The 44265-nt window shown below is 44.6% G+C and carries 34 protein-coding genes and 2 pseudogenes; 16 read left to right on the top strand and 20 right to left on the bottom strand.

Annotated features, from left to right (window positions below; all coding sequences use genetic code 11):
- Positions 1–114: 114 nt before the first annotated feature.
- Positions 115–1899: a heme ABC transporter permease/ATP-binding protein CydD gene (gene cydD, locus AB4512_RS00180; protein ID WP_372174096.1), complete on the bottom strand. Its 1785-nt coding sequence runs from the start codon at positions 1897–1899 to the stop codon at positions 115–117.
- A 161-nt stretch (positions 1900–2060) separates the two neighbouring features.
- Positions 2061–3020 carry a thioredoxin-disulfide reductase gene (trxB, locus tag AB4512_RS00175; protein WP_004733400.1) on the bottom strand — a complete coding sequence of 320 codons (960 nt, stop codon included), beginning with the start codon at positions 3018–3020 and terminating at the stop codon, positions 2061–2063.
- Between the two features lie 529 nt (positions 3021–3549).
- Here trxB and AB4512_RS00170 point away from each other — a divergent pair.
- The 3 genes from AB4512_RS00170 to AB4512_RS00160 all read left to right on the top strand — a co-directional run bounded on the left by AB4512_RS00170 (position 3550) and on the right by AB4512_RS00160 (position 7876).
- Positions 3550–5217, top strand: a complete 1668-nt coding sequence (locus AB4512_RS00170; RefSeq protein ID WP_017066195.1) for a diguanylate cyclase — start codon at positions 3550–3552, stop codon at positions 5215–5217.
- Between the two features lie 783 nt (positions 5218–6000).
- Positions 6001–6657, top strand: coding sequence for a 2OG-Fe dioxygenase family protein (locus AB4512_RS00165; protein WP_372174095.1), 657 nt, complete (start codon positions 6001–6003; stop codon positions 6655–6657).
- The gene (locus AB4512_RS00160) at positions 6641–7876 is read left to right on the top strand and encodes a cysteine desulfurase-like protein (protein ID WP_372174093.1); all 1236 of its coding nucleotides are present in this window, start codon (positions 6641–6643) and stop codon (positions 7874–7876) included. The genes AB4512_RS00165 and AB4512_RS00160 overlap by 17 nt, the downstream gene beginning before the upstream one ends.
- 142 nt (positions 7877–8018) lie before the next feature.
- Here the strand turns inward: AB4512_RS00160 and AB4512_RS00155 are convergent, their stop codons facing one another.
- Positions 8019–8690: a type 1 glutamine amidotransferase domain-containing protein gene (locus AB4512_RS00155; RefSeq protein WP_372174091.1), complete on the bottom strand. Its 672-nt coding sequence runs from the start codon at positions 8688–8690 to the stop codon at positions 8019–8021.
- Positions 8691–8917: 227 nt separating this feature from the next.
- Between AB4512_RS00155 and AB4512_RS00150 the strand changes: the two genes are divergently transcribed.
- Together AB4512_RS00150 and AB4512_RS00145 are read left to right on the top strand one after the other, a co-directional pair.
- Positions 8918–9802: a LysR family transcriptional regulator gene (locus tag AB4512_RS00150; RefSeq protein WP_372174089.1), complete on the top strand. Its 885-nt coding sequence runs from the start codon at positions 8918–8920 to the stop codon at positions 9800–9802.
- Between the two features lie 350 nt (positions 9803–10152).
- Complete coding sequence (locus tag AB4512_RS00145; RefSeq protein ID WP_017059759.1) at positions 10153–11403, top strand: sensor domain-containing diguanylate cyclase; 1251 nt, start codon at positions 10153–10155, stop codon at positions 11401–11403.
- Positions 11404–11535: 132 nt separating this feature from the next.
- Here AB4512_RS00145 and AB4512_RS00140 read toward each other — a convergent pair whose 3' ends face one another.
- Positions 11536–12360 carry a DUF2797 domain-containing protein gene (locus AB4512_RS00140; protein ID WP_017063586.1) on the bottom strand — a complete coding sequence of 275 codons (825 nt, stop codon included), beginning with the start codon at positions 12358–12360 and terminating at the stop codon, positions 11536–11538.
- Between the two features lie 302 nt (positions 12361–12662).
- On the opposite strand from AB4512_RS00140, the gene AB4512_RS00135 reads away from it, so the two are divergent.
- A complete protein-coding gene (locus AB4512_RS00135; protein ID WP_372174087.1) occupies positions 12663–13958 on the top strand; it encodes a GGDEF domain-containing protein in 1296 nt (431 codons plus the stop codon).
- 254 nt (positions 13959–14212) lie between these two features.
- Here AB4512_RS00135 and AB4512_RS00130 read toward each other — a convergent pair whose 3' ends face one another.
- The 3 genes from AB4512_RS00130 to AB4512_RS00120 form a co-directional block, all read right to left on the bottom strand.
- Positions 14213–15583: a DASS family sodium-coupled anion symporter gene (locus AB4512_RS00130; protein WP_017059762.1), complete on the bottom strand. Its 1371-nt coding sequence runs from the start codon at positions 15581–15583 to the stop codon at positions 14213–14215.
- A 196-nt stretch (positions 15584–15779) separates the two neighbouring features.
- Positions 15780–16580 carry a vancomycin high temperature exclusion protein gene (locus tag AB4512_RS00125; protein WP_017063589.1) on the bottom strand — a complete coding sequence of 267 codons (801 nt, stop codon included), beginning with the start codon at positions 16578–16580 and terminating at the stop codon, positions 15780–15782.
- Between the two features lie 172 nt (positions 16581–16752).
- Positions 16753–18441, bottom strand: coding sequence for an NAD-dependent malic enzyme (locus AB4512_RS00120; protein ID WP_017059764.1), 1689 nt, complete (start codon positions 18439–18441; stop codon positions 16753–16755).
- A 183-nt stretch (positions 18442–18624) separates the two neighbouring features.
- On the opposite strand from AB4512_RS00120, the gene AB4512_RS00115 reads away from it, so the two are divergent.
- On the top strand, positions 18625–21003 hold the full coding sequence (locus AB4512_RS00115) for a helicase-related protein (protein WP_372073738.1): 2379 nt from the start codon (positions 18625–18627) through the stop codon (positions 21001–21003).
- 203 nt (positions 21004–21206) lie between these two features.
- Complete coding sequence (locus AB4512_RS00110; RefSeq protein WP_017059766.1) at positions 21207–21584, top strand: hypothetical protein; 378 nt, start codon at positions 21207–21209, stop codon at positions 21582–21584.
- A 174-nt stretch (positions 21585–21758) separates the two neighbouring features.
- Here the strand turns inward: AB4512_RS00110 and AB4512_RS00105 are convergent, their stop codons facing one another.
- The 7 genes and pseudogenes from AB4512_RS00105 to AB4512_RS00075 all read right to left on the bottom strand — a co-directional run bounded on the left by AB4512_RS00105 (position 21759) and on the right by AB4512_RS00075 (position 27088).
- Positions 21759–22862 (bottom strand): phosphoribosylaminoimidazolesuccinocarboxamide synthase, encoded by a 1104-nt coding sequence (locus AB4512_RS00105; RefSeq protein WP_017055177.1) that lies wholly within the window; start codon positions 22860–22862, stop codon positions 21759–21761.
- Positions 22863–23189: 327 nt separating this feature from the next.
- Positions 23190–23597, bottom strand: coding sequence for a SulA-like leucine-rich domain-containing protein (locus AB4512_RS00100; protein ID WP_017055178.1), 408 nt, complete (start codon positions 23595–23597; stop codon positions 23190–23192).
- A gap of 350 nt (positions 23598–23947) precedes the next feature.
- Entirely contained in the window at positions 23948–24136 is a 189-nt protein-coding gene (locus AB4512_RS00095; RefSeq protein ID WP_017059767.1) for a hypothetical protein, read from the bottom strand.
- A 165-nt stretch (positions 24137–24301) separates the two neighbouring features.
- Positions 24302–24739 (bottom strand): annotated as a pseudogene (locus AB4512_RS00090) (hypothetical protein); the annotation flags it as partial.
- Between the two features lie 80 nt (positions 24740–24819).
- Positions 24820–25387: pseudogene (locus tag AB4512_RS00085) on the bottom strand (tetratricopeptide repeat protein); the annotation flags it as partial.
- Between the two features lie 118 nt (positions 25388–25505).
- Positions 25506–26195 carry a DUF2786 domain-containing protein gene (locus AB4512_RS00080; protein WP_017059769.1) on the bottom strand — a complete coding sequence of 230 codons (690 nt, stop codon included), beginning with the start codon at positions 26193–26195 and terminating at the stop codon, positions 25506–25508.
- Positions 26196–26404: 209 nt separating this feature from the next.
- A complete protein-coding gene (locus AB4512_RS00075; RefSeq protein WP_017059770.1) occupies positions 26405–27088 on the bottom strand; it encodes a DUF3334 family protein in 684 nt (227 codons plus the stop codon).
- Between the two features lie 222 nt (positions 27089–27310).
- Between AB4512_RS00075 and AB4512_RS00070 the strand changes: the two genes are divergently transcribed.
- Complete coding sequence (locus tag AB4512_RS00070) at positions 27311–30346, top strand: FAD-binding and (Fe-S)-binding domain-containing protein (RefSeq protein ID WP_136982283.1); 3036 nt, start codon at positions 27311–27313, stop codon at positions 30344–30346.
- Between the two features lie 66 nt (positions 30347–30412).
- Complete coding sequence (locus tag AB4512_RS00065; RefSeq protein WP_017066183.1) at positions 30413–30874, top strand: isoprenylcysteine carboxylmethyltransferase family protein; 462 nt, start codon at positions 30413–30415, stop codon at positions 30872–30874.
- A 91-nt stretch (positions 30875–30965) separates the two neighbouring features.
- Here AB4512_RS00065 and AB4512_RS00060 read toward each other — a convergent pair whose 3' ends face one another.
- From AB4512_RS00060 to hutC, 6 genes are all read right to left on the bottom strand, one after another.
- The gene (locus AB4512_RS00060; protein ID WP_372174085.1) at positions 30966–31691 is read right to left on the bottom strand and encodes a DUF3581 domain-containing protein; all 726 of its coding nucleotides are present in this window, start codon (positions 31689–31691) and stop codon (positions 30966–30968) included.
- A 211-nt stretch (positions 31692–31902) separates the two neighbouring features.
- Positions 31903–33435 carry a histidine ammonia-lyase gene (hutH, locus tag AB4512_RS00055; protein WP_372174083.1) on the bottom strand — a complete coding sequence of 511 codons (1533 nt, stop codon included), beginning with the start codon at positions 33433–33435 and terminating at the stop codon, positions 31903–31905.
- Between the two features lie 14 nt (positions 33436–33449).
- Positions 33450–35144 carry a urocanate hydratase gene (hutU, locus tag AB4512_RS00050; RefSeq protein ID WP_372174082.1) on the bottom strand — a complete coding sequence of 565 codons (1695 nt, stop codon included), beginning with the start codon at positions 35142–35144 and terminating at the stop codon, positions 33450–33452.
- Between the two features lie 90 nt (positions 35145–35234).
- The gene (gene hutG / locus AB4512_RS00045; RefSeq protein WP_372174080.1) at positions 35235–36299 is read right to left on the bottom strand and encodes a formimidoylglutamase; all 1065 of its coding nucleotides are present in this window, start codon (positions 36297–36299) and stop codon (positions 35235–35237) included.
- Positions 36286–37536 carry an imidazolonepropionase gene (gene hutI / locus AB4512_RS00040; protein ID WP_372174078.1) on the bottom strand — a complete coding sequence of 417 codons (1251 nt, stop codon included), beginning with the start codon at positions 37534–37536 and terminating at the stop codon, positions 36286–36288. Before hutI ends, hutG begins: the two co-directional genes overlap by 14 nt.
- A gap of 113 nt (positions 37537–37649) precedes the next feature.
- Positions 37650–38363, bottom strand: a complete 714-nt coding sequence (gene hutC / locus AB4512_RS00035; RefSeq protein ID WP_368084547.1) for a histidine utilization repressor — start codon at positions 38361–38363, stop codon at positions 37650–37652.
- A gap of 181 nt (positions 38364–38544) precedes the next feature.
- Here hutC and AB4512_RS00030 point away from each other — a divergent pair, with 181 nt between their 5' ends.
- From AB4512_RS00030 to rplT, 6 genes are all read left to right on the top strand, one after another.
- Positions 38545–39288, top strand: coding sequence for a sporulation protein (locus AB4512_RS00030; RefSeq protein ID WP_136978508.1), 744 nt, complete (start codon positions 38545–38547; stop codon positions 39286–39288).
- 135 nt (positions 39289–39423) lie between these two features.
- Positions 39424–40661 (top strand): IS3 family transposase gene (locus AB4512_RS00025; RefSeq protein ID WP_102319877.1). Its coding sequence is split into 2 segments (ribosomal slippage): positions 39424–39796 and positions 39796–40661, totalling 1239 coding nucleotides; the frame shifts between segments, so codons are not numbered across the junction.
- A gap of 325 nt (positions 40662–40986) precedes the next feature.
- Positions 40987–42915 (top strand): threonine--tRNA ligase, encoded by a 1929-nt coding sequence (thrS, locus tag AB4512_RS00020; RefSeq protein WP_017059786.1) that lies wholly within the window; start codon positions 40987–40989, stop codon positions 42913–42915.
- Positions 42916–42917: 2 nt separating this feature from the next.
- Positions 42918–43469, top strand: coding sequence for a translation initiation factor IF-3 (infC, locus tag AB4512_RS00015; protein ID WP_076654893.1), 552 nt, complete (start codon positions 42918–42920; stop codon positions 43467–43469).
- Between the two features lie 104 nt (positions 43470–43573).
- Positions 43574–43768, top strand: coding sequence for a 50S ribosomal protein L35 (gene rpmI, locus AB4512_RS00010; protein ID WP_004738430.1), 195 nt, complete (start codon positions 43574–43576; stop codon positions 43766–43768).
- 42 nt (positions 43769–43810) lie between these two features.
- Complete coding sequence (gene rplT / locus AB4512_RS00005) at positions 43811–44164, top strand: 50S ribosomal protein L20 (RefSeq protein ID WP_004733517.1); 354 nt, start codon at positions 43811–43813, stop codon at positions 44162–44164.
- The last annotated feature ends 101 nt before the right edge of the window (positions 44165–44265 follow it).

Raw genomic sequence — 44265 nt, 5'->3', positions numbered from 1 at the left:
CAACCCGATAGCGTTAACAAGCCGATAGAAGCCGACAGAGTAGCAAAAGCCAATAGCATGCCTAGCGATAGGCCAAACCAATGCTTTTTATAGAGTTTCAGGTAAGGCAGTAAATCACGCATCTAAATTACCCTTATTATCTTGTTGAGCTAAGTTCGCGTTAAGCATCTCTTCGAATAAACCACCCGCAGTCGAAAGCTGAGAGTAATGACCTTGTTCAACAAGACCACCATCGCGCATAACCAGAATGTTATCGACCGATTGAAGCGGGGCAAGTTGGTGCGTCACAAGTAGGGCAGTGCGGCTTTCGATGTTGCTATTGATGCCTTTCATTACCAACTGTTCGCTACGAGTATCTAGGCTGGCAGTGGGTTCATCGAGCAACCAGAACTGACCGTCTTGAATCATTGCGCGAGCTAGAGCTAAACGCTGAGATTGACCAACAGACAGGCCTCCAGAGCGATCAGAAATCATGTAATCCAAGCCGTGCTCGTTTACGAATTCGCTAGCAAAAGATTGCTCAAGTGCATTCTCGACAACTTGGTCAGCGATATCGTGCTTACCTAGGGTGACGTTGTCACGAATGCTGCCGTGCAACAACAATGGGTTTTGACCAACCCAGCTAATGGTTTTACGCCAAGAGGCTAAGTCGAGGTCACGCAATTCAATACCATTGATTTTCAAGCTTCCTTCATAAGGCATGAAACCAAGGATGGCGTTGATCAAACTTGTTTTACCCGCACCACTTGGGCCAACTAACGCAGTCGATTGGCGAGTGTTCAATGCAAACGAGATAGGGCCGACCAATTGAACACCTTCAGGACTTAATACTTTGAGATCTTGAGCTTCAATATTGATGCCTTGAGCTGAATCGAGTTGAGTGTTGCCTGATTTAACCTTAGTGATGTCTGTTTCTAGGAACTCGACAATACTTTCGGCTGCGCCAACCGCTTGTTGCTTCGCGTGGTAGAAAGTACCTAAGTCACGTAGAGGTTGGTAAAACTCTGGCGCCAAGATAAGGATGAACAAACCGGCGAATAGAGTAATGCCTGCACCGTAGTGACCAAAGTTAAGCTCACCAATGTAGGTGAAACCAAAGTAAACCGCCGTCATCGCGATAGAGATCGACGTGAAGAACTCAAGTACCGCAGAAGACAAGAAAGCGATTTTTAACACATCCATGGTGCGCGTTCTGAACACTTCAGATGCACCTTTCAGTACTTCTGTTTCAGCGTTGGTACGATCAAATAGACGAATAGTCGTCATTGACTGCAAACGGTCGTAAAAGTGACCTGAAAGACGCTGCAGCGCTTTGAAGTTTTTACGGTTGGCATCGGCCGCTTTCATGCCCACAAGTGCCATGAACATCGGTACCAGTGGAGCCGTAATCAAGAAGATCAGTCCTGCTGCCCAGTTTACTGGGAACACCACAACCAAAATAATGAATGGAATCATTACCGACAGAGACATCTGAGGTAAGTAACGAGAGAAGAAGTCTTGCATGTCTTCTACTTGTTCTAGCAACAGCGTTGCCCACGTACCGGCAGGTTTACCTTTAATGTAAGCAGGGCCTAACTCACGTAACTTATCAAGGATCAGTTGCCTTATGTAGACCCGGATCTGTTCACCACAGCGATAACCTGCGATTTCACGTCCCCATGTACAGCCAGCACGGCCAACGACCGATAATGCCAAGCCTGCGAAATGACCAACCAGTTCAGATTTATCGACATTCTCGATGATCAGCTGGTGAAGAATAGAGGCGAGAAGAGCTGCTTGAGCAATTAAGAACACGCTTGAAAGTACGCCAAGGCTAATCGCAATCATAAGCCAGCGTTTCGCTAACTTACTCTGTTGCTTAAGCCACTTGTTCAAGCTGCGTTGTTTTTTCTTATCCATTATGAAGGCTTAATGATAATTATTATTTGTTGAGGGCGGGTAGTATACAAAAGAAAGCCCAGTGGATATACCGCTGGGCTCTAGGGATTTACAACAAATTGTGATGATGCCCTGCATCTACTGAGGCGAGAGCTCCGATAATCAAATCTGCAATCTCAGATTTACTTATCGTTAAGGCCATCTAGGAAGCGTTCAGCATCCAGTGCAGCCATACAACCTGTACCAGCAGAAGTGATTGCTTGGCGGTAGTTGTGGTCCATTACATCACCTGCAGCGAACACGCCTGGGATGCTGGTTTGTGTTGCGTTACCTTCAAGACCAGACTGAACGATGATGTAGTCATCTTTCATGTCGACTTGGCCTTTGAAGATTTCAGTGTTTGGTTGGTGACCGATAGCAATGAATGCGCCCATTACTTCGATATCTTCCGTTTTATCAGACTGAGTATCTTTAATACGAACGCCCGTTACGCCCATGTCGTCGCCTAGAACTTCGTCTAGCGTGCGATCAGTGTGAAGAACAATGTTGCCGTTCTCTACTTTGTCCATTAAACGCTTAACAAGAATCTTTTCAGCGCGGAACGTGTCACGGCGGTGAACAAGGTGAACTTCAGACGCGATGTTAGATAGGTAAAGTGCTTCTTCAACAGCCGTGTTACCACCACCAACTACCGCCACTTTCTGGTTGCGGTAGAAGAAACCGTCACACGTTGCACAAGCAGAAACGCCGCGGCCTTTGAATGCTTCTTCAGAATCTAAACCTAGGTACTTAGCCGATGCACCCGTTGAGATGATCAATGCATCACACGTGTACTCGCCAGAATCGCCTTTAAGACGGAAAGGGCGGTTAGATAGGTCGACTTCGTTAATGTGGTCGAACAGGATCTCTGTTTCAAAGCGCTCTGCGTGCTCTTTCATGCGATCCATCAGTGCTGGACCCGTTAAACCTTCAGCATCACCCGGCCAGTTTTCAACTTCTGTTGTGGTGGTAAGCTGACCACCTTGCTGCATACCTGTAACCAGTACTGGGTTTAGGTTTGCACGAGCAGCGTAAACTGCAGCTGTATAGCCAGCAGGGCCAGAACCAAGAATCAATAAATTACAGTGCTTTACGTCGCTCATGAGGACTCCGAAATTGAAATTGTTTTTATTTATAATCGCTTAGGATTGTATGGAAAATATGGAGGCAATAAAAGGTTAAACAAGGGCTGAAGTGTAATTAATCGTTATACGTTAGAACATAACCGAACTAAATGATGGTCTTGTAATCCTGTGTCTTAGATCAATAGCGATAAGTCAAGGAAAGTGCTCTTGCAAACAGCTATGCATATTGCTCACTTTTAGGGCCTTCTTGATCATGGTGTTTCTATAGCAGTATTTACTTTTTTGCGTATACATTGATGAGTAGAAAAACAAGAGAACCTGAATCCTATGTTTTATTTTAAAAAGTTTGCGTTAAAAGACGCTGCAAGAATTCATCAAAATTAGCGTGCAGATAAGCGACCACAAGACGCACTTTTAGTATGAACGGCATGATTACAAACAGGTGTAATGTTGGTTAATACTTGAACTATTGAGTGTTTCTCAGTTGTTATTTTTTTGTATGTGTTATTATTGATATTTATATATTGCGCGGAATCATTTGAACTCTATGCAGATTCTAATCCTTTTTATCAATGTGTTTATTGTGTGCCTGAATTCGGTTTTTGCTTCTCCGCTGCAGGTCAGCGGGGAACAATCTGTGTTAGCTAATGAAGCTGTAAGATGGTATGAAATGCCTTTGTTATCTGATCCAGTCGATTTTCCCATATTAAAAAAACACATTGAATCCTCTCCAAGGATTGAAACGATATTTGGTGGTGAAGGGGCGTTTGGGTTGAGAGTTGATTTGGCCAACTCCGATATCAAGTCGTCACAACAAATAGTTACACTCCATGCAAACTATTTGGATCAAGGTTGGGGTTACTGGCAATCAACAAATGGTCAAGTAAGGCGAATACTTGATTTTGGCCAATTAAGTAACAAGAGTATCTTGCATCTGCATAGGCAAAGCTTCCCGTTAATATTGAATGCGGAGGAATCTGGAACACTTTGGCTCTACTTGGAAGCAAAGAAATTTCCAAAGGCAGTTAACTTCACTCTTCAACCTGAATATCCATTTTATATTCACGTTTTCCGCAACAATACGCTCACATTAGCTTCTATTACTGTCATGCTAACGTTGGGAGTTTTTGCTCTTTTTTGTTACTTTCAAACTAAACATCCAGTCACACTGGCTTGTGCTGGTTATGTTGGGCTACATGGCCTGGGATGGTTCGCCGCTTCAGGCGCTTGGGGGTACTTATTACCAAGCCAAAGCTGGAACCCAGTTTATTTTGGAATGGTATTGTTTCCGTTTGCGGTTGCTTTTTCTTGCTATTACACAAGATTATTGTTTGGATTTCCGCAGCATTTTATTCGTATTAATCTTACCTTTCAGGCCTTTAGTTGGCTGTGTGTCATTATCGGGTTTATTAATGTCTTTGCCCCGTTTTCGTTGACTTTTGTTATGTCCCATTTAATTGCGGCAATCTGGGTGCCGACAATGATAGTGACTGGCGTATTGATGGTTTATCAACGAAACTTTGTCGCTAAATATTATTTGATCGGTGGTCTTTGTTATGGCACGGCTTTGGTATATTACATTTTTGCGCATTTTGCACCATTGCCGACTCAGAGATCGACAGAAGTCATCGTTGTTGTTGCATTAGCAATAGATTGTACCTGCATTTTATTGTCACTGACTGAATGGTTGCGGATTCAACAACATCAACATCAGAAAACCTATATCCAGTCGAGGGTGGATAGTTTAACGGGGCTTGGAAACCGGCTGGATTTTAATGATGCGAGTAAACAATTAGTACATCATTCCTATTGTATCGTCTTCATCGATTGTGATGGCCTTAAATCGATTAATGATACTTATGGTCATGATGAAGGGGATCGCTTTTTAGAATACACCAGCCGCATGATGCGAGAAAAATTTACAGACCTTGGAATGGTTTATCGAGCTGGTGGCGACGAATTTATCTGGTTGTTGAAAGTGGATAAAGAGAAACAAGTTGAGGCTCTCTATTCTCAGATTGAGCTTAGAGTGACTCAGGTGGAAGAGCAAATTCGCAGTGCTGATTGGCCTCAGTCTGGCCTCAGTTTTGGAAGCGCATCTAGTTTTGAATGTGTCAATTTTTCTGAGTGTTTGAGCTTAGCTGACCAGCGAATGTACCAGCAGAAGCGCTCGAAGAACGGTTTTAAAAATCAGTCCAGTGAAATTGAGTGTTAGCTAAATTCCCTATTTTCTAAGTGAATCGTTTTAAGTCTAGTTAACTTATTTTCGTTTTGACTTTTGGTGTAAATGTCACCAAAGGTGGCTCTTTTAGCAACCAACCTTTCAAGCTTGCTTACCCTCTCATCTGTTTTGTGTAGAACATTCCCAATCTTTATAGTCGCCTATTTTTAACGAATTCTAAGTTAGGACATAAAGGCAGACCATCATATTCCAAATAAACGCATCATTTATAATTGTAGGTTTTATTAGAAAGCACTCTATTTGAGGGCGGCCGAGTTCCCCCCGAACTCGACCTGTTCCAGACGCGCAAGCAAAGGCGTTTGGTTTCTGGCGTACTCATAAATTAACCAATTTCAGTTTGTTGTGTAAATAATCAATAGCTTGGCAATTGATAGGTAGGTCGTATTTCGTTGTGCAAAAGCATAGAAATGAATGATGGCGAGTGTGATGCCTGAACTCAGGCAAGAAGGCTGGCGTATTAAAGGGTAAGGGCTTATACAATATGAAACCTGGCCTGCTAGTTAATAATATCGTTAAATTTAAATTTTCAGGGATTTATAACTAGCTAGTGGAGTGTGCTAGTTTTAAGAGTTGGTCATCTTTTATTCTGGTGTTATACACTGCTTTTTATTTCTCGATTGGGTTTAGCGTCTGAATTATTAAATTTGACGGGATAAATGATTCTTTAATGTTGATTTGGCAATATCTTCAAGTATCCTCTATGTAAATAAAACGTTAAATATCGAAAGTTAATTAACAATCATTAAGGAGTCGATGATGTTACATGCTCACGAAAATACCCTACATATTACCCACCTCAGTAACCACGCAGTTGAGGAGTTGTCACCGTCATTCTCTAAGCTTCCAAGCACAGAGCATGCGGACGGCCAGTTTCGATTGAGAAGATACTCGGTGGTTGAATTCAGTAATGGACAAGTCGTTGAGCAAGACAAACATAACTTTGTTCAGTCTGAAAACATTAATCACTTTCAAGGTGACGTTGTTCGTCAGTTCGAGCCGATTGAAGCGAAGATTCTAAGCAGTGAAGGCATGCAAGAAATGTGTGAGCTGTTTATAGAAACCAACGGGCTTGAAGACGGGCAAGAAATCGAAATCCATCAGATCCGCATTGCCGCTATTTTTGAAGAAACTCAGGTTGCGCCAGAAGGTGTTCACCAAGATGGCTTCGACCACATCGCTTTAATTGGTGTTAACCGTCATAACATTGTGGGTGGCGAGATCATGCTGTACCAAGATTCTCATGAAGCACCGTTCTTTAGAAAAGTGCTTGAAGACGGCGAAGTTGCAATGCTGGCAGACAGTAAGCTTTGGCACAATGCACAACCGATTCGCACCATAGACCACGATGAGATGGGCTATATGGATGTGTTTGTTCTAACGGCTAAGGATGCGCGCAATGTCCTTCACTCTTAATGATGTGCGCCAGCAGTTTAGCGCGCTAGGCCAATACCATAACGGTAAGCCGGTGACCTTTTTTGATGGGCCGGGTGGCTCTCAGGTTCCTGAAAATGTTTTAGCATCCATGACGGAATACCTTGGGCACTTTAATTCAAACCTAGGCGGTCATTACTTTTCTAGCCAGAAGACCACAGGTTTAATGCAGCAAGCGAGAGAAGCGGCGCAAGCACTGCTTAATGCGGAGTCTTCTGGCAACGTTGTGTTCGGCGCGAACATGACATCTCTGACCTTCCAATTGAGCCGAGCGATCAGCCGCGATTGGAAAGAGGGCGATGAAGTTATCGTCACGGCGTTAGACCATTACTCAAATGTATCAAGCTGGCAGCAAGCGGCAGACGACAAAGGCGCGATTGTTCGCCAAGTTCGCGTAGACGAGTCGGATTGCAGTTTGGATATGGCGCATTTTGAATCGCTGCTTAACGAGAAAACCAAGCTTGTCGCGGTGACGTTTGCTTCGAACACGACGGGCTCGATTGTTGATATGGCGAAAGTTATCGAGCTTGCACATCAGCATGGTGCGCAGGTTTATGTCGATGCCGTGCATTACGCGCCGCATCATTTGATTGATGTTCAGCAATTGAATTGCGATTTCTTAGCGTGTTCAGCGTATAAGTTCTTCGGCCCGCATGTTGGCATTGCTTATGTTGCGCCTCAATGGCTACACACGTTAAAGCCTTACAAGGTTGAGCCTGCAACCAATATCGGCCCAGGTCGATTTGAGACAGGTACGCAAAGCTTCGAAGGCCTTGCCGGTGTGATTGCGGCGGTGGATTACTTGGCGCAGTTAGGCGATCCCGCCGATTCATTGCGTTCTCGTTTAGAGCAAAGCTACGCGCTTTATAATAAGCATGAAAGCCAGCTCAGTGAGTACTTCCTTAAACGCTTGTCTGATCTTGAAGGGGCAAAGCTTTACGGGAAAACAGAGTTTGATTCGAACCTAAGAACGCCAACGTTTGCGATTACCTTTGATAATCACTCTCCAGAGTTCATCGCCAAGAAGTTGGGTGAACATAATATCTGTGTGTGGAACGGACATTTCTACGCATTAGGTTTGGTGAAACAGTTGGGCATTGAAGAGCAGGGCGTGGTGCGTATTGGTTGTATGCATTACAACTCGATTGAAGAGATCGACTTGTTGTTCAATGTGCTTGAAGGGATCTTGCGAAGTAACTAGCAAGAAGTAACTAACACCTTAGTGGTTACAAAATTAGAAAAGAGCATACTTCTCTCAATAATATTGAGGTGGAAGTATGCTCTTTTTGTTTGATTGAGCTTATTTGATTAACGTCGGTTATTCGAATAAGCCCTTGATTTAACTAATAAAGTTTCTTAACCAGAGCTGCGCCTACAGCGTGTGCGCTAGTCGGGTTCTGGCCTGTAATTACTCGCTCATCAACAATCACAAGCTCTTGCCAAGGTTGAACCTTGTTGAAACGCGCTGAGCTGCGAGCAAGAGACTCTTCCAGTAGGAACGGAATGTCGTTGATGGTGCCAAAGTCGATCTCTTCTTCACGTGTAAAGCCAGTCACCGATTTAGAGCTTAGTAGCTTCTCGCCGTTGCTTAAAACAATCGGAAGCAGCGCCGCAGGGCCGTGACATACTGACGCAATCACACCACCATCTTCGTAATGCTTAGCCGCAATAGCAGCGAATTGCTCGTTGGTTGCTAGGTCTGAAAGCAAACCGAAACCACCTGGGTAGAAGATAGCATCGTAGCTTTCTGCATTAATTTGGTTTACAGGAATCGTATTGTTGATGCGGTTTTGGAAGTCATCATCAGCCAAGATCTCAGCGTTTACTGAATCCCCTTCAATATCGGTTCCGTACAATGGGCCTTTACCACCCTTGATAGAAGCGATGTCGTACTCAAAACCCGCAGCAATGATCTCTTTGAGAGCATGAGTCAGTTCAGGCGCATAAGTACCATTCGCTTGATCTGTATCGCCTAGTGTTGCGTGGTTAGTCACTGGAATTAGTATTTTTTTCATGGTTCGTCCCTTTGAGCTGCTGTTTTTTTATTTAGGTGCTGAAGCTTTTCGTTAAGCACTGATGCTGTTCGTTAGGCGCTAGCGCTTAGAGCTTGGTATCGCGTTGTTACTTAGCTATCGCCGTCTTGTTGTTTCTAATACTAGTTCTAAACCAATTAGGTGATAATATGCTAAACAGGCAAAACATTGTTGCTATATAGCAAAGATAAAATACGAGTAGATTAAGTATGGATAGCTTTGAAGGGATTAATGAATTTGTTGCGGTCGCCGAATGCCACGGCTTTTCAGCAGCCGCTAAACAGCTAGGTTGCAGTACCAGCCATGTGAGTCGGCAGGTTTCAAGGTTGGAAGAGAGAGTGGGAGTGGCCCTGCTTGCGCGTTCAACACGGATGGTTAGCCTGACTGAATCGGGCCACACTTATTACCAACAGTGTAGAGATTTGGTCATTGGGCTTCAGCAAGCGAACGAGCAAGTGACTTCTCAGCAGACTCAGCTTAGCGGTACTTTGCGTGTGAGTGCGGCAGGCGCGTTTGCAGAAAATCATGTCGCGGCGGCGCTGATGGAGTTTGCTAAAGAGCATCCTGAGCTCACCATAGAAATGAATTTCAATACCAAGATGGTTAACTTCATCGAAGATGGCATCGATTTCGCGATTCGTTATGGCCGATTGGACGATTCAGGTTTGGTGGCAAGAAAGCTCGTCGATCGCCCAATGGCGGCCGCAGCCAGCAAAGATTATTTAGAGCAATTTGGTACGCCCACTCATCCAGAGCAGTTGAAAATGCACAGCTGTATTATCGCCAACAGTGATCAGTGGCTATTTGAGAAAGAGGGCAAACCGTTAAATGCAGTGCGAGTACATGGACGCTGGCGCAGTAACAATTCGAGCGCAGTACTGAAAGCATGTGAAGAGGGGCTTGGTGTTGTCTACCTTCCCAAAAGCAGTTTCAATGGCGGCCTGACTAATGGAAAGCTTGTCCCTGTGCTTGAAGATTATTGGGGAGCAGGAACCAGCAGTTGGGTCGTATATCAAAACCGCCGTTTTCTACCCCAGAGAGCACGGCTGGCGATCGACTTCTTAGTCGCTTACTTTTCGGATTGGAATGAATAAGCGACAAGGTTTCAAGCTGGCAGCCAACAAGATAGAAGTGAATAATGAACGGATTTGAAAAGAGTGGTGATTAGCTCTAGCTATCGACTTTAAAGCGGAAAACAGAAAAGCTAATGCTTACATAGATATACGTTATCTTTTTTTGTTTTTTGACGCGCGTAATAGGATTGAGAGACTTGTCTACTTTTGATAACTGGTGTTAGCGATTGAATTGTAGAGAAGCTCGCAACAGTACGATATACTAGATACCATATTAATGTCCCTAACGCGTGATAGATTCTGTGGAAGCGTTGGCAGGATGTGTTGTTATGCTCCAGTTTATGAAGTGTAGCTAGAGTGCGGAGTTGGCAATGTCTTCAATAAATTTCGAATCCACGTACGGTGTAATAACTATTCAAGATATGAATGTAGTGAGTGTTGACGCTAACTATGCTCGCATCTATGGATACCAATCGCCCGAAGAACTACTTTCTAATATCGATAGCTTTCTAGATCTAATCTCAGAAGATTATCATGTTCTCGCCTATCAAAATTACCTTGAAACGGTCAGTGGTCAACGCGACCCTCAGGTTCACACCTATACCAATGTTGATCGCAATGGCAGAGAGTTCACCGTGTTTTCTATCGACCATGTGACGGAGTGGCAGGGAAGACCTGCACTGCAAGTCACAGTGATCGATCTTTCCCCTGCGATTCAGCTGCAAAATGCGGTGCGTGAGCAAGATAAGATGTATCACGACATGATCATGCAATCTGGGCAGGGCATCTTGGTTCACCGAGATTTCAAGCCGCTGATGGTTAATCAATCTTGGGTCAACATGCAAGGCGCGGCTTCCATCGAGCAAGTATTAGAGCTGGACTCTATCCTTGAACTGGTACCAAAACAGAATGCCGATGGCATCAGCAAGCACTATCACGCGATCGTATCAGGGGAGTTGTCAGGTACTAGTACCGTGGTTGAAAACATTGGCTTTGACGGCGTTCATCGGTTCTTCAATATTTACGACAATGCGATTACTTGGAAAGGTCAGCCAGCCGTTCAGGTTGTGCTCGAAGATGTGACTCAAAAGGTGATGCTGGAAAAGCAGTTGGTACACCAAGCGAATTACGATGAAATGACGGATTTGCTTAACCGTAGGGCGATTTATGAGTGGCTGAGAGAGCACCTTGTCTCTGAGACTCACTTAGTGTGTATGCTGCTTGATATCGATGACTTCAAATCGATCAATGATACCTACGGGCACATGGTGGGTGACGAGGTCATTTGTGCTTTGGCTGATATTACTAAGCGTAATGTTGAGGCTGTGGGCGGTGTCGCAGGTCGATGGGGCGGTGAAGAGTTCATTGTATTTATCCCTAATGCGTCGCCTCAGATTTCGCGTCAAGTGTCTGATCAGATCCGAGAGCAGTTTAATCAAACCGAATTTAAGATTGATGAACAGTTACGATTTAATTCGAGTGTCAGTATCGGAATCAGTGATAGCCAAGCCTGTGAAGACGGTGTCACGATTGATGCACTCGTGAATTTAACCGATCAATCTCTCTATCGCGCGAAAGCCAACGGCAAGAATTGTGTAGACGGAGATGTGGTTGCGCTCTAACGCCTAAAATCGTCATCGAAAGCGAATAGGATCGACAACGAAAAATGCCCTCAAGTCATCACTTGAGGGCATTTTATTTTTTGGCTATTCACTAAGCGCTTCTAACTATAAGAAACGTTTAAGTTCTACAAGTTATGCAGACACTTCCACTTCGTAAGAACCAAATTTACGGATGTTAATCACACCTGTATCTAGGATAAGGTATTGGCCTTTAATGCCTTGAAGTACGCCTGTCACTTCAGGATTCTTATCAAAGTTGTGCGATACAATCTTCACTGGGTGCTGCTCAACCGGGTAGCTCAGTGAAGTGATGTTTTCGCTCAGAATCTCGATTGCATCGTCACCAAACTTCGCTCTGATCTCTTGGATCTTATCTTCAACCAATGGCAATAGTTCTTTGGCTTTTTCTACCAACTCCATATCGTCGCCATCGCCTTTTAGCAGCGTGCGCCAGTTGGTTTTGTCAGCAATGTGCTTCGCTAACTCAACTTCGATCAGGCCAGAGATCTGACGTGTTTTTACCTTCAAGATAGGCAAACCTTGAGTCGCGCCTTGGTCAATCCAACGGGTAGGGATTTGAGTATGACGAGTGATACCCACCTTTAGGCTTGATGTGTTTGATAGGTAAACGAAGTGATCAACCATGCAGTTCTCTTCACCCCATTGAGGCTCACGACATGTGCCTTCATCGTAGTGACAAGTCTCTGGTTTCATGATGCACATGTCGCAGCTTGCTAGCTTTTTCATGCACACAAAGCAGTGGCCTTGAGAGTAGCTTTTCTTGGTTTTCTTACCACACGAACAACAAAAAATATTGCCGGTATGGGTAAGGTTGATGGTTTTACCAATCAGAGGGTTTAGCTCTACAAACTCTTCACCTACAGGTAAACGGTAAGTAACCGCACCATCAAGGGAAGCACTCATCTTCTTGAGTGTTCCTTTTGCTAATAAAGACATGACATTACTCGTTGTATTTTGATTATTATTTCGTCCACTCGCTCGCCTTGTGAACAGGCGATACGGTCAACGATGATTTGCGATGAGTATAACAAATAGAGTCTGCTTTTATACGCAATATTGCTCGATTATTGCGATGGATAATTGATGGTAAACACTCAGTTTAAATTATGGTATGACATTTTTTTCAGGCGTGATATAACGCTTTTTAGTGGATTATTGGCATCAATATCATTAATCCACTCAGGTTATTTTTTATCATGAAATCCCATTTATAGGGACCTTAAGCCGGAAGCTTAGACGTGAAGTGGATCCATAAGATTGTTATCTTTTTAGTTATCGCAACACTTGCCATTGTGCAGTATTACCGTGTGAGCGGAAATCGTGTGATAACGGCAATTACCCCTGATAAATATGAATTTATCGCGACCAGTGATCAAGTTGATAGGGGAGTCAGTACGTCCCAGTTATCCTACGAAAATGGGCAGTATATTCTCGACTGTGAACTTAAAGAGTCGGAGTATCCGTGGCCTTACTGTGGGCTGTCGATTCGTATCAACCCTGACATCACCTCGGGCCTTGACCTTTCTCAGTACCACACCTTTAGAGTGAACATTGATTACCATGCGGAGGCTGACTCTAGTGGCCGTTTGAGAACCTATCTACGTAACTACAACCCTACTTATTCAGTTCCTGATGACGAGTACACGCACAAGTACAATGGGATGGAGTTTTCTCCAGGAATCGATGGTGGTGTGATTGAAATCCCGATCAAAAATCTGCAAGTGATGACATGGTGGCTGGCTGACAACGACATTGCGTTAGAGCATTCGGCCCCTGAATTTTCGAATGTGAATATGGTTGAGTTTGCTACTGCGTCTGGAGCGAAACTCGGTCACCACAGAATCGTCATCCGCAGTATTGAGTTCGAAGGTTCGTATATCACCGCAGAAAGCTTGTTCATGATCCTACTGTTTGTGTGGGTGGGGACGGGCACCGTATTCTTGCTGTCAGAGTTAAACCGTTCAAGAAAACGCATGGTGATCGCAGAGAAAAGACATCACCACTTAAAGAACGTCAATCGCGCACTGAGAGAACAGAATTTTGAATTTTCAGAGATGGCCCATCGTGATGAGTTAACCGGAATACTAAACCGCCACGCGATTCGTGATTGGTTGAAAATGCAGTCACAACATGTGAAGCAAGGACATGGCAAGCTGGGTATGTTGTATCTCGATATCGACTACTTCAAGAGTGTAAATGACAAGTACGGACATCAAATGGGTGACCATATTTTACGCGAGTTCAGCATGGTGGTGGGCAGTTCGATCAGCGCTACCGACAAGTTGGTGAGATGGGGTGGTGAAGAGTTCATTGTTTTTTGCCCTGAGACCGAAGCCGGAGAGGCGCAGATAAAAGCTGAACGCATTCGATTATTGGTTAGCCAGCACCTTTGGGTTCATGGCGATCCGCTGACATGCAGTATCGGTGTTGCCGAGATGAAGCAAGAGCGAGTGACAGAGACCATTGCTCGCGCTGATGAAGCTTTATATCAAGCAAAGCATTCAGGTCGAAACCAGGTGATCTTGAGTCACTAATCTGAAAATTGTTTTGATGAGTTTATAAGCCACACGTGCATATGTGACGTGTGGCGTTTTTATGGTTCTTCTCCCAAAAGCCAAAACAAAAAAGGTGGCGCGGGGCCACCAAAAGGGAAAGCGTTTCTTGTTTTTATATGCCCGTTCAGTGCTTGCTTACGCTGAACGGGCATTTTTGTCTTGGTTGAACCGGGGGAAGTTTAACCAGTTTAGGGGAGCATTCCTGTAAGCATGCGCTTATAGAACGTTAGTGTTTACCAGAAGATCCAAGCGAACAGAGTCAGAACTAGGATACAAACTAGGTTCAACACCATACCGATTCGCATCATCTCTTTCTGCTTGATGTGACCCGAGCCAAACACGATTGCGTTAGGAGGTGTCGCTACTGGTAGCATGAAGGCACAAGATGCAGCGACAGCGATCAGAGCAGACAAGATAACTGGCGACATACCAAGTGCTTCAGCGATGGTTGCGAATACTGGCACCAGAAGTGCTGCACTCGCTGTGTTACTCGCAAATTCCGTTAGGAATACCACGAACGCTACCACGGCTAGAATCGTAAGCAGTACGCCAGCTGTTTCTAAAAATCCGCTTAGTGAGTGTGCTAGGAATACGCTGGTTCCTGTCGCTTTCAGAATGTTACTTAAACAGATACCGCCACCGAACAGGATAAGAACACCCCAGTCCGTTGTCTTCTCAACATCTTTCCATTCCACCGCTCTAGAAGCGCCAAGCAGTACAATTGCGCCAATCGCTACCAAGCTATCAAATTTAGAGAATCCGCCAATCATTGCGTTGATTGGTTTACCGAATATCCAAAGCGTTACGGTTAGAAGGAAGATAGACAGTGTGATTTTCTTGCTGTTTGTCCATTCAACTGGGGCATGGTCTAGCTCGAATTTGTGGTCAAGCTTCGGCTTAGTCATCACGTAAAGAATAATCATCGCGATTGGCAGTAAGATCATTGAGATTGGTAGGCCAAGTGCCATCCACTCTGTGAAGCTCAAGCCAACTTCTGCCGCCGCAATTGCGTTTGGTGGGCTACCAACCAAGGTTGCGATACCACCGATTGAAGCACAGTAAGCAATACCCAGTAGTACGAACACGTAGGTGTTGCGGTCTTCACTTTGGTCAACCTTGTTCATGATGCCAAGAACAAGAGGAAGCATCATTGCTGTGGTGGCTGTGTTTGAGATCCACATTGATAGACCTGCACTCACACCGAACAACATGAACACAGCGACCGACATTCTGCCTTTTGCTATCAGCAGCACTTTGTCAGCTATCGCTTTATCTAGCTCTTGCTTGTTCAGTGCAGCTGCTAATGCGAAGCCACCCATGAATAAGAAGATGATCGGGTTTGAAAAGTTAGCCAGCGCTGCGGGCGTATTGAACACACCAAACAAGACAGCCAAGAGTGGAACGAGCAGAGCGGTGATGCTGACATGAATAGCTTCGGTTAACCATAGAACCGCAACGAACACGAGAATACTCAAACCAGTATTGACTTGTGATTCGAAAGGAAGGGTGTTGAGCAAGAGTGCGAATAGCGTGAAATTACCAATTAATATCATGCTGTTGCGGGTGAACAACCAGTGTTTCAGTGTAGTAACAAGTGCCGTCATAAGACGCTCCTTTTGTTATCCTCGTTTTATTGGTGCACGACTTCATTGAGTCGTGCTTATTATTTTCGAGGTATATAGCTTGATGTAGGGTCAGACTTTGTTGGGAGAATGTTACTTAAGTTAATAAAGGCGTGTTGGTGTGTTTTTGTGTAACAGTGGGGAAATGTGAGGCAACAAATTCAAAATGTGTAGTTTTCTACACATCTGTCTCTGCTGGGTCTGCAATAGGGTTTGTTGTAGGATCTACAACAGGGTTTACAGAGGGGTCAGTCATAGGGTTTGGAATCGGAAATGATTCCGGTTTTGGACTCGATTGAATGGGCTCTTTAGGTCCAAGGAACTTTGGCGTTGTCCCCATAATATACAAATCTAAGAAGGCTTTGGTACGCGCAAAAACTTCACGCAAACGGATAGAGGTGCCTGAATGATGAGTAGGGCCTGAAACCGCTAAACATTGTGCATGAATATCGTAAGAATTAGCGATAAATAGTGCTCTTTCACAGTGGAATTTCTGAGTAATGATCAGGAAGTTGTCGGTGTCGAAGATCTTTTTAGCGCGAACAATCGAGTCTAAGGTTCTAAAGCCTGCGTAATCGAGGTTAATGCGTTCATCGGGTACACCCGCTTTCAGCAAGTCGCGTTTCATCGTCCACGGCTCATTGTAAGAGCGATGAGCGTTATCACCACTTAACAGAAACTGGTCGACTTTTTCACGGTCGAACAGCTCAATCGCGGCTTCGATTCGGTGCTTATAATAGTCGTTGAGTGTTCGACCCAAATATTTGCTCGTGCCAAGCACAACGGCGACCTCAAGCTCGGGCACTTCATCTATATCGTAGATGATGCGATCTTCCGCTTGCCATGAAACCCAATAATCGATCGCAATAACCGCAGCGCTGCCTACTAAGAACACGAGGAAAGCGCCAAACAGAAAACCTTGCAGTTTTTTGTAAGCTTTTTTTATGTAGCTACGGATAATGTGAGAATCAAATTTCACTCTCGGTATGGTCCTTTCACTGAGCATTAATTTTTGAGTGCTCGATAATACCAAATAAAAATGAGAAAAATCAGTTAAAAAGACAAGACAGTTTAAAGAAAAAAGCCCCTGCAATTGCAGAGGCTCATATAAGAGTCGTTAACGCTCTTTATTCCAAGCGCAGTACGCTTTATTAGAATGCCGTGCGCTTGTAGCGACGGTAAACTGGCTGCCAGAAGTGCTGGTCAATCGCTTGTTGCAGTGCTTCTTCAGTGATCTCTAGAGCAACGCCCTGTTCAATCGCCTTTTTACCTACCGCAAGAGCAATTTTCTTAGATACCGTGTGGATCTCTTCCAATGGTGGAAGTAGAGCACCTGTGCCATTGATTGCTAGTGGAGAACACGTAGCAAGTGCACGGCTTGATTCCATTAGCATTTCGTCAGTGATGCGTGAAGCATTCACAGCCAATACACCAAGGCCAATACCTGGGAAGATGTAGCTGTTGTTACACTGAGCGATTGGGTAAGTTGTGCCGTTGTGAACGACTGGCTCAAATGGGCTACCTGTCGCAACAAGTGCTTGGCCATCAGTCCAACGAATAATGTCGTTTGGCGTCGCTTCAACACGGCTTGTTGGGTTCGACAGTGGGAACACGATAGGGCGTTCACTGTGTAGGTTCATCTCTTTGATGACTTCTTTGCTGAATAGACCTGGAGCACCAGACACACCAACCAATACGGTTGGTTTCGCGTGGCGAACTACGTCTAGTAGAGAGAAACCAGTGCCATCGCTTTCCCAGTCTTTGGTGTTTTCGTTGGTTTGAACCAGACGCTGTTGGAAATCAAGCAGGTTTTGCATGCCTTCTTGTAGCAGACCCCAACGGTCAACCATGTAAACTTGAGAGCGAGCTTGTGCATCGCTGATACCTTCAGACACCATTTGGGCAATGATAGCTTCAGCAATACCACAACCTGCAGAACCCGCACCTAAGAAGGTGATGCGTTGATCTGAAAGTTTGCTGTTTGCTGCTTTACATGCTGCAAGTAGAGAACCAACCGTTACGGCTGCTGTGCCTTGGATATCATCGTTGAAACAACAGATGCGATCTTTGTAGCGCTCAAGCAGTGGCATTGCGTTCTTTTGTGCGAAATCTTCGAACTGAACTAATGCATCAGGCCAACGGCGTTGAACCGCTTGGATGAACTCTTCAACGAATGCATCGTAGTCAGCACCCGTAATACGAGGATGACGCCAGCCCATGTACATTGGGTCAGCAAGACGTTGAGGGTTGTTAGTACCCACATCGAGCACGATTGGTAGCATGTAAGCTGGGCTGATACCGCCACAAGCTGTATAAAGTGCTAGCTTACCAATTGGAATACCCATACCACCGATGCCTTGGTCTCCCAAACCAAGAATACGCTCACCATCCGTAACCACGATAACTTTAACGTTGTGGTTTGTCGCATTATTCAGTAGGTCATCGATACGATCGCGGTTCGGGTATGAGATAAACAGACCACGGCCACGACGGTAAATATTTGAGAAGTTCTCACATGCTGCGCCAACTGTTGGTGTATAAATGATAGGCATCATTTCAGAGATGTGGTTTTGAACTAAACGATAAAAAAGCGTTTCATTAGTGTCTTGGATGTTACGAAGGTAGATATGCTTATCCATATCACTTTCGAAGTTACAATATTGTTTGTATGCACGTCCTACTTGCTCTTGGATTGTTTCGGTTGTTTCCGGTAACAAACCTTCAAGGTTGAAAGAACTGCGCTCTTCAGCAGAGAATGCGCTGCCTTTGTTTAGAAGAGGTGTACTTAGTAGAGCAGGACCAGCATAAGGGATATATAGAGGGCGTTTATCGTTGTTCATTGGATGCCTAATATGGGAGAAAGGGTAACTAAAAAATGATAACGGTTTAGTTATTCAATTGTAAATAGTTTCTCCGCGATCTGAGCAAACAAAATGATATTCTTACCTCTGTCCCACACTTATCGAATTTCAACACGATAATTCGTTATACTTTGCTCACACTTTTTCGCTACTCGCCATTTTATGTCATTACTTCCCATCGATGCTTATCAAAACGTATTCCACGAACAAATCGCTAATTCTCACCTTGTCGTAGAGGCGGAAACCGGATCAGGTAAATCAACGCGCCTGCCACTTTGGGCCTCTCAACATGGACGAGTGTTAGTGGTGGAGCCAAGACGCATCGCGTGTACATCACTGGCTAAATATCTCGCGCAGCGATCAGGCGAGAAGTTGGGTAGCAAAGTGGGCTATGCGATTAAGCTTGAGTCGGAATACAACGAGCAAACTAACGTTGTTTTTGTGACGCCCGGTATCGCGCTGCGTTGGTTATCAGAAGATGGATTAGCTAGTTTTGATGTGATCGTGGTGGATGAGTTTCACGAGAGGCGCTGGGACATTGATCTGCTGGTGGCGATTCTGAAACAAAAAGCGAGTCATCGTTTGGTGATCACTTCAGCAACCATTGAGGGTGAACGCCTTGCTCATTATTTGGATGCGAATCGCATAAGCTGTGAAGGGCGAACCTATCAAGTTGAGATTGAGCACAGAGCGAATGAATCCAGAACACTGCCTGATAGTCGACATCTAGGGCAGCGCATCGTGGAAGAAGTTAATCATCAGTTGATCGCTTCTTCTGGCGATATGTTGGTTTTTCTACCGGGTAAAAAAGAGATCGTGCAATGCGAACAAGCCTTAGCGAAAAATCCAGATATCCAAGTTGTTAAATTGCATGCGTCGGTCAGTGATAAAGAGCGAGATTCAGCGTTATCGGGTCGTAATATCAATACTGAAGGTAATGGTTTGAGAAAGGTCATCCTTGCGACCAACGTTGCAGAAACCTCATTAACCATTCCTGACATTGGCGTGGTGATAGATTCAGGATTAGAGAGACGCACCGTTCAGCGTAATGGCAGAACCACACTGATGCTTAAATCCATATCACGAGCGAGTGCCAAACAGCGAGCTGGCCGCGCGGGTAGGGTAATGGATGGCGTTTGCGTGCGTCTATATGGTGAACATGCGGCGTTAGAGTTAGTCACACCGCCTGAATTGCAGCGTGAAGAGCTGACTGAACCTATGTTGGCCGCAGCATGTTGTGGATCTCCGCTTGAGAGCTTGTCCTTCCTTGACCCTATTCCAGAGAAATCACTCAACAGTGCAACTCAAACCTTGCTGACGATGGAAGCGATTAACGCCGACCATCAAGTTACCGAGCATGGTAAAAAGCTGTATCCGTTGCCGATTGATGCTTTGTATGCCGATATCGTTACTCGAATCAAAACCAAAGCATTAAAAGAGGCGATGGTTGATCTCACTGCGGCGCTGTCCGTTCCTGCTCGCTTGTATCAGTTACCAAACAATGCAGAACATCTTGAAGCGCTCGCGCAACAAGAGAAGGAAGGGTGTGATTTAAGCCTGTTGATTCAGATTGTGCGCGGTCGAGAATATCCGCATTTAGACATCGACCAACAGGCTCTGAATGAAGCTCAAGGATTGGCGAAGCAAATGCGGGAGGTATTTGAACTTCCTCAGCTAGAAGTCGCGTCACGTTTCCAACGCATTGAATTGCTCAAGACCATTGTGAATCTGCATCCTGAACTGGTGTTTGTGCGCCGACTGAAAAGGAAAGAAGCCTTTGCCAATGGTGTTTTAGAAGTGGTGCTCGGTCGTCAGAACCGTTTCCCTGATAATGCACAAGCGATGTTGGTGTTGGATACTCACAGCTTGCCGGGAAGAGGCGTTAAGCAAACACTGACCTTAGCGACGGTCACGACACCCATTCCTCTTGAGCTTCTCATTGATGCTGAACTAGGAGAGTGGGAGCAAGGCGAAACCGTTGTGAATGATGATGGTGTTTTTACCGAGATGGCATTGGTGTACGCAGGCCGCACGATTACAACCAAACTCGTCGCCGCTGAAGGGCAACTATCGTTAAAACCTATCGTCGACCTTGTGTTAAATGGAGAGCAGCTTCCCGGTTTTGCAAAGGCTCGCACTCAAGAAATCAAACACTGGCAGTTGTATGTGAAACTTGGTCTCGATGAACAAACTAAATACACACCAGAAATTGAGAACATTAACTTTGAGCTATGGTTTATAGAGCAGCTTGAAGTACTAGGTGTTACTGATGTCAGCGAATTGGAAATGTTCGATCATGCAGACATACCGTTCGATGGCATTCCAACTTGGCTCTACTCAGAATTTTCGGAAAAATACCCGTTTGCATTGAGCCTTGCCGACTTGCAACTCGATGTTGAATACTTGCCCGCAAGAAAGCTGATTTACGTCCATTATCAGTCGGGTAGCCGAAAGTTATCGCCAAAACGTTGGGAGCTACCGACATGGTCTGGTTGGCGTATTCAGTTCAAAAAAGCGAGTCGAATAATTGATATCAAATAGATGGATAAGTTTTATCTCTAAAATATTAATCAAATAGATGCATATATGATTTTTCAGTGCTTATTTTGTTACAAGTTTGATTTTTATATGCCTTTTTAACCAATCAAAAGGTCATAAAAGACTATTCTTCTATATCCTATTGCTATAAAGAAAGAGTTGATAGATATTGAGTATATTGTGTTGCCAAAGTGTCGGGGGACATCATGGATAAACAGGAAGAGACGCGTGTAGAGTTCGATTACACAACATTTCTTGGCGCCTCATGCAGTAAAAAATGGACTTTTCTGGAAGCACTCACCACAATTGCGCCAGTGTTCAGTACCGTCTGGCGAGATAGCATTAAAGAGTTGGGCACCCCAGAGGATCGTTTATGGCAGATGGCATTGAAATCAATGTCGACGCGTAAAAGTGATGAGTCGAACATTGTTACCTTACTCAAGCTCGCTAAGCTGGAAGGGATCAATGAGCTCAAAGTGGTGATGCCATATTCACTTGAAGAAGAGCAGATCGAGTATATTGAATCGCGCAGTCATTTAGTGATTGCGGGTAATTCTGGAGAAGAGTTCACGATTAAGCTGTAACTTCAGCTCGCCTATAATCTCTCTCGAGGAATAGTAAAAACGTACACGTAAAAAGGGCCTCAAATATTGAGGCCCTTTTAGTATCTAAAACTTGAGTCTACGAGCTTATTAGCTTTCGAGCTTTTTATTTTGAGATTAAGCGATTAAGCGATTAAGCAATTAGCAATTAAGCGACTAGTCGATTAGACCATAGTCAGCGCGCAGTACATCGATGATCTCTTGCTTAGGATTTTCGCTCAGTACGATCTCCGCACCTGTGATTTTCGCTGCGATATCAAGGTAAGTGCGAGACAGAGACATTAGAGAATCCAGTGGAAGTTCATTGTCACGAGCCAATGCTTCACGTTCTGGCATACGCTCTTTATTCAAAAGAATGTCGGCATCAGGGAAGTAGTTAAGCAAGAACTGACGGAAGCCTTCTTTTGAATTCTCAACGATGTTGCCGTTGTTATATTCCTGAGTATCCCAAATGCGAGATGAATCTGGAGTACCGACTTCGTCCATGTAGATAAGCTTTTCTTTGCCTTGAGCATCGTTGACGTAGCCAAACTCAAATTTGGTATCAACAAAGGTTTGGTCTACTTTTGCTAGCGCTTGGCTGATTACGTTGAAGCCTTCTTTAAGAAGTTTTTCGTAATGCGCGATGTCGCTTGCTTGAGTAAAGTTGAATGCTGCGAAGTTATCTTCGATGTTGTTGCGTGTGATGTTCACATCGTCAGCTTCTGGAACGCCAGGAATACCTTTCAGAATCCCTTTTGTTGAAGGCGTGATCAGTAGCTCAGGCAACTTCTTGTCTTTCTCAAGGCCTTCAGGCATCTCGATACCACAGAATTCACGTTCGCCGTTTGCGTATGCACGCCACATTGAACCAGTGATGTATTGACGACAAATCGCTTCGATCATGACTGGGCGAGCTTTTTGTACAATCCATACGAACGGGTGAGGGATATCAAGAATATGACTGTCAGCAAGTCCGTTGTCTTTAAACAATTTGAACCAGTGGTTAGAGATAGCATTCAGAGCCGCTCCCTTACCTGGAACACCTTTAAGATTCCCTTCACCACGCCAGATACAATCAAATGCAGAGATACGGTCACTGATCACCATGATTGCTAAAGGCGCATCTGGTGCTACATCGTAGCCTTTCTCTTTAATTAGTCGTTGGCTATCTTCTTCAGTTAACCAGTAGACCGAACGAACCTTGCCACTGTGGACAGGTTTATCAGTACGGATTGGTAGGTCATCATTTACGGCAAGAACTTGATCAGCAAGGCTCATTTAGACATTCCTATCTTTTATCAAACGTCATACAGAGAAGTGCGGTGTGCACATGATTAGACGGGCATTATACCCAATCTACTATTTGCTTCCAGAGAAAAAGCAAACGATTGCTAAATCTGTTGTTTAAATAAAAACCCCCGCCTAACAATCCGCTAAAAAATGGGCGAATTGTAGGGCAGGGGAAGGCTGTATGTTTGGACTGTGTTTTGGCGAATTGTTTCTTAAGTTAAATTAAGTTTGTTAGCTAAAAGATTAAGCTATGTTTGTGGACCATGTTTTTGAGCCAAAATGTTATTAAGCCAACATGTTATTAAGCAAGGTGGCTTAGTGAATACGCTCTGAATTTGCATCCATAAAGAAGACTTCACATTGAAAGCGTAACCCTAATGTTCTTAGGTACTGTTGGCTGAACTGATCAATCGATGCACTTGCAACAATCGCGCTCGCATTCTTAGAGCGGATTGCTTTCTCGACAGTCTCTACCTCAGTCATTTGATGAGAGGCTTTCATATGAATAACGCGGTCGCAGCAAACATTATGTTGCTTAAGCTGCTTAGCCGATGGTCTTGGTGTTTGAGCCGTAAACAGTAACCACTGATGTTGATTGGACAGCAACGCCATTCTTGCAAACAACGCTTCCTCGTTTGAATTTTTGCTTTTACGAGAAACTGATGTAAATGCGCAGTGAACTAGCGGGCTAGAGTGTTGTGCTTTAACGTGTGCTTGAATCATTTTGCTGTCCTTATATACATGCTGTATGTGTATACAGTAGTTTTAGTTGCTTATAAGATCAAGCGTTTTTTGCGGGATTATTGGACGATTTCGTCTGAGGTTATGGATGGTAAATGATTAAATCATTGAAAGTATTCGATAAATTAAATTTGAATGAATCTGCTGTTTTGTATCATAAGTTGAATAAATGTGAGCTTTATACAGGTGTATACACTGGTTTTTGCAGAAAAGTACTGTATATACCTGTATAGAAGAGAGAACAAAGAAGAAAGAAGAAAGAAGAAAGAAGATCTAAAACCACAGGCACAAAAAAAGCGCCTTAGGCGCTTTCTTATATTTCACGGTGTTGCTTATCTCAATGTCGCTTGGGAGAGTTTTGCTCTCATTTCCATTTCACCAATATTGAACTGGCGAACATCAATGGTTGCAATATCATTGCACTCGTTACATGCATGATGACACTTACCATCTAGGTAGTCGTGCTTTTTAACTAGGCTTGGCTTTTTGCACCAATCACAAACGCCTTCTATTGTGAACATATTCTCTCCTCACCTGTTTAAGTCAGGTGTATTTTCGGCGCAAATTATGACACAAGTAAGACCCATTAGTTAATAGTTTGTTACCCGTTTTTGAGAGGGGGATCGATTGCAACACCAATAAAATCGATATCTTTGAGATCTAGGAAAATGAAGATGTGTGTTTGTTTACGGTTTTGTAACATTTTGTAAAATGGTTTTTAGCGCATTGTTCAAACGTTTCATTTCTTCGTCACATCCGTGACCATCTGGATGGTAGATCTTTGATAGCTGTTTGTATCGGATCTTGATGCTTTTCTGGTCGGGGATTGAGCTAGGTGTGTAGCCAAATAGCGCGCAGGCCACCTGCAAATTACTCAGACCTTTGCTGTTTTTCTGCTTCTTCAATTCGTGGAACATAGTGTGCAGCTGGCGTTTTTGCTGCTTAATCGTAAGGTCCTTCGAGCTAAGCTGCGCTTCAAGTGATTGTTGTTGCTGTCGCGAATCACCCGACTTTAGAGCTTGTCTTTTTCTTGAGATAACGAGCGTCGCAATAATGCTGATGATTGAAATCAACACGCCCAACGCAGCACCAATCATATAGTCAGAGCTAGTTAGGTTAGAACTGGAGAGGTTAGAGCGTGATGCTTGGTTAGATTGAACGTGCTTAGATACCCCCTGACTGGTGTCTATTTCAGAGTCGATACTGTCATCGAGCTGTTCTATTGAAGAGATCTGTTTTGCACGTTGCTGGTTGAATTGTGCTTCCAAAATGCGGTTGTAGCCCTCTTCTGCTTGTGGATTATCTTTTAAGGCTGCTTCATACCATAGCTGCGCTTTATCTAATGGTTGAAGGAGGTCTTGTTCTAGCGAGGATTCGTAGAGTTTTGCTACCTCGATAGGTGCGCGCTGGTTACCTTGCAACGCCGCTTTAATAAACCATTCCAAAGCAAGCTTGTTACTTTGTTCAACACCTGTACCAGCCAAGTACCATTCACCCAGTCTAAATTGCGCGTTTGGGTTGCCGTTTTCTGCTGACTGCGTGTACCAATACAATGCATCACTGGTGCTAACAGGAACGTCGACACCCGATTCATAAGCTTGAGCCAATTGGTATTGAGAAACTGGATCTTGAGGTTGTGATTCTAGTGAAAATTCATCACTGCTCGCTGCGTGCACGAAATGTGTGGTGGACAACGGTATCGTGGAAAAGATGAGGGCTAGAAATAGAGCTCTAAGAAATGATGAGGGGGGAAAATTGGACACGATAAACAATGGGACCTCATAGTTAAGTCTAATACGATATGTGGTTGTCAATTAAGTCGTATCTTCTTCGGCGAGTGATACGACTAAAGTAATCACTATCAATACCCTAAGCCAATGTGCATCGGCTCTATGATTTAGTTATCTTTTTAGCTGCCTGGGTACCGCCAACTGGTCGATTAACAGACAATTTACGACCTTTCTTCAGACCAACTTCATAATCGGCGGTAAGATTTTTCATCGCTTCTCTGAGTTGTTGCTTGAAGGTTTCACGGTCGATATTTTTGAATTCTTTATCAATGTAGTTATTGATCTTGTTGTTTGATTCGTCGTCTGGGGTAATGGTTGGTAGCTTTTCAAGCGCACCTTCAACCCAGCCTGAAACAAACGAGTTTACGCGGCGAGTCACTTCTAATGACCCTGTGCCAGAGCCAGCAAAGCTATTTCTGAACTGGCCGGTGTGTTCATTCAGTTCACGATAAATGATATCGAAAGCGAAGGCTGCGAAGATCGCGCGGTCGGCTTCACCAATGAACTCAACACGCTTGAGGCCTTTATGATTCAGCAATACGGCTTCTACGCCAAATTTGGTGTTGATACCGCGAATAACACGCAGCAGTGTAGAACTGATATTTGCAGGTAACAGGTGACTGGACTGAGTTTTCCCCATCTTGATAAATTCAATATCGTCTTTTTCGAGACCATATTTCAGCATCAAGTTATGCGCCATTTTTATCGCATTGGCAGCTTCATTGACGTTCGCAGAATTTCCAAGCTCAAGACACTTGGCAATTTTCTTTAGGGCTTTTTTCTTATCCATCGACAATTTAATCAGTACCGCAAATTTTTAAAAGTCCAACATTTTACATGTTTTCGCGGGTAACAGAAAGGCAAAACTGGTTTGATGAACAAGGAAGGCGGTGAACATTGAACTGCATGAGCCCAGTTGGCGGTAAAAACAAAAACGCCATCAAGCGTATTGATGGCGTTAGTGACACGTTTTTTCAATATGTCTAGAGCATTCGTAAACTAGATACCCAGTTCATCGAGTAGATCTGCCGCAGAATCATTGCCAGAGCTTTGAGCTGGCTTGTTCGCTTCTTGCATTTTTTTCTGAGTCGCCTCAAGAATGCTATCTGGACATTCGTCTTCTGCGATTTCAAATTCTTCTAATTGAATGAACTCAGTCTTATCCATCGCAAGCTCAAGGTAGAAGATGTTGTTATTAGCGGTAGAGAAGGTCACACGACGAGCTTGTGGACGGTCGAGATTGGTATCAACAGAAAGGTTAACTTGCTTGTTCAGAGCCAGCATTTTCGGTTGGTTTTGTGTGATGTTGGTTTGCAGCTCTTTGCGGATTTTATTGGTGAAATCGCCAACTAATTGGTTCATCAACTCACCCAATACATCACCCACTTCGTCTGAAGTATGAAGCACAGCAAGCTCGTTTTCAGGCATGCCCATATTGCGCATGTAATTGGTGTAGATCTCTAGCGCTGCTTTGGACGTAAAATTAATAACAACGAGACCAGAAAAGCCGCCGTCAAACAGAACGAAGCAACCAAAATCTGGCTTTAGGCTTGTCTTGTTGATCTTTTGAACCATGGCTGAATAGGACACCTGAGAAGCCGTCGCTGAAGTCAGTACGCTTGAGACTGATTGGCATAGTTTAAGAAGGATATCTTCAGTTGTGACTGTTTTGTTTTTTTTCATTGTGATGTGCTCGTGGAGATGTCTTAAACAAAATGTTATTCAGTATATTGTTACTGAATTAAGACGAAAGTGACTATTTCTCCATTCTTGCACTGAGATTCTGATTTGATCACCTTTTTATATGATCTTAATAGTAGTAAAGTGACGAAATTCAAAGAAAATTATTATAAATCTCAGATAACCCAATGCTGATAGGATCAGCGAAGTAGGGGCAGGAAGCAAATGTTACCAAGACTTCAACTCAATGCTGATGTCGATCCAGTTGTCGTACGCTTTTTAGATGAACTAAAAACAGCGGGCTTTACTGGCGACATTGAATCTCAATATTCTAGCCGTTTGGCTGTGGCGACTGATAATAGTGTCTATCAGCAATTGCCGCAGGCGGTCATCCTTCCTAAAACAACGCAAGACGTTGTGCTTATCGGTAAAGTGGTTTCTAAATCCGCTTACGAACGCGTGACTTTTTCCCCTCGTGGCGGCGGTACCGGAACCAACGGACAATCTTTAACAAAAGGTGTCGTGGTTGACCTGTCGCGATACATGAATAAGGTTCTTGAGATTAACGAGAAAGAGGGCTGGGTAAGAGTTCAGTCTGGTGTCGTTAAAGATCAATTGAACGACGCTGTTCGCCCTTATGGTTACTTTTTCTCTCCAGACCTTTCTACCAGTAACCGAGCAACCTTGGGTGGCATGATCAATACCGATGCTTCGGGCCAAGGGTCATTGAAGTACGGCAAAACGTCTGACCATGTATTGTCGCTGCAAGCGGTGTTCGCAGATGGTTCATGTCTAGAATCTGATTTATCACACGGCTTACCTGTAGAGGGTGAATTCGCTCACCATGCACTTACGGTGACAGAGGCGGTTTGTCGAGACAAACGCGCTCAAATCTTAGATAAATTCCCTCCGCTGAATCGCTTCTTAACAGGCTATGACCTAAAGAATGCAATCAACGAACAAGATGACAGCTTTGACCTAACTCGCGTTCTATGTGGCGCTGAAGGTTCTTTAGCATTCATCACGGAAGCAAAGTTAAACCTAACCAAGATTCCAAAAGCGCGCACACTGGTTAACGTGAAATACAACACGTTTGATTCTGCGCTGCGTAATGCGCCGTTCATGGTGGAAGCGAAAGCACTGTCTGTTGAAACGGTAGATTCAAGAGTATTGAACCTAGCGAAGCAAGACATCGTTTGGCACACCGTGAGCGATTTGCTGACTGATGTTCCGAACAAAGAGATGCTTGGCATCAACATGGTTGAGTTTGCAGGCCAAGATGAAGCGGAAGTTGAACAGCAAGTTCAAGCGCTGACTGCACGCCTTGAAATCATGGTTGAAAGCGAAGAAGCCGGCGTGATTGGTTTTCAAGTTTGTAGCGATTTGGCGAGCATTGGCCGAATCTACAACATGCGTAAGAAAGCAGTGGGTCTGTTAGGTGCGGCGAAAGGCCGAGCTAAGCCAGTCGCTTTTGCTGAAGATACTTGTGTACCACCAGAAAACCTCGCGGATTTCATCTCTGAATTTAGAGTGTTACTCGATTCAAAAGAGTTGAATTACGGCATGTTTGGTCACGTTGATGCGGGCGTATTACACGTTCGTCCAGCATTGGATCTGTGTGACCCGATGCAAGAAGCATTGATGCATGAAGTCTCTGATGAAGTGGTTAAGCTGGTGGCGAAATACGGCGGTTTAATGTGGGGCGAGCACGGTAAAGGTTTCCGTTCTGAGTATGGCCCAGACTTCTTTGGTGAAGAGCTGTTTACCGAATTAAGACGTATTAAAGCAGCATTCGACCCGCACAACAAGATGAACCCAGGCAAGATCTGTACGCCTTTAGAAAGTGACGCTGAATTGGTGAAAGTCACCGATACCAAGCGTGGTTTCTACGACCGTCAGATCGACGTACAAGTTCGTGACAGCTTCAAGCAAGCAATGGAATGTAACGGTAACGGCTTGTGTTTCAACTACGATACTAGCTCGCCAATGTGTCCTTCAATGAAAGTTACGGCTGACCGACGTCACTCACCCAAAGGCCGCGCAGGCTTGGTAAGAGAGTGGTTGCGTCAACTGACTGAACAAGGCGTTGATATTCTCGACCTTGAGCAAGAAGCGTTGAAAGACAACACACCCGTTAAGACTATGATTGAGCGTGTTCGCAATACGATGAACAAACGCCATGAGTACGATTTCTCGCATGAAGTTCATGAGGCGATGAACGGTTGTTTGGCGTGTAAAGCGTGTGCGAGTCAATGTCCGATCAAAGTCGATGTACCAAGTTTCCGTTCTCGATTCTTGAACATCTACTACTCGCGTTACCAGCGCCCTGCAAAAGATTATCTAGTTGCCAACATTGAAACCATGCTGCCGCTGATGGCGAAAGCGCCAAAAGTAGTCAACGCTGCATTGGGTCAAAAGTGGATCCAAACGGCAACAGCTAAAACGGTCGGTTATGTTGATGCACCATTGATGTCGGTGCCTACGCTCAAAAATCGTCTAGCGAGTAAAGAGCTGCAACTCTTCGATTTACAGTATTTAGAAGGCTTGTCTTCTGAACAGAAGAAACAGCATGTGCTGATCGTTCAAGACCCGTTTACCAGCTTCTATGATGCCGAGGTGATTGAAGACTTCGTCACTCTGGCTCAAAAACTTGGCAAAACTCCGGTACTGCTGCCGTTCAAACCGAATGGTAAAGCGTTGCACATCAAGGGCTTCTTAAATCGTTTTGCACGTGAGGCGAAATCGACTTCGGATTTCTTGTCGATGGTGGCGGATATCGGAATTCCTTTGGTCGGTGTTGATCCTGCTCTTGTGCTTTGTTACCGCGATGAATACGTCGAGATCTTAGGTGACAAGCGCGGCGACTTTGATGTACTTACTGTGCATGAATGGTTAATGCCATCGCTAGGTGAGTTCGAAGCACGCTCAGCAAGTGAAGATATGTGGTACTTGTTTGCTCACTGTACTGAGAAAACCAAAATGCCGAACGCTGAAAAAGAGTGGGGTACTATCTTCAAACACTTTGGGGCGGCGTTAACCAGCGTTCCTGTCGGCTGTTGTGGTATGGCGGGAACTTTCGGCCACGAAGTCGATAAGCTACAAATGTCGAAAGACATATATGGTTTAAGCTGGAAGCCTCAAATGCAGGACTTACCAAAAGATCGTTGCTTGGTGACGGGCTATTCTTGCCGCAGCCAAGTGAAGCGTTTTGAAGGTGAGAAGCTTGCTCACCCATTACAGGCGCTAGCAAAAATTCTCTAATACATTTAGCCCAGCAATTGCTGGGCTTTTTTCTAAACTAACAAAGGAATGTTAATAAGGAAAAGTATGAAATTTCTAGAATTAAAAGTACCACCAGTTGCACTGTTCATTATTGTATTCGTAGCATCATACTTCTGCGCTCAACAGTTGAGCCAAGGGACACTGGCATTGCCTTATGGAATGATTGTGTTAGGAATCGGAGTCACATTGAGTGGTGTGATCGGAATATCCGGCATATTGGAATTTCGAAAACAGAAAACCACCGTTAACCCGATCAAAGTAGAAACCGCTTCAGCCGTCGTGGACAGTGGAATTTTTGGCTACACGCGAAACCCAATGTACTTAGGGTTGTTCATCCTGCTATTTTGCTTTGGCTACTTCTTCCAGAATATCTTCAGTGTACTACTTAGCTTTGGCTTCGTAATCTACATGAATTACTTCCAAATCAAACCCGAAGAGCGAGCACTAGAACAATTATTCGGCGCGGAATATGTTGATTACAAACAAAAGGTTAGACGCTGGATTTAGTGATGATTTGAGTGCTGGCTTAGTAATCGAAATAAAAAAGCCCAGCTTGAGATTATCAAGCTGGGCTTTATTGATCTTGTTCTAGAGCTGATTAAGCAGCGGCTGTGAACTGAGCTAGAAACATCTCTTTGCGTTCGTTGAAGCGGTTTACTAGGTCGTCTACAGAAGCTTGGTCGTATGGCTTAAGGCCACTTGCTACCATACGCTTCACGCCTTTACCTACTACTTCGCCGTCTTCTTTGAAATCGAAGTTCAGGGTCACGATGCCACGTTTGCCTTCAACATCAAAAGTCGCGCTAGAGAATTCAACTTCTGGGTGAGACAGGTCTAGGCGAGTAAATTCAACTTCCATGCTCTCGTAAATCACTAGAGGACGTTGGCAGTTGATCATCATTTGTTGTTCTTCCATAAGAGGAACCATGATGTGTGGGAAGTTCATGCCAGAGAACTTAACGTAGTTTGTTACTACGTGCTCGATGAATGCTTGATCATGGCTCTTCTCACCTTCACAAGACATGTGTAGGTACTCTTTACCATTTGCATCGATAAGTGAGCTCTCTTTTTCACACTTGTTGTCAACGCTTAACGCAATACCGTTACCAACCATACCTGAAAAATCAAAACGCATTTTTTGGCTGATGCCTTCTTTTTGCAGAAGTACTGCAAATAAAAGATCGCCAGGTACACAGAAGCGCTTGTTGTCTTCATCGTGAATCGGGTTGAAATCGCCAGCTACTTTTTTAGCAAAGTGGCTTGCTTGTTCACGAGTGAATTGAAATTGATTGTCTTCAGTAGAAAAGTAAGGTGTCAGAAACATAGTATCGCTATTAGTCATCAAATCTGGGGTGGATTATAGCTAACTAACTTCGTTCTAATGGTCTATCCAGTTAACTTTGCTTATATATCAGTCGATTAGATAAATACGTTGGATGGTATGTGACGATTTTGAGGGGAATAGGGGCTTGGATTCAATGCAACAAGGGCTAATCAATAGCCCCTGTTTATATGACGTGCTATTTCGCCAAACCTTAGAAGCTACACAGTAGGCCTTCTGGCATTAGATGGTTATGCACTGATAATTTGAGCAGTAGATTTGCTTGCTCGATATCAGGTGAGAAGTAACGGTCTTTGTCGTAGAAGCTGACTTTCTCGCGCAGTATCTGTTTTGCTTCTTCTACTCGAGGAGAAGAGAGATTTGGTGCTCTAAAATCCAAGCCTTGTGCTGCTGCTAAGTATTCAACACCCAAGATGCCACGGGTGTTTTCTGCCATGTCACGCAGTCGACGACCCGCAAAGGTTGCCATAGATACATGATCTTCTTGGTTTGCCGATGTTGGAAGGCTGTCTACTGATGCTGGGTGTGCCAGTGTTTTATTCTCGCTTGCCAGAGCAGCAGACGTTACTTGAGCAATCATAAAGCCTGAGTTAACGCCGCCGTTATCGACTAAGAAAGGTGGAAGTTTGCTTAGTGCGCTATCAATCAGCAGTGCCATTCTTCGTTCAGAAAGGCTACCAATTTCTGCAATCGCAAGTGCTAGGTTATCCGCTGCCATTGCCACAGGTTCTGCGTGGAAGTTACCACCTGAAATAATGTCGCCGTCTTCAGCAAATACCAGTGGGTTATCCGATACCGAGTTCGCTTCAACGTTTAACGTTTCTGCTGAATTACGAATTTGCTGTAAACAGGCACCCATCACTTGAGGCTGACAGCGCAACGAGTAAGGGTCTTGAACCTTTTCACAGCAAGTGTGTGATTCACCAATCTCACTCTTTTGATCAAGCATATGGCGATAAGCAAGCGCGGCATCCATTTGACCACGATGACCACGAACGCGATGAATTCGAGGGTCAAACGGACGACGACTACCCAGCGCTGCTTCTACAGACATCGCGCCACATACGGTTGCAGACGCGAATAAGTCTTCAGCTGCAAACAGACCTTCTAATGCAAAGGCAGTCGATGCTTGTGTGCCGTTTAACAGAGCTAAGCCTTCTTTCGGAGCAAGTGTGATTGGCTCCAAGCCAGCGATCTGCATTGCTTCTAAGCCAGTGATGATTTTGCCGTTGTGGCGCGCTTGGCCTTCACCTAGAAGTACCGTACTCATGTGGGCGAGGGGAGCAAGATCTCCTGAAGCACCCACAGATCCTTTTTGTGGAACACACGGATAAACCTGTGCGTTCACAAGATCGATAAGAGCATTGATGACCTTGAGTCGGATACCCGAGTAACCACGAGACAAGCTGTTAATCTTTAACACCATCATCAAGCGCACGGTTTCATCAGACATGAATTTACCAATGCCGGCCGCGTGAGAAAGCACGATACTTTTCTGTAGTACTTCTAAATCTTCAGGCGCAATTTTGGTATTTGCCAATAAGCCAAAACCCGTATTGATGCCATACACAGTGCGATCTTCAGCAATCACTTGTTCTACAACGTGCATGCTCGCTTCAATATCAGGAATCGCTGCTGGATCGAGTGATAAGTTTACAGGGCTACGGCTGATTTTTCGAAGTTCAGGCAGGCCTAGAAGTCCTGGTTTAAGTAATAAATTCAACATGTTCTCTCCAGAAGTTAAAGGCGACGAAGTTCTTCGTTTAGCATAGGTAAATCAAGCTTCTGCTCTTTAGCACACTGCTTGGCAATATCGTAACCCGCATCAGCATGACGCATAACGCCTGTTGCTGGGTCGTTGTGAAGTACACGAGTAATGCGCTGCGATGCATCTTCACTGCCGTCACAACAAATCACCATTCCTGAGTGTTGTGAGAAGCCCATGCCAACGCCACCACCATGGTGCAGAGAAACCCATGTTGCGCCACCTGCCGTATTTAGAAGGGCGTTCAATAGAGGCCAATCTGATACGGCATCTGATCCATCCATCATGCCTTCTGTTTCGCGGTTCGGGCTTGCTACTGAACCTGAATCTAGGTGGTCACGACCAATAACAACCGGTGCTTTAAGTTCGCCATTTTTGACCATTTCATTGAATGCTTGGCCTAAGCGTTCACGGTCTTTCAAGCCAACCCAACAAATACGAGCTGGTAGGCCTTGGAACTGAATGCGTTCACGTGCCATATCTAGCCAGTTATGTAGATGTGGGTTATCTGGAATCAGTTCTTTTACTTTTTGGTCTGTTTTGTAAATGTCTTCTGGGTCGCCAGATAGGGCTGCCCAACGGAACGGACCGATGCCTTCACAGAATAAAGGACGAATATAGGCAGGAACGAAACCTGGGAAATCAAACGCGTTTTCCACACCTTCTTCAAGTGCCATTTGGCGAATGTTGTTGCCGTAATCTACGGTCGCAGCGCCACGGTACTGAAGATCTAACATAGCTTGAACTTGAATCGCCATGGACTGCTTAGCGGCTTTCACTACTTTCGCTTCATCAATTAAACGTTCTTGTGCTGCTTTCTCCATCGTCCAACCTTGCGGCAAGTAGCCGTTCAGCGGATCGTGGGCAGAGGTTTGGTCAGTCACTACGTCAGGCGTGATATTGCGTTCAACAAGCTCTGGGAATACATCTGCTGCGTTACCGAGTAGGCCAACAGAGATTGGTGTGTCTGATTCTTTAATCATTGCCATCGCTTCATCTATGCTGGTGGCTTTTTTGTCGACATAGCCTGTACGCAAGCGGTAATCGATTCGTGATTCATCACATTCAACCGCAATCATCGAGAAGCCAGCCATAGTCGCTGCGAGAGGTTGAGCACCGCCCATACCGCCAAGACCACCCGTTAGAACCCACTTGCCGTTTGCTTCTCCTTGAAAGTGCTTCTTCGCGATAGCGACAAAGGTTTCGTAAGTACCTTGAACGATGCCTTGTGAACCAATGTAGATCCAGCTGCCCGCGGTCATTTGGCCGTACATCATCAAGCCTTCTTTATCGAGCTCGTTGAAGTGTTCCCAGTTCGCCCAGTGTGGAACAAGGTTCGAGTTAGCGATCAGTACGCGAGGTGCGTTTTTATGAGTCGGGAACACGCCCACAGGTTTACCGGATTGAACAAGTAACGTTTGGTCGTCCTCTAAACGCTCTAATACTTCAACAATCTTGTCGTAACATTTCCAATCACGTGCTGCACGACCAATACCGCCATACACAACCAGTGCATGTGGGTGTTCTGCCACATCAGGATCTAGGTTGTTCATTAGCATACGAAGGGGTGCTTCTGTTAACCAAGATTTTGCGCGCAAAGTGGTGCCATGAGGTGCGCGAATTTCGCGAGTCGTGTCGAGACGAGGGTCACTGTTGTGGTGTTCCGTCATTTTGAAATTCCTTCTGTTTCACGTTATATCGTTGTAGTTGTAGTTGTAGTTGTAGTTGTAGTTGTAGTTGTAGTTATCGGTATAGCTGGATTAGTCGCTGGCCATTGCACTGGCAATATCCCAACACAAACGAGCTGCCAATCGAGCCGTTTGGCCATCGACGTCGTAGTCCGGGTTATATTCTGCAATGTCCGCGATAATGAGTTTTTTACTGTGTTGGAAAATCTGTTCTAGAAAAGGAGCGAGTGCTTCATAGCTCACGCCTCTTGCCGCTGGTGCACTTACGCCCGGCGCAGTAGCTGCGGGGAAAACATCGAGATCAATGGTGAGATAGAGATAATCACACTCAGCGATGAATTTTTGTAACTTGATCAGTTGAGCGACTTGATTCACTTGGGTCATGTTGCGGTCGTGTTCATACCACACGCCCAGTTGGTCAGCTTTGTCAAACAGCGCTTTGGTATTGCTGGCGGCACTCACACCAAGACAAGCGTAATGAAACGGCCACTGATGTGTGTGGCAGTAATCACTTATCTGGTTAAATGGTGTGCCTGAGCTTGGCTTTACGTCAGCGATGTCGCTTTCAAATTCACGAAGATCAAAGTGAGCATCAAAGTTAACGATGCCTATTTTAGGTTTGCGTTCTGGCTGACCTTTATCAAGGTGTTGAGCTTTATGTCGGTGTTCCGTTTTATGTAAATGTTCCGCAAGACCTTGAAAAGATGCCCAAGCAACCTCATGACCACCGCCAAGGGTAATCACTTTGTTGGTTGCTAAGGCATTGGCAATCACAGAAGCACACTGTTTTTGGCTGACTTCCAATTGACCATCATTGCACTCGATATCACCAAGATCCGCGATGTATGCGTCACTGTGCCAAGCCATATTCGCCAGAGCTTGGCGTATCAAGTTAGGTGCTTGTTTCGCGCCCACGCGTCCTTTATTTCTTGCAACACCGGCGTCGCTGGCAAAGCCTACCAAGGCGATACCACCGTCAGTCAGCTCGTCACTTAACTCGCTACTTTGCACTTGCTTGGTAATGTGATGAACGCGAGTACCGAGTGGGCCATCTTCAAGATCATTACGCCCTGTCCACACAAAGTTATGCATGGTTGTTGCGTTCTCTTGGATAGCGTTGGATTTAGATTGAGTCATGACACACCTCGCCATTAACAATGCGTTTATGCAGATGAGGAACACCGACTTGATAGCTTAGATCTGCAGGGTGGTCGATGTTCCAGATAGCCAAATCTGCGGCATAACCGATTTCGACTTTGCCTTTGGTTTGTGACTCACCAATGGCAGCCGCAGCGTTACAAGTTACACCACGCAATGCTTCTTCAGGTGTCGTGCCAAACAGGGTGCAGCTCATGTTCATCATCAGGGTTAAATCTGCAAAAGGGGAGGTTCCGGGGTTTAAGTCGGTCGCGATCGCCATTGGAATCTTGTGTTCACGAAGTAGGGCGATAGGCGGCTGTTGAGTCTCTTTCAAGAAGTAGAAAGCACCGGGTAATAAGGTGGCGACTGTGCCTGATTCTGCCAGCGCTTTTACTCCGGTTTCATCAAGGTATTCAACATGGTCGACAGAGAGTGCACCGTATTTAGCTGCGAGCGCACTGCCGCCCATATTTGAAAGTTGTTCAGTGTGACCTTTAATCGCTAGCCCGTGTGCTTTGGCAGCGGCAAAGACACGTTCGGTTTGTTCTAGGTTGAAGCCGATAGATTCGCAAAATACGTCAACGGCATCGGCGAGCCCTTGCTCCGCAGCTTTAGGAATGATCTCTTGGCAAACCAGATCTATGTAACGATCTGGTTGTTCTTTATATTCAGGTGGCACAGCATGCGCAGCAAGGAGAGTAGTAGTGATCTTAATTCGGCGATGATTTTCTAACGCTTTGGCTGCACGCAGCATCTTGAGCTCATCTTCAAGTGTTAAACCATAGCCAGATTTTACTTCGATGCTGGTTACGCCACTTCTTAGCAGGCCATCGAGTCTAGGTAGTGCCATTTCAACCAGTTCAGACTCTTGTGCTACGCGTGTTGCAGTGACTGTCGCAAGAATCCCGCCGCCTTGTTTGGCGATGTCGGTGTAAGAGATACCATTCAAACGCTGTTCAAATTCGTTGGCACGATTACCCGCAAATACGAGGTGAGTGTGGCAATCAATCAGACCTGGGGTGACGAGCTTGTTCTTGCAATCATAGGTGACGTAATCCAAAGAACCATCAACACTTACTTGTTCTAATTCAGAAGCAAGTGCGCTTTGGTTTGAACAATATATGGACACGATCTTACCGTCTTCGATAACGATATCTTGAGGGGAAGAAGGCTGATAACCATCGGCTCCCGAACTCATGGAGACCACTCGTGCGTTTTTGAGGATCAAATTCATAATCACCTAGATCTTTGCTAAATATTAAATGTATATACAAATAAATAGGCTAAACGCTGACCCGAATCAAGTTGATGTTGCAAAAATGTGATCGGCGATCAGGATGATGTTCTTTAATCTAGAAGTATCTTGGAGCTTAATTTGTACTTAGAGCCAGGATGGTAGAGCAATGCAAAGCTGATGAGGCGTTCTTTGCTCCATGTTCTTCTATTCAAAAGAAGGCAAGGTTCTGATTCAGATAGCTTTAGTGACGTTCTGATTTGAGAATCTGGAATAATGGCTTCAACCGTGTGCTCGATAGCACTTAACGGGCAGCTTTTTGAAAGGTATTCGTTGGGCGTAGAGGTTGAAAAGTCTTGCTCTAGGTATTTTGGAGCGGCTTGAGAGTTCACCCAGCGCGCTTCCAATTGAATCGGTGCGTTGTCCGCAAAGTGTATGATTTCACTATAGAACACTTCTGCGTTAATCATCACACCTAACCGTGTAGCCGTGCTTTCATCAGCCTTGATACTATCGTGCTTGATAACTTGGCTAGTATACGTTTGGCCTCGGTCTTTGATCTCTTGCGCTATGTTGTTGATATCAAGCAACGGAGATTGCGCTTTTTCGTCGGGTTCACAAACAAAAGTCCCCAGTCTTGGTTTCCTGATGAGCTTGCCTTCAGACACAAGATCTCGAATGGCTTTATTGACCGTCATTCGACTCACATTGAACTGCTCTGTGAGTTCGAGTTCTGTGGTTATCTGGTAACCCACTGGCCAGTGACCACTGTTGATATTATCGTCTATGAACTGTTTTATCTGAAGGTAGAGCGGCGCTTTCGACATAATGAAACCTTATTTGACTATACAAATAGAGTAACGGAATTTTTCACGATTTCAACATTTCCTCGGGCAATGTGACCTTATTCAACATAGATGGGGCAAATTGCTTGATTCTGTGAGGCAAGTGTCGCAAATTGTCACGTAATAACTATTCGTAAATCAGATGATTAGAAAGGGAAATAATATGTTTAAGAAATTAAAGGCCTCGTTGGGCATCGGTGCAGCAAAGGTTGATACTGTCTTAGATAATATTGAAGTTTTCCAAGGTGGAGAGTTGTCTGGCAATGTTCACATTGTTGGTGGCGACGTTGAGCAACAAATCGACTTGATTAACTTGGTTCTCAACACAGAAGTAAAAGTAGAAACGGAAGACAGTACCAGCTACGAAACCTTTTCACTGGGTCGTATTCAAGCGGTAGAGCCTTTCGTTATCCAACCGGGCGAAACCAAACTGGTTCCATTCCGACTTAAGTTAAATGATGAAACGCCAGTCACCGCGTTGAACGCACAAATGAACCAATGCCATGTGTGGGTTGAAACCAACCTAGATATAGGCTTCGCGATTGACCCTAAAGACCGTGACTTTATCTCCGTACACCCACTGCCAACAGTTGCTAAAATCATCCAAGGCGTGGAAGCATCCGGTATGGCAATGGTGAAAGCTGACGTAGAGAAGGGCTTCTTAAAAGGCAACAACTTTGCTTCTCGTTCGGGTTGTTACCAAGAGATTGAGTTTCGCAGCGGCGGCTTCATGAATAATAAAGAGATCGAGCTGTCATTCATCGTTGAAGGTTCAATGGTTCACTGCCTAGCAGAAATCGACCGCTCAATGAGTTTCCGCGGCGACCAATACATCTCATTCAGCTTACCTGCTAATGCGGCCGACTCAGACATTCGCAACGCTGTATCAAGAATCATGAGTGCGTAGTTCCCTTTCTGTTAGTAGTCGCTTTTTCTATTAATAGAGACAAGACAGTACGATTTCTATAGCCGAACTTATCCGTTCGGCTTTTTTGTATTGTATGTCCCGTCCTGAAATGTGTTTACACATTGAGGACGAATTATGGCTACTTCAAATAATACCTACGTTAAGCGCACTCAGCGTGATTACACACTAGGCTTTAAATTACAGGTCGTCGCCGCTGTAGAAAGAGGCGATATGACATATAAACAAGCCCAAACCATTTATGGTATCCAAGGCCGTTCAACTGTTTTAACTTGGCTTCGAAAGCACGGTAAGATGAATTGGGCGCAAACTCCAAGGATGAATACCATGCACCAATCAACTAAGCCTAAAGAGTCACCAGCACAGAAAATAAAGCGTCTTGAGAAAGAGCTGGAAGACGAAAAAATCAAGAATCTCTTTTTAAATAGAGTGGTTGATATTCTTGATGCTGAACACGGAACTAGCCTCAGAAAAAAGTACCTCACCAAGGAGCAAGAAGCCTTCAAGAACAAGAAGGAATAAGTTTAGTTCGAGTATGTAAGCTATGCGGGATAACGAGACAAAGTGTTTATCAACGAGAAAAGCGAGCTGTTCATCGCCAGTTGGAACTTAAACCCATCAAACAAATGGTGTTGGATATTAGACGTTATATGCCTCGGGTTGGCACTAGAAAGCTCTACTTTTTACTTAAGCCAAAGTTGCAAGAACAAGGTATCAAGTTAGGTCGGGATGCTCTTTTCAACTACTTACGTGATGAACGGTTATTGGTAAGACCTAAACGTAGTTTTACGAAAACGACAAACAGTAAGCATTGGATGAAAAAACATCCGAACTTATTAAAGAACTACAAACCATGCACTCCAGAGGGTGTGTTAGTAAGTGATATTACCTATATCCAATCAGATGAAGGCATTCACTATCTCTCATTGGTAACTGATGCGTTTAGTCGGAAGATTATGGGCTACGAGCTGAGCAACGAAATGAAGGCGACGGATGTTGTGAAAGCGCTAGATATGGCTATTAAGGGGCGTCAATATCATCGTTCGTGTATCCATCACTCTGATCGTGGTCTCCAGTATTGCTCCGGTGTTTATCAAGATAAGTTGAAAAGTAGCGGCATAAGCCCCTCGATGACAGACGGTTATGACTGCTATCAAAATGCATTAGCAGAGAGAGTAAATGGAATACTGAAACAAGAGTTCTTACTTAATAAGTGCAAAAACCTCGGAGAGCTTAAACAACTAGTAAAAGAGTCTATAAGTACCTATAACAATATGAGGCCGCACCTTAGTCTCAGGATGAAAACTCCAAATGAGGTGCATGAAAAAAGCCAACAGCTGATGCTGTTGGCTTAGTAGAAATACTGTCAACGTATTTTAGGACGAGACAGTAGATAAAGCCAACGAATTACTGATTGAGCTATGGGTTAGGCGTTAGAAGGATCTATATAGAAGAGACATTTCAGTCATATAGTTTTGTGGTGCTGCGGGACTAACATTGTCATTTCATATTATTTCGTTACAATGTTTGGCTACTCACAAATGGGGCATCTGTATTTGCTTCTATGTGGGTATATTTATTATGCATATATCCCCAATCAGCGTACTCGTTGATTGAAAGACATATATTAAACATTTTCATGTGTTGCTTGGTGTGCAACACCACTGTAAAGGACAAATAATGCCAATTATTACTCTTCCTGACGGTAGTCAGCGTCAATTTGACAACCCTGTATCAACTCTAGATGTTGCCCTATCAATCGGTCCTGGTCTTGCGAAAGCTACCATTGCTGGTCGTGTAGACGGCGAGCGTGTTGATGCTTGTGATCTTATCGAAAACGATGCAAGCCTAGAAATCATCACAGCTAAAGATGAAGTTGATGGCCTTGAGATCGTTCGTCACTCTTGTGCTCACCTTTTAGGCCACGCGGTTAAGCAGCTTTTTCCAGAAGCGAAAATGGCGATCGGTCCTACTATCGATAACGGTTTCTACTACGATATCGATCTTGAGCACTCTCTAACGCAAGACGATCTAGAAAAGATCGAAAAGCGCATGAAAGAGCTAGCGAAGACCAAATACCAGGTTGTTAAGAAGAAAGTTAGCTGGCAGGAAGCGCGCGACGCATTCGAAGCTCGCGGCGAGACTTACAAGATTGAAATCTTGGACGAGAACGTTTCTAAAGACGATCGTCCAGGCCTGTACCATCACGAAGAATACATCGATATGTGTCGTGGTCCACACGTGCCTAACATGAGCTTCTGCCAGCACTTCACTCTACTTAACGTAGCGGGTGCATACTGGCGTGGTAACAGTGACAACAAGATGCTTCAACGTATCTACGGCACTGCATTCCACGACAAGAAGGCACTTAAAGCTCACCTTGTGCGCCTAGAAGAAGCGGCTAAACGTGACCACCGTAAAATCGGTAAAGCGCTTGACCTATTCCACATGCAGCAAGAAGCACCAGGCATGGTGTTCTGGCACCACAACGGTTGGACTATCTTCCGTGAGCTAGAAGTATTTATTCGTCAAAAACTGACTGAGTACGATTACCAAGAAGTTAAAGGCCCATTAATGATGGACCGTGTTCTTTGGGAACGCTCTGGTCACTGGGATAAGTACGCTGAAGCGATGTTCACTACTTCTTCAGAGAACCGTGAATACGCTATCAAGCCAATGAACTGTCCTGGTCACGTTCAAATCTTCAACCAAGGTTTGAAATCTTACCGTGATCTACCGCTACGTATGGCTGAGTTCGGCTCATGTCACCGTAACGAGCCGTCTGGCGCACTTCACGGCATTATGCGTGTTCGTGGCTTCACTCAAGATGATGCTCACGTATTCTGTACTGAAGACCAAGTTCAACAAGAAGTTAAAGCTTGTATTGAAATGGTTTACGATACTTACACAACTTTCGGCTTCGAAAGCATCGTTGTTAAGCTATCTACTCGTCCAGAACAGCGTGTAGGTTCAGACGAAATGTGGGACCGTGCAGAGGCTGACCTTAAGCAAGCGCTAGAGGCAATGGACATTGCATACGAGATTCAAGAAGGCGAGGGTGCGTTCTACGGACCTAAGATTGAATTTACTTTGCATGATTGTTTGGACCGCGCTTGGCAATGTGGTACAGTGCAGCTCGATTTTGCATTACCAGAACGTTTAGGTGCTACTTACGTAGGTGAAGATAACGAGCGTCACACGCCAGTTATGATCCACCGCGCGATTTTAGGTTCACTAGAACGCTTCATTGGTATTCTTATTGAAGAATACGCTGGCTTCTTCCCAACGTGGTTGGCGCCAGAACAAGCAGTTGTAATGGGCATTACAGACAAACAGTCTGAATATGTACAAGAAATTACGAAAAAACTGCAAAAAAGTGGATTTAGAGTCAAAGCAGACTTGAGAAATGAGAAGATTGGCTTTAAAATCCGCGAACATACTTTGAAACGTGTACCGTTCATGCTTGTGTGTGGTGACCAAGAAATGGAAGCCGGCGAAATTGCAGTACGTACACGTAAAGGTAAGGACCTTGGCAAATTTAAAGTGGATGACTTTATTTCATACATCCAAGCCGAGGTTTCAAGCCGTAAGCTCAATCTGGAGGAATAGCTATTAAAGGCGGAAGACGTGGCCAACAACCGGCCAAACAAAACCAGCACCGTTTAAACGGTGACATTCGTGGCGTTCGTGAAGTGCGTCTAACTGGCGCAGACGGCGAAGCTGTTGGTGTAGTATCAATCGCTGAAGCGATGGAAGCTGCAAATGAAGCTGGTATGGATCTTGTAGAGATCAGCCCTAACGCCGAGCCGCCAGTTTGTCGTGTGATGGACTACGGTAAGTTCCTCTTCGAGAAGAGCAAAGCTGCGAAAGAGCAGAAGAAGAAGCAAAAGCAGGTTCAGATCAAGGAAATTAAATTCCGACCTGGAACTGATATTGGAGACTATCAGGTAAAACTACGCAACCTGACTGGTTTCCTAGAAGACGGCAACAAAGTGAAGGTAACAATTCGCTTCCGTGGCCGCGAAATGGCTCACCAAGAAATCGGTGTTGACGTTCTTAATCGTTTGAAAGCGGATACTGAAGAATTTGCAGTAGTCGAATCTTTCCCAACGAGAATTGAAGGTCGCCAGATGATCATGGTGTTGGCCCCTAAAAAGAAGTAATTAACGGCTTTGCAAGTAATTGAACCCTGCAGCCTCAGGTTGCGGGGTTTTATTCGCCCTAATTACTATGTTATTAACAACTCAACAATGCGGAGTTATTCATCATGCCTAAGATGAAAACCAACAAAGGTGCTGCTAAGCGTTTCCAGAAAACTGCTGGTGGTATTAAGTTTAAGCACGCTGGTAAACGTCACATCCTGACTAAGCGTACTACTAAGAACAAGCGTCAGCTACGTCCGAACTCGATCCTTCCTAAATGTGAAGTTGCTCAAGTTCTACGTATGATGCCATACGCTTAATTCTTTTTAGTTTATAAATTCGTTTAGTTTAGGAGAAGCATAATGCCTCGCGTAAAACGTGGTGTACAAGCTCGTGCACGTCATAAGAAAGTTCTAAAACAAGCTAAAGGTTACTACGGAGCACGTTCACGTGTTTACCGCGTAGCTTTCCAAGCAGTTACCAAAGCTGGTCAATACGCTTACCGTGACCGTCGCAACAAGAAACGTCAATTCCGTCAACTTTGGATTGCACGTATCAACGCGGCATCTCGTCAAAATGGTCTATCTTACAGCCGTTTCATCAATGGCCTAAAGAAAGCATCTATCGAGATCGACCGTAAGATTCTTGCTGACATCGCAGTATTCGACAAAGCAGCATTTGCTGTTCTAGTTGAAAAAGCGAAAGCATCTCTATAATTTAGAGTTAGCTTAAAGGTTTAAGAAAAGGAGAACTTCGGTTCTCCTTTTTTATTGCCTGTAATTTGGCTTTGCCGTACTCTCTCGCATCTCGCATCTCG

The organism is Vibrio sp. 10N.222.52.B7 (genome assembly GCF_041474275.1).
Classification (GTDB): Bacteria; Pseudomonadota; Gammaproteobacteria; order Enterobacterales; family Vibrionaceae; genus Vibrio; species Vibrio crassostreae_C.
This window is presented reverse-complemented; position numbering and strand designations above follow the sequence as displayed.

Coding starts and splice junctions, on each gene's coding strand:
- rpmI (WP_004738430.1), top strand. CDS start 43,574: ATGCCTAAGATGAAAACCAACAAAGGTGCTGCTAAGCGTTTCCAGAAA.
- AB4512_RS00080 (WP_017059769.1), bottom strand. CDS start 26,195: ATGGATAAGAAAAAAGCCCTAAAGAAAATTGCCAAGTGTCTTGAGCTT.
- cydD (WP_372174096.1), bottom strand. CDS start 1,899: ATGGATAAGAAAAAACAACGCAGCTTGAACAAGTGGCTTAAGCAACAG.
- hutI (WP_372174078.1), bottom strand. CDS start 37,536: ATGAATTTGATCCTCAAAAACGCACGAGTGGTCTCCATGAGTTCGGGA.
- AB4512_RS00130 (WP_017059762.1), bottom strand. CDS start 15,583: ATGACGGCACTTGTTACTACACTGAAACACTGGTTGTTCACCCGCAAC.
- hutU (WP_372174082.1), bottom strand. CDS start 35,144: ATGACGGAACACCACAACAGTGACCCTCGTCTCGACACGACTCGCGAA.
- AB4512_RS00100 (WP_017055178.1), bottom strand. CDS start 23,597: ATGATTCAAGCACACGTTAAAGCACAACACTCTAGCCCGCTAGTTCAC.
- trxB (WP_004733400.1), bottom strand. CDS start 3,020: ATGAGCGACGTAAAGCACTGTAATTTATTGATTCTTGGTTCTGGCCCT.
- AB4512_RS00160 (WP_372174093.1), top strand. CDS start 6,641: ATGTCCTTCACTCTTAATGATGTGCGCCAGCAGTTTAGCGCGCTAGGC.
- AB4512_RS00105 (WP_017055177.1), bottom strand. CDS start 22,862: ATGAGCCTTGCTGATCAAGTTCTTGCCGTAAATGATGACCTACCAATC.
- thrS (WP_017059786.1), top strand. CDS start 40,987: ATGCCAATTATTACTCTTCCTGACGGTAGTCAGCGTCAATTTGACAAC.
- hutG (WP_372174080.1), bottom strand. CDS start 36,299: ATGACTCAATCTAAATCCAACGCTATCCAAGAGAACGCAACAACCATG.
- AB4512_RS00140 (WP_017063586.1), bottom strand. CDS start 12,360: ATGTCTTTATTAGCAAAAGGAACACTCAAGAAGATGAGTGCTTCCCTT.
- AB4512_RS00030 (WP_136978508.1), top strand. CDS start 38,545: ATGTTTAAGAAATTAAAGGCCTCGTTGGGCATCGGTGCAGCAAAGGTT.
- hutC (WP_368084547.1), bottom strand. CDS start 38,363: ATGTCGAAAGCGCCGCTCTACCTTCAGATAAAACAGTTCATAGACGAT.
- AB4512_RS00115 (WP_372073738.1), top strand. CDS start 18,625: ATGTCATTACTTCCCATCGATGCTTATCAAAACGTATTCCACGAACAA.
- AB4512_RS00065 (WP_017066183.1), top strand. CDS start 30,413: ATGAAATTTCTAGAATTAAAAGTACCACCAGTTGCACTGTTCATTATT.
- AB4512_RS00110 (WP_017059766.1), top strand. CDS start 21,207: ATGGATAAACAGGAAGAGACGCGTGTAGAGTTCGATTACACAACATTT.
- AB4512_RS00120 (WP_017059764.1), bottom strand. CDS start 18,441: ATGAACAACGATAAACGCCCTCTATATATCCCTTATGCTGGTCCTGCT.
- AB4512_RS00075 (WP_017059770.1), bottom strand. CDS start 27,088: ATGAAAAAAAACAAAACAGTCACAACTGAAGATATCCTTCTTAAACTA.
- AB4512_RS00155 (WP_372174091.1), bottom strand. CDS start 8,690: ATGAAAAAAATACTAATTCCAGTGACTAACCACGCAACACTAGGCGAT.
- AB4512_RS00145 (WP_017059759.1), top strand. CDS start 10,153: ATGTCTTCAATAAATTTCGAATCCACGTACGGTGTAATAACTATTCAA.
- AB4512_RS00150 (WP_372174089.1), top strand. CDS start 8,918: ATGGATAGCTTTGAAGGGATTAATGAATTTGTTGCGGTCGCCGAATGC.
- AB4512_RS00070 (WP_136982283.1), top strand. CDS start 27,311: ATGTTACCAAGACTTCAACTCAATGCTGATGTCGATCCAGTTGTCGTA.
- AB4512_RS00170 (WP_017066195.1), top strand. CDS start 3,550: ATGCAGATTCTAATCCTTTTTATCAATGTGTTTATTGTGTGCCTGAAT.
- AB4512_RS00095 (WP_017059767.1), bottom strand. CDS start 24,136: ATGTTCACAATAGAAGGCGTTTGTGATTGGTGCAAAAAGCCAAGCCTA.
- AB4512_RS00165 (WP_372174095.1), top strand. CDS start 6,001: ATGTTACATGCTCACGAAAATACCCTACATATTACCCACCTCAGTAAC.
- rplT (WP_004733517.1), top strand. CDS start 43,811: ATGCCTCGCGTAAAACGTGGTGTACAAGCTCGTGCACGTCATAAGAAA.
- hutH (WP_372174083.1), bottom strand. CDS start 33,435: ATGTTGAATTTATTACTTAAACCAGGACTTCTAGGCCTGCCTGAACTT.
- AB4512_RS00060 (WP_372174085.1), bottom strand. CDS start 31,691: ATGTTTCTGACACCTTACTTTTCTACTGAAGACAATCAATTTCAATTC.